Here is a 43,793-nt window from a genome sequence, read left to right as displayed (position 1 = left end):
TCCAGCGCCGATGGTACTGCACTCGACAGGGTGTGGGAGAGTAGGACACCGCCGAACACACATTCCTGAAGGCCCCCACCAGCAATGGTGGGGGCCTTCAGTGCATTCCCGGAACAATGTCCGGCCAGACGAACACGCACTACCGTCATGATGATCGCGTCGACCCGAGGTCGGGCAGCATCGCCGGCGGGCAGTTCCGTTATACGCCCGCCGGACTTTCGGCAGACCGCTCGAGCGGGCCGATTCTCTGGCGTATGACGGGAGTTACGGGACGCGGCGCCACACGCCGATAGGGGGGCGGGAGGGTGTCCCCGCGCGTCCCGCGCTGGTTCGCCGACTGACTAGGCCAACGAGATCCGCCGGGGGTCTTCGATGTGTCGGGGCGGTGTCGCCGCCGGCGGTGCCATCGCTAGGGTGTTACGCGTGCGTCTTGTGATTGCTCGTTGCCAGGTCGATTATGTCGGCCGCCTGACCGCCCATCTGCCGTTCGCCCGCCGGTTGCTGCTGATCAAATCCGATGGGTCGGTGAGCGTTCACGCGGATGACCGCGCGTACAAGCCACTGAACTGGATGAGCCCGCCGTGCTGGCTGGTCGAGGACGACTCGATGTGGGTGGTGACCAACAAGAACGGCGAGGAACTGCGCATCACCATCGATTCCATCGAGCACGACTCCTCGCACGAGCTGGGCGTCGATCCGGGCTTGGTGAAAGACGGTGTCGAGGCGCACCTGCAGGAGTTGTTGGCCGAGCATGTGCAGACCTTGGGCGAGGGCTACACACTCGTGCGGCGCGAGTATCCGACGGCGATCGGTCCGGTGGACCTACTGTGCCGCGACGCGGACGGTGCCAGCGTGGCGGTGGAGATCAAGCGGCGGGGCGAGATCGACGGTGTGGAGCAGCTGACGCGCTATCTCGAGTTGCTCAACCGCGACCCCCTGCTGGCGCCGGTACGGGGAGTGTTCGCCGCCCAGCAGATCAAGCCCCAGGCGAAGACGCTGGCCACCGATCGCGGAATCCGTTGCCTCACGCTCGACTACGACGTGCTACGCGGAACGGACAGCAGCGAGTATCGCCTGTTCTGATCCTGTCCCGGGGTCGGGCTAGACTCGGCCCATGCCGCGTCGAAACCAGCACCGCAACGCGAGAGCTGGTCGGCCGCAGGTCACCGAGCGCGCGACGCTCGGTGACGCGTTTGCCCGACGGGAGGCCGGACCCCGTGGCGGGGAGATGTTCAGCGTGCGCAACATTCCGGCCTCGCGCGCGCTCAAGACCTATCGATGCCCGGGCTGCGACCACGAGATCGGCCCCGGGACTGCGCACGTGGTGGCGTGGCCGGATCGGGACGCGGGCGGGCCCGACGAGCGCCGGCACTGGCATACCGGGTGCTGGTCGGGCCGCGCGTCGAGGAGCATCACCCGGCGCTGGTCCTGATCGTGGTCAGGATTTGGCGCCGTTCCTGACGGGATCCGGCTTCTTCGCCTGCGCGACGTCGTCGGGCTTTGCCGTGTCCTTCTCGGGCTGTCCCGCCTTGGGCGCGTCTTTCGGACCCCTACCCCGCGCGTCGGGGGTGGTGGCCGACTGATCAGTGGGCTTCTTGGCCGCCGGGTCCCCTGAGAAGTCGTTCGTATTCCAGTCGAAGTCACTCTCGTCGATGAGCGGTTCGTTCATGACGGCCGCGTGCATCGCCGGGATCGACTCGAGCTGACCGCTGACGGTGAGGAGTTGCTCGAGCACCCGCTGACGCAGCTTGCGGATCTCCTCGTGATCGCGACGCGCACGCGCGATGCGCTTGCGGGACTCGTCGGTGGCCTCGCGGACACGACGTGCCGCTTCGGCTGCACTGGTACGCGCGACCTCCTCGGAGGCGGCGGTCGTGGACTTGCGGAGTTCCGCCATCTCCCGTTCGGTCTGCTCGCGCGCCTGAACCCGCCGTGTCTCGGCCTCGGCGTCGAGTCGGCGCCGGTCGGATTCGGCCTCGTCGTGCATGCGCGTGACCTGGGAGCGGGCGAGCTCCATCGTCTTCTCGTGCTCTTGCTCGAGGGTCGCCCGTCGCTCCGCGAGTTCGTCGAGCTTTGTCCGGTGCCGGGCGCGGAGTTCCTCGGCGTTCTGCTCGGCCACCGAGAGCACCTCAGCGGCCTCGGTTTCGGCGCGTGCACGCATCTCGGACGCCTCGTCGGACGCGAGTCGCAGCATGCGCGAGATGCGGTCGCTCATCCCCTCTGCGGTGGTCGGCGGGACCGAGAGCCGGTCGATCTCCCGGCGCAGTTCGTCGATCTCGTCGCGAGCGCCGTCGAGCTGCTCGGCGAGGTCGTTGGCCTGCGCCGCCGCGGCGTCACGATCGGTTGCGGTCAGTCGCAACTCGGCGTCGAATCGGCGCAGGAAGCTGATGACCTGATCGCGGTCGTAGCCCTTGCGAACGATCTCGAAGGGCACGTTGAACGCGTGCGGGTCGTGCGGGGTAGCCATGGCAGTAAATCTACCTCTGTGATCACGGGACGCGGCGCCCGGTAAGTCGGTGGGGGAACTCGTCATGAAGTCGTTATTTCAGTTTGCCTCGACAGTTGCCCCGCGGGGGTGCACTCTGGGATTTGTCACAAGCAAGACTTTGGCGTCCGACAGCCTTGTCGAGCGCGAAAACGGTGAACGGCCGACGGTCCGCGATAGTGTGGGGACGACTATCGCGACCCGGTCAGAGGGAGTCTGTCATGGCAGGTAATCGCAATGTTGCGGAGATCAGTCGCGACGCCATCGTGGTGGCGATCGGAGTGGCGCTGGTACTGGCGACCATCTGGCTTCCGGCGAACGGCGACCAGGAGGTCACCGGTGCGGTGCTCATCCTGGGCATGCTGGCCGCCGGATGTGGCCTGTGGGCGATGGGCGGCGCCTCGAGACCGAGTCACTGGATGCACCTGATCATCGGTGTGATCCTGGTTGTCGCCCCGCTGATCCTCGCATTCCCGCGCGGCGTCCAGTCCGCCGACATCATGGTTGTGGTCGGCGGCGCGATCATTGCGGTGATCGGTGTCGTGGGCGTACTGGCGAGTCGGTCGAAAGCGCCGACTCGGCTGACCGCGGGCCCCCGCCAGCAACAGATCTGACGGGGTCCCGGCAGACGGTCGATCAGTGGTGGCCGTCTGCCGCCGGCTCGACCAGCTCGATCAGCACGCCGCCTCCGTCCTTCGGGTGCACGAAGTTGATCCGGGAGTCGGCAGTGCCGCGGCGGGGTGTGTCGTAGAGCAGACGCACGCCCTTGGCGCGGAGCTGCGCGGACACTGCGTCGATGTCGGTGACCCGGTAGGCGAGCTGCTGCAGCCCGGGGCCCGACCGGTCGATGAACTTCGCGATGGTGGAGTTTTCGTCGATGGGGGCCAGCAACTGCACGGCGGCGTGCGTGTCGGTGGCGCCGCGCGGCAGCATCATCGCCTCCCGCACGCCTTGTTCGGGGTTGGTCTCCTCGTGGGTCATCACCATGTCCAGGTGCTCGGTGTACCAGGCGATGGCGACGTCGAGGTCCGGAACCGCGATGCCGACGTGGTCGATGGCGGTGACCAGCTGGCCGGTCGGCGAGGTGGCCCCGGTGGATGACGAGGCAGATGAAGAGGTCATGGCCTCGACGGTATCCTGAGCACCGACGAGCGAGTGATCGGCGCCCTGGTTCCCGAATTGCCGTCATGGCCGGTCGGTGACCGCCGGGGCGCCCGACCACGCGGTCGCACGATCGAGATCCCGCACCATCATCGGAGGCAACTGTGACCAGTTCAGTGATCATCGCCGGAGCACGCACCCCGGTGGGCCGTCTGCTCGGTTCGCTGAAGGGGTTTTCCGGGTCCGACCTCGGCGGCATCGCGATCAAGGGTGCGCTGGAGAAGTCCGGCGTGGCGCCCGAGCAGGTCGAGTACGTGATCATGGGCCAGGTGCTGACCGCGGGTGCGGGGCAGATGCCCGCACGTCAGGCGGCGGTGGCGGCCGGCATTCCGATGGATGTGCCGGCGTTGACCGTGAACAAGGTGTGTCTGTCCGGTATCGACGCGATCGCGCTGGCGGACCAGCTGATCCGGGCCGGCGAGTTCGATGTCGTCGTCGCCGGGGGCCAGGAATCGATGACCCAGGCGCCGCATCTGCTGGCAAAGAGCCGTGAGGGCTTCAAGTTCGGGGACGTCGCACTGCGCGACCACATGGATCTCGACGGGTTGCAGGACGTGTTCACCGAGCAGGCGATGGGCCTGTTGACGGAGCAGCGCAACGACCAGGACCCGATCGCGCGCGAGGACATGGACGCGTTCGCGGCGGCCTCGCACCAGAATGCTGCCCGGGCGTGGAAGGACGGGCTCTTCGACGACGAGGTCGTGCCGGTGACGATCCCGCAGCGCAAGGGCGATCCGGTCGTGGTGAAGCAGGACGAGGGCGTCCGCGCCGACACCACCGTCGAGTCGCTGGCAGGTCTGCGACCGGCGTTCCGCAAGGACGGTGTGATCACCGCGGCGACTGCGTCGCAGATCTCCGACGGTGCGGCCGCGGTCGTGGTCATGAGCAAGGCGAAGGCCGAGGAGCTCGGCCTGGCATGGATCGCAGAGATCGGTGCGCACGGTGTCGTGGCGGGTCCGGACTCCACCCTGCAGTCGCAGCCGGCCCGGGCGATCGTGAAGGCCTGTGGCCGCGAGGGCATCGATCCGAAGGACCTCGACCTCGTCGAGATCAACGAGGCGTTCGCGGCGGTGGGCATCGCCTCGACGCGGGAGCTGGGCATCGACCCTGCCAAGGTGAACGTCAACGGCGGCGCGATTGCGATCGGCCACCCGCTCGGTATGTCCGGCGCGCGGATCCTGCTGCACCTGGTGCTCGAGCTCGGCCGCCGCGGTGGCGGCGTGGGGGCGGCGGCGCTGTGCGGCGGCGGCGGCCAGGGCGATGCGCTGATCGTGCGGGTCCCGGCCGCGAACTAGGGACCGACGCGGGGGTCTGCCGCCATCCACTACGGTGCGTCGTAGATCACACCGTGTGCACGGTGCAGGTCCGGCACAATGGAGCGCATGGCTAACATCTTCGACCTGTCCACGCCCGCGAAGCGGTTCCGCGCGATCGCGTTCTGGGAGGCCGTCACCTGGGCGGCGTTGCTGGTGGGGATGTTCTTCAAGTGGGTGCTGGGACACGACGAGGCGATCAAGATCCCCGGTATGGTGCACGGCATCACCGGCTTCACGTTGTTCGTACTGGTGGCGCTCGCGACCTCGCGCGCACTCAAGTGGGATGGCCGTACGACCCTGCTGGCGCTGGTCTCGAGCGTCCCGCCGTTCGGCACGGTCGTGTTCGAGCGCTGGGCCGCGCGTACCGGTCGCCTCGGCGAGCTGTCCCGCCCGGGTACCGCCACCACGGCGGTCTCGGCGCCGGGACTCTCGGAAGCCTGACGTTCGACGAACCACACGACCCCGGCGGCGCGCACGCGCTGCCGGGGTCGTCGGCGTCTGGTGACTGCTGCAGCCATCTGCGGCGCGACAGGGGTTGTGTTCACCGCTTCTGCGGAGTGGGGTGGGGACATGATCGTCGCATTCAGTGTCAGCCCGTCCACGTCGGACGACACCGGGGGTGTCGGGGAGGCGGTGGCGGCCGCGGTCCGGGTCGTGCGGGAGTCGGGGTTGCCGAACGAGACCAACTCGATGTTCACCTGCATCGAGGGGGAGTGGGACGCGGTCATGGACGTCGTCAAACGGGCGGTGGCCGTGGTGGCGGACGCCTCGCCACGCACCAGCCTGGTGCTCAAGGCCGACATCCGCCCTGGCCACACCGGTCAGTTGGCCGCCAAGGTCGAGCGGGTCGAACGATTGCTGGGCGACGCGGGGTGAGCCGCTGCACTGCCGGAGGCTGTCGTGAAAGACTGGTGGCGTGACCCGACCAGGACCCCGCTCGAATCCCGCCCCCTCCGCTCGCGTCGCCGCCGCGATGTCCGGCGCCGTGGACCTGTCCGGCCTGGCCGACCGCCCGGCCCCGGCGGCTCCCTCGCCGGCTGCGCCGTCGCCGGAGGACTCCGCCCCGGCGCTGCAGCCAGTGATCGACGTGACCGAGGAGACCTTCGAGACCGAGGTGCTGCAGCGCTCCGAACAGGTTCCGGTGGTCGTCGATTTGTGGGCCACCTGGTGCGGGCCGTGCAAGCAACTCTCGCCGGTGCTCGAGCGACTGGCCGCCGAAGGCAACGGCAGTTGGGTGCTGGCGAAGGTCGACGTGGACGCCAACCCGCGGATCGCCCAGGCGTTCGGCGTGCAGTCGGTACCGACCGTGGTCGCCATCGCGGCCGGCCGACCCCTCGCGGATTTTCAAGGTGTGCAGCCGGAGCCCCAATTGCGCCAGTGGATCGATGCGATCCTGCAGGCCGTTGACGGCAAGCTCAGTGGTCCTCCGGTGGCCGTCTCCACCCCGGAGCCCGAGCGCGACCCGCGTCTCGTGGCCGCCGAGGATCTGCTCGACGCCGGTGATCTGGACGGCGCGATGACGCAGTACCACGAGATTCTCGAGGTCGAGCCCAAGCACACGGAGGCCGCTGCGGCGTTGCGGCAGTTGCAGTTCCTGGCCCGCGCACAGCAGTCGGGCCCGGACGCCGTCCCCACCGCCGACGCGAACCCGGCGGATGTCCCCGCGCAGCTGGCTGCCGCCGACGTCGAGTTGCTCGCTCAGCAGCCCGAGGTGGCGTTCGACCGGTTGATCGCGACCGTCAAGCGGACCGCGGGTGACGATCGCACCGCGGCGCGCACGCGCCTGCTCGAGCTGTTCGAGCTGTTCGATCCGGCGGAGTCGTTCGTGGTCAGTGCCCGGCGCAAGCTGGCCAGCGCCCTGTACTGAGCGAGGTGCACTGACGTCGCGGCCCCCTCGCCGTCAGCGGTAGCGGTGCTCGCAGAGCGTGCGGCCGCCGAGCACCCCGGCGCGGAACGCGTCCACGCGGGAGAACCCGCTGGGCACGCTGCGCCCGTCGACATCGGCCGCGGCGAGTCCGTCCGAGAGCAACTCCGACACCGCTTCGTCGAGGTCGCCGGGCGACAGCTGCAGTCCGTCGGGGCTCGTGGCGGTCGCCCCGGCCCACGCGCCGCTCAGGCAGGCGCCGCGCACCGCGGCCTCCGCGCCGGTGATCGCCGCGCCGCCCTGCCGTTGCACGGCGATCGCGAAGCGCGATGCGACCAGGAGGAAGGCGCTGAAATCGCCCTGGACGTGGGTCGGGAACTCGTCAGCCCGGTCGGTGACGGCTCCGCGCGCGGCCAACGCCGGCAGGTCGACCGACACGGTGTTCGTGGCCGGACAGTACGACGCGGGGCTGGTCGACTGTGCGTCGACGCAGTGACTGTCGATCCCGCGTAGGTCGAGCTTCGGCCGGTCGCGCAGCGTGAACACCTGCTGCAGCGAGGCCATCACCGCGTCCAGCGACTTCGCGTCGACCGGCAGTTCCCGGCCGTCCCGTCCCGTGACGGTGAATGGCTGAGGCAGGTCGTCCTGGCGCTGGTCGATGTCGTCGGCATCGATCCTCGTGCACCGGTCGGGTCCGCTGGTGAAGCCGAACTGGAAGGCGGTGACCCGGTCGAAGGCCGAGCCGTGTGCACTGGCCATCGTGGTGTGTTCGTTGTCGCGGGTGCTGATCATCGCGGCGAGCACGCGGCTCAGTCCGTCGGAAGTGTTCATGGTGAAGTGCCGGGACCCGCCCTCGGCGACCGACCGCATGAATGCCCCCGCATAGCAGTCCGCCTGCTGCTCGAGCACGATCGTGGGGGCTGACGCCGCGACCGACCGCGAGCGCATCTGCACGGCATGCCCGTACTCGTGGGCGAGGATCACCACGACGGCCAGGGGGCCGAAGGCGCGTTCGACGGTAGGCATCAGCGTGCCGCGGTCCCACCCCATGGCGTCGTCCTCACGGCAGTAGCCCGCGTTGACGAGATGCTCGGTCGGGTCGCCGCAGAAGGTTAGGTCGCCGGCGCGGCGCGAGTCCCAGGACTCGAACTTCTCGACGGGGTGGAACTGCCGGTGAAAGGTCTTCGGATACTGAGTCTTCCAGTAGTCGGCGATGTCGGAGAGGGCATTCGCGGCAAGACGGTCGACCGGGTCGGATGTGCCGCCGGTGATCGGCAACCGGGCATCGGGCACACCGGGCCGCGCGCCGCTGGGGCCGTCGGTGGCGGGGAGACCGGCGACGGTGTACGGATCGTGGTAGATCGACACCGCCCTCCCGCTCAGCGTCGTGCTGCAACCTGCGAGCACGGCCAGGACCAGCGCGAGCACGGGCGTCGCGACCGCGCGGCGAAAGTGGGTGGGCGCCGACGTCACCTCGTCCTCCCTCGCCTGCGGTGGTCTGGCTGGTAGTGCACCGTACTACTCGCGTCGAACCAGGAAGATGGCACCGTGTGCGGGCAGCACGACGGCCGCGGATGCCGGCCGACCGTGCCAGGGGATCGTCTCGGCCTCGACGCCGCCGAAGTTGCCGTGCCCGCCGCCGCAGTACACCCCGGCGTCGGTGTTGAGCACCTCGTCCCACCGCCCCGGCTCGGGCAGCCCCACCCGGTGGTCGCGGTGGACGCGGCCCGAGAAGTTGAACAGGCAGGCGACCACCGAGCCGTCCGTCGCGTACCGCAGGAAGCCGAGCACGTTGTTCGCGGTGTCGTTGGCGTCGATCCAGGCGAACCCGCCCGGCGAATCGTCCAGCGACCACAGCGCCGGGCGGGAGCGGTAGACCCTGTTGAGGTCGCCGACCAGTGTCTGCACGCCGCGATGGAGCGGATCGTCGAGGTCGCCCCAGTCGAGCCCATGCTGTTCGGACCACTCGGCGACCTGCCCGTACTCCTGCCCCATGAACAGCAACTGCTTGCCGGGGTGCGCCCACATGAAGGCGAACAGTCCGCGCAGCTGTGCGGCCTTGACCGCCGGTTCTCCGGGCAGCCGGGTCCACAGCGATCCCTTGCCGTGCACGACCTCGTCGTGGCTGATGGGAAGCAAGAAGTACTCGGTCCACGCGTACATCAGCGAGAAGGTGATCTCGTGATGGTGGAAGGTGCGGTGGACCGGATCGCGGCCGAGATAGCCGAGCAGGTCGTGCATCCAGCCCATGTTCCACTTCATCGTGAAGCCGAGGCCGCCGAGCGTCGTCGGTCGCGTCACCCCGGGCCAGGTCGTCGACTCCTCGGCGATGGTGACGACGCCGCGGTGGTTACGGTGCACCGCCTCGTTGAGCTCCCGCAGGAAGGTCACCGCCTCGAGGTTCTCGCGACCCCCGTGGACGTTGGGCTCCCACTCGCCCGGCACCCTGCCGTAGTCGAGGTAGAGCATCGAGGCCACCGCGTCGACCCGCAGGCCGTCGACGTGGAACTCCTCGAGCCAGAACAGTGCCGAGGCGACGAGGAAGTTGCGGACCTGCGGTCGGCCGTAGTCGAAGACGTACGTGCCCCATTCGTTCTGTTCGCCGCGTCGCGGATCGGCGTGCTCGTAGAGGGGCGCTCCGTCGAAACGCCCGAGCGCCCAGTCGTCCTTGGGGAAGTGCCCCGGCACCCAGTCGAGCAGCACGCCGATGCCGGCGCGATGCAGCCGGTCGACGAACGCGCGGAAGTCGTCGGGGCCGCCGAACCGTGAGGTCGGCGCGTAGTACGAGGTGACCTGATAGCCCCACGAACCGCCGTAGGGATGTTCGGTGACCGGCAGGAGCTCGACGTGGGTGAACCCGGTCTGCCGTACGTGCTCGACGAGCTGCTCGGCAGCCTCGGCATAGGACAATCCGGGACGCCACGACCCCAGGTGCACCTCGTAGATGCTCATCGGCTGTTGCAGCGGGTCCGCGGACGCCCGCCGGGCAAGCCACTCGTCGTCGCGCCAGAGATGGCCGGAGCGCCATACCCGCGAGGCGGTCGCGGGCGGGACCTCGGTGGACGCGGCGAACGGGTCCGCCTTGTCGAGCACGCTGCCGTCGCGGCAGTGGATGCGGTACTTGTACAGCTCGCCCGGCCCGATGTCGGGGATGAACACCTCCCAGATCCCGCTGGACCCGAGGGCACGCATGGGGAAGCTGTGCCCGCTCCACCCGTCGAGGTCGCCGATCACGCTCACTGCGTCGGCGCGCGGCGCCCACACCGCGAACGAGGTGCCGCACACCTCGCCGGCGGGGGTCTGCAGATTGCGGGGATGCGCACCGAGGACTTCCCACAACCGCTCGTGCCGGCCCTCGCCGAACAGGTGCAGGTCCAGCTCGCCGAGCGTGGACGGGAAGCAGTACCCGTCCGCGACGACGCGGGTGCGGTCGGGCGGATAGCTCACGACGAGGCGGTGGTCGGGCAGACCGTGGACCGGGACCAGCCCACCGAACAGCCCGTCGCCGAAGTCGGTCAGCGGATGGTCGATGCCTGCGATCCGCACGCTGACCGCGGTGGCGGTCGGCCGCAGCGTCCGGATCACGGTGCCGCAGGGATGCGGGTGCGCGCCCAGCACGGCGTGCGGGTCGCGGTGGGTGCCGTGGACCAGCCGGGTGCGGTCGGCGGGATGGAAGGCGCCGGGATCCGCAATGCCGGGATCCGTAGGGCCGGCATCTGCGGCCCCGGGAGACAGGGACGGCCGACCGGTCACGCGCCCACCCCGATCTGCTCCGCCCCACTCGACTCGATGCCCACCGACAGTAGACGACCGCCGGACCGCGACGCGCCGCGGTGAGACCGGCGACACCCCGCGGGCGGCTCTGCGTCAAGATGGAACGCGTGCGCGAACCAGACCCGGACCTGCTGATCGATCTGACCGATGTTGACCTGCGACGGGAGGGGAAGACGCTCGTCGGCCCCGTCACCTGGCAGGTCGAACTCGACGAACGCTGGGTGGTGCTCGGACCCAACGGCGCCGGCAAGACCTCGCTGATGCGGCTTGCCGCGGCGCAGGAGTACCCGAGCTCCGGGACCGCCCACATCCTCGGTGAGGTGATGGGCCGGGTGGACGTGAGCGAGCTGCGTCCGCGGATCGGACTTTCCTCGTCGGCGTTGGCGAGCCGGATCCCGGCTGACGAACTGGTCGGCGACCTGGTGGTCTCGGCCGGCTACGCGGTGCTCGGGCGGTGGCGCGAGCAGTACGACGCGATGGACACCGAACGGGCCGCGGAGCTGCTCGAGAGCCTCGGTGCCGACCACCTGCGCGACCGGACCTACGGCACCCTCTCGGAGGGCGAGCGTAAGCGGGTGCTGATCGCGCGGGCCCTGATGACCGACCCCGAGCTGTTGCTGCTCGACGAGCCGGCGGCCGGTCTGGATCTCGGCGGCCGCGAGGAACTCGTCGCGCGGCTGTCGACCTTGGCCGCGGACCCCGATGCGCCGGCGATCGTGCTGATCACCCACCACGTCGAGGAGATCCCGCCGGGGTTCACGCACGCGATGCTCCTCAAGGAGGGTGGCGTGGTCGCGCAGGGTCTGATCGACGACGTCATCACCGCGCCGAACCTGTCGGAGACCTTCAGCCAGTCGATCACCCTCGACCACGTCGACGGTAGGTACTTCGCCCGGCGAACGTTTTCGCCCGGACGGCACCGCCAGCACGCCTACGAGCAGTAGCGTTGCGGCCATGAGCAGACCGATCGGTGGAACCTTCACCCCGCACGAGGCCGTCGCACCCAAGGACGCGGCCACCGTCATCCTGCTGCGCGACGGGGACCGAGGACTCGAGGTGTTCCTGGTCCGCAGGGTGGGCGCGATGGCCTTCGCCGGCGGCATGACGGTCTTCCCCGGCGGCGGTGTCGACCCGCAGGACGACGACCCCGACGTGCAGTGGTCCGGTCCGGCGCCGCAGTGGTGGGCCGACCGGCTGGGCACCGACGAACCGCGGGCGCGGCGGCTGGTCTGCGCGGCGGCACGCGAGACCTTCGAGGAGTGCGGCGTGCTGCTGGCGGGCCGCGCCGCCGCCGCGGTGGTCGCCGACACCCGAGCGCTCGACGCGGACCGCCGGGCGCTGGAGGCGCACGAACTGACCTTCAGCGCCTTCCTGCGTCGTGAGCAACTGGTGCTCGCGGCGGACCGCCTTCGGCCGTGGTCGCACTGGATCACGCCGGTCGGGGAGTCCCGCCGCTACGACACCCGGTTCTTCGTCGCGGCGCTCCCCGAGGGACAGCAGGCCGACGGTGCGACCTCCGAGGCGGAGGAGGTCAGCTGGGCGACGCCCGCCGACGCGCTCGCACAGTGGCGCGAGGGCCGTTTCATGCTGCTGCCGCCCACCTGGGCGCAGCTCGAGATGCTCGTCGGGTTCGCCGACGTGGCCGCGGTGATGGCCGCCAGGCCGGCGATCGCACCCGTCCAGCCGGTTCTGGTGCAGGTCGCCGAGCGGTGGCGCGTCGAGTTCGACGGGGCCGAGCGGTACTACGCCGACCTGCCCCGGTGACTCGCGTCGGTGCGGCGAGATCGGGCGCCGGCTACCGGTTGGTACTAGAACACGTGTCACCGGGTAGCCTGCGCGTATGGCTGAGTTCGTGACTCTCGAGGTTTCCGACGGCATCGGCACCATCCGCCTGGACCGACCGCCGATGAACGCACTGAATCGACAGGTGCAGGAGGAGATCCGGGCCGCCGCCCGCGAGGCCACCGTGCGCGCCGACGTCAAAGCGGTGATCGTCTACGGCGGCGAGAAGGTCTTCGCCGCGGGTGCGGACATCAAGGAGATGGCCGACCTGAGCGTCGCGGAGATGACCGACATCATCGGCGACCTTCAGTCGGCTCTCGGGTCGATCTCGGAGATCCCCAAACCGACGGTCGCCGCGATCACCGGCTACGCGCTCGGCGGGGGCCTCGAGGTGGCACTGAGCGCCGATCGCCGGATCGTCGGCGACAACGCGAAGCTCGGCGTCCCGGAGATCCTGCTCGGCATCATCCCGGGCGGTGGCGGCACCCAGCGGCTGGCCCGTCTGGTCGGCCCCTCGCGCGCGAAGGACATGGTGTTCACCGGCCGGTTCGTCGGCGCCGACGAGGCACTGGCCATCGGACTGGTCGATCAGGTGGTCGCGCCGGACGAGGTCTACAACGCGGCGCGCGCGTGGGCGGCGCAGTTCGTCGGCGGCGCCTGCCGGGCGCTCGCCGCGGCGAAGGCAGCCATCGACGAGGGCCTGGACACCGACCTCGGTGGCGGCCTGAAGATCGAGCAGCACCTGTTCGCGGCGCTGTTCGCCACCGAAGACCAGAAGATCGGCATGGCATCGTTCATCGAGAACGGTCCCGGCAAAGCACAGTTCACCGGCAAGTGACCACTTCACACAAGGACCCCGACATCCGTCATGACTGCTAGCACCCCCAGCGCCACCAACGATCCCGCGCCGAACCCGCACGCCACCGCCGAGCAGGTCGAGGCCGCGCTGCACGACACCAAGCTCGCCCAGGTGCTCTACCACGACTGGGAGGCGGAGACCTACGACGACAAGTGGTCGATCTCCTACGACGAGCGTTGCATCGACTACGCCCGCGGACGGTTCGACGCGGTCGCCGGTGACCAGCCGTTGCCGTACGAGCGGGCGCTCGAGCTCGGCTGCGGCACGGGCTTCTTCCTGCTGAACCTCATGCAGTCCGGCGTCGCGAAGAAGGGCTCCGTCACCGACCTGTCCCCGGGCATGGTCAAGGTCGCACTGCGCAACGCCGAGGGGCTCGGCCTCGACGTCGACGGCCGGGTGGCGGACGCCGAGACCATTCCCTACGAGGACAACACCTTCGACCTGGTCGTCGGTCACGCGGTACTGCACCACATCCCGGATGTCGAGCAGTCGCTGCGCGAGGTGATCCGGGTGCTCAAGCCGGGCGGACGCTTCGTGTTCGCCGGCGAGCCGACCACGGTCGGCGATTTCTACGCCCGCTGGCTGTCCCGCTCCACCTGGTACCTGACCACCAACGTCACCAAGTTCGGTCCGCTCAGCGGCTGGCGCCGGCCGCAGTCCGAACTCGACGAGTCCTCCCGCGCCGCCGCGCTCGAGGCCGTGGTGGACATCCACACCTTCGATCCGGCGGACCTCGAGAAGATGGCGCGCTCGGCAGGCGCCGTGCAGGTGCACGCCGCCAGCGAGGAGTTCGCCGCCGCCATGCTCGGCTGGCCCGTGCGCACCTTCGAGGCCGCCGTGCCCGAGGGCAAGCTCGGCTGGAACTGGGCGCGGTTCGCGTTCGGCGGCTGGAAGACCCTGAGCTGGCTCGACGAGAACGTGATGAAGCACGTGGTCCCGCGCGGATTCTTCTACAACGCGATGATCACCGGCGTGAAGCCCGGCGCCTGACCCGAACCGGCATCTCCCCGTGGGTTATTCCTTCGGCAGCGGCGACGTCGCCTTCCTCCGGTCCGCCGTGGGGACGGCGGCGCTCGCCGAGGTCGCCGATCTGGAACTGAGTACGCGCACGCGCCTGGCCGACGTGGCCACGGTGCGTGCGCGTTTCGGTGAGCGCGGGGCCGCGCTGATCGAGACGGTGCTGCTGCGCCGCCGCGCCGTCGGCAAGCTCACCGATCCTGGGCGCTGGCTGCTCACCGACGAGGCCCTGCAGCAGGCGACCCCGACCGCGGTGGCGTGCCACCGCGCGGACCGGTTGGCGGGGCGGTCCGTACACGACGTGACCTGCTCGGTCGGCGCCGAGCTCGACGCGCTCACCGCCACCTGCCCGCAGGTGCTCGGCAGCGACCTGGACCCGGTCCGTCTGGACATGGCGCGGACGAATGTGCCCGCGGCCGCGGTGTTCCGGGCCGACGCGCTGACGTCGACCAGCCGGGGCACGGTGGTGCTGGCCGACCCGGCCCGGCGCTCGGGCGGGACCCGGCGGTTCGACCCTGCTGCGTTGATGCCGCCGCTGCCGGACCTGCTCGCCGTCCACCGCGGTCGCGACCTCGCCGTCAAGTGCGCGCCCGGACTGGACTTCGACCGCCTGGATTGGGCCGGCGAGGTGGAATTGGTGTCGCTCGACGGCCGGGTCCGCGAGGCGTGCCTGTGGTCGGAGGGGCTGGCCGGGACCGGCGTGCGGCGGCGGGCGACGGTGCTGCGGACCGACGGCCGGCTCGAGGCGGTCACTGATGCGTTACCCGACGACCTACCCGAACGCGAACCCGGGCAGTGGCTGATCGACCCGGACGGCGCGATCGTGCGGGCCGGGCTCGTTCGGCACTACGGTGCGGCGCACGGGCTGTGGCAGCTCGATCCGCGGATCGCCTACCTGACCGGCGACGAGGTGCCCGAGGGGGTGCGCGGGTTCCGGATCCTCGAGCGGCTCAAGTACTCGGAGAAGGCGCTGCGCCAGGAACTGGTGCGCCACGACTGCGGGATCCTGGAGATCCTGGTGCGCGGGCTGGACGTGGATCCGGACGCGCTGCGCCGCCGGATGAAGCTGCGCGGATCGAGCGCCCTGTCGGTCGTGCTGACCCGGATCGGGCGCACCCCGACCGCATTCATCTGCCGCGTGTGAGTTGCGGGGTCCGCACCCCGCAACTCACACAAGGGTCACTTGAAGGCGAACAACTCGCCGATCCTGGTGGGGGCCAGGACGATGCCGTCGTGTGAGATCGAGACCCCGGCGCCGAACCCCTGGGCGCCCGGGAGCACCTTCTGGTCGAGTGTCTTGCCGCTGCCGGTGTCGAAGGTGGTCAGCGCGATGCCGTCGGCGCCGCTGCGGGTCAGCACGTAGCCGACCCCGCCGCCGGCCTGCGAGGCGGGCCCGACGGCGATCAGGTCCTTGCGCTCCCAGGCCACCTCGACGCGGCCGCCCTTGTCGCGCAGCGCGATCAGCGGGCCTTGCTCGGCCGGGGCCGGGATGATCAATCCGTCCGGGGACACCGACACGCTGCGCGCGACCGGCGGGGTCAGCTGATGGCTCCAGCGGGACCGTCCGGTCGCCGCGTCGACCGCCCACAGGCCACCCTGACGGTCGACCTCGTAGACGGTCTTGCCGTCCGCCGACAGCGCCGGGGCCGAGTTCGCCCCGCCGGGCAGGCTGTCGTCGGTCCACAGGCGTCGCAACACCGGGGTGCCGTCGGTGTTCGGCTGCGGACCGTAGGACATCGCGATCAGCGAGGCGGTGAACGATCCGGGTGTCCAGAACGTCAGGTACACATGGCCGTTCGACTCGTCGACGGCGGGAGGATTCGCTGCCACGCAGAGTGGTCCCGCGTCCTGGCACTGGTCCAGGCCCCAGTCGCCGGGTGACGTCTCGGTGCCCGGCACCAGCTCGACCGAGGCGATGATCTTGGCCCCCGTCTGCGGGTTGAGCACGCTGAGCTGACCGAGTTGGGTCAGCACCAGCAGGTTGCCGTCGGGCAGGAACTGCATGCCGATCGGGGTGCCGGCGACCGGTGTGCGCCAGCGCGTCTGGCCGAAGGTGTTGAACGAGAACATGGCGCCGACACCGCCGAAGTAGGTGTTGTCGTTGCGGTCGACCAACGGGGTGCTGATCGCACCGCGGAAATCGAGTGGGTTGCACCAGTTCTTACGACCGGCCTCGTCGTCGAACGAGAAGACGGTGCACCCGGAGGCGGTTCGCGCCACCGCGATCACCTGGTTCTCGGGGCCGGTGGTCACGGATTGCGGAATGACCCCGCCGAGCGGGCGCGACCAGATGGGGGCCGGCGCCCGCGGCCCCTCCACGGTCACCGACCGCGAGTTGTGTGCGTCGGCGAACGCCGCCGACCAACCGGCGGAGTTCATCCGGGCCGGGGCCTCGGACCCGCAACCACCGACGAGGAGCGCGGCGGAGACCGCCGCCATGACGGTTACGGCCGACCGGTGGACACGTCGCATTGACACTCCTCGAATGGATTTGCTCGGCCACGAGGGTAGCGCGAGCGGACCACGCGACCGCGCAGCCCGGCCCGGCACGTAGGCTGACGGGCTATGACGAGCATGTGGGGCGCGCCGATGCGCACGCGGTGGCGGGGATCCCGGCTGCACGACGACCAGCAGGCACGCTTTCTGACGCGGGATTCGCTGCGCTGGGTGCTGGCGAACAAGGCATACACGCCGTGGTACCTCGTCCGCTACTACCGTCTGGCCAAGTTCCGCATGGCGAACCCGCACGTGATCCTGCGCGGAATGGTGTTCCTGGGCAAGAACGTCGAGGTGCACTCGACCCCTGGGCTGTCCCGGTTGGAGATCGGCAAGTGGGTGCACATCGGCGACGGCAACGCCATCCGCTGCCACGAGGGTTCGCTGCGCATCGGCGACAAGGTCGTCTTCGGCAAGGACAACGTCGTCAACACCTACCTGGACATCGAGATCGGCGCGTCGACGCTGGTCGCGGACTGGTGCTACATCTGCGATTTCGACCATCGCACCGAGGACGTCACCCTGCCGATCAAGGACCAGGGCATCGTGAAGGGCCCGGTCCGGATCGGACCCGACACCTGGATCGCCGCGAAGGTGACGGTGTTGCGCGACACCAAGGTCGGGCGCGGGTGCGTGCTCGGCGCGCACGCGGTGGTCAAGGGGGAGATCCCCGACTACAGCATCGCGGTCGGCGCCCCGGCCCGAGCGGTGAAGAACCGCAAGGCGGACTGGGAGGCCGGCGCGGAGGATCGCGCGAAGTACGTCGCCGCCCTCGAGGACATCGCGCGCAAGAAGCTCGTGGGGCGGGAGACCGCCGGAGCCTGAGCGGCCCCGGGCGGTCCCGGCTCAGCGCCCGGGCAGCGGATGCTGGACGATCACAGGCCGGGCCAGCGGCGTACGCATGCGGCGCTTGGCGCTGCGGTAGACGTCCGCGGTCGCCGATGCGACCTGATGCCAGTCGAAGTCGTCGGTGAGCCGTTGCCTGGCGGCCTCCGCCATCGTCTGCGCGGCTCGTGGGTCGTCGAGCGCCCGGCAGACGGCGGCGGCCAGTCCGGCCACGTCGCCCGGCTCGAACGAACTGCCGGTGACGCCGTCGACGACGGCCTCGCCGAGCCCACCTGCCGTCGACGCGACCAGCGGCGTACCCGCGGCGGCGGCCTCGAGGGCGACGATTCCGAACGGCTCGTACCTGCTGGGCAGCACGATCGCGTCGGCACCGTGCAACCATCCGAGCAACCGGTCGTGGTCGAGTCGGCCCAGGAAGGTGACCGAGCGGGCCACCCGTCCTGCGCGTGCCTGCTCGACCAGCCACTCCTGCTGCGTGCCCTCACCGGCGACCGCCAGCGTGGTCCCCGGATGGGTGCGCCGGATCTTCGGGAGCGCGGCGATCGCGTCCTGCACGCCCTTCTCGTACTCGAGCCGGCCCACGTAGAGCAGCCGCGGCGGCCCGCCGCGGGGTGCGCGGGGACGGAAGCTCCACGTGGTGACGTCGATGCCGTTGCGGATCACCGTGATCGGTTCGAGGTCCGGACCGAACAGCTGGCCCACCTCGTCGGCCATCGAGGCCGAGCAGGTGATCAGCGAGTCGGATTCGTTCGCCAGCCACCACTCCACCGAGTGCACCTGGCGGTTGATCCGGCTGGACACCCAGCCGCTGTGCCGGCCCGCCTCGGTGGCGTGGATGGTGCTGACCAGCGGCACGTCGAAGTGCTCGGCCAGTGCGATCGCCGGGTGGGCGACCAGCCAGTCGTGCGCGTGCACGACGTCCGGCCGCCACGCCGCGTGCGGGCCGTGTCCGCGGTCCAGCGCCAGCCCCGCGCGGATCATGCCGTGGCCCATGGCCAGCGTCCAGGCCATCATGTCCTCGCCGAACACGAGGTGCGGCGGGTCCTCGGCGACCGCGATCACCCGGACGCCCTCGACCTCGTGGTCCACGGTGGGATGACTGTGCGCGTCGGTGCCGGACGGCCGGCGGGACAGCACCACGACGTCGTGCCCGTCGGCGGCGAGCTGCGTGGACAGGTGATGTACGTGCCGGCCGAGCCCGCCGACGACCACCGGCGGGTACTCCCACGACACCATCAGGATCTTCATGCCCGCGCCCCCGCCTGCGCGGCCTGTTCGCGGACGCCCTCGTCCCAACCGCGCGGGGGCAGCCGGCGCGCGTCGAGTCCGGGGAACAGTCCGTCCGCGGCCAGCCAGCCGAGGGCCAGGCGCCGGGCCCGGTCGGTGTGGCCGGCGGCCGACGCGGCCTCGATCTCACGCATCGCGTGGGCATGTTTGTGCGCGCGGTCGCGGGCGTACGCGGCCGCGGTGTCCTTGCTGACCATGAACGCCCAGTCGCTGGCCACGGCCATCAGCGCCTCGCGCAGGATCTGGTCGTTGGTGATGTCGCGCACCGCGCGGCGTTCACCGGCGCGGGACTTGTCGACGCCGTCCAGTGCGGTCGCGACGACCTCGGAGTTCAGCTGGACCAGATCCGCGACCTGGTCACCGGCCCACACCCGCCAGTCCTTGCCCGACCCCCACGACGACGCGGGCAGGTCCACCGGCTCACCGACATAGCCCTCGCGCCGCGCGTCGGCGAGGGTGCCGACCCGGATCCCGGCCTGGGGCAGCGCGCGCAGCACCTTCTCGAGCCACTGCGGGCCCTCGTGCCACCAGTGTCCGAACAGTTCGGTGTCGAACGCGGCCACCACCAGCGCGTCGCGCCCGATGCGGGCGGACTCGCTGCGCAGTCGCTCGCGCACCACCTCGACGAAGTCGGCGACGTGCCGGTCGACGGCCGCGGCGGCCTTGTCCGGGTCGTACGGGGCCTTGTCCGGCGACGCGACCGTGCGGCCGGTGACCCGGGCCGGCTTGAGGCCGGTGTCGTGGTCGTAGGTGTGGAAGTCGCGGTAGGCGCCGTCGCCGGGGTAGCCGGACTTCGGCGACCACACCCGGTAACTGACCTGCAGATCGCGGCCGAAGGCGACGACGTCGGTGTCGCCGACCGGCCGGCCGAGCGAGGTGTCGCCGTGCAGCGACGGGCCGTCGACCATGAAGTGACTCACGCCGGCGGCGGCGTAGCCGTGCTCCATGCCGGGGGTGAAGGCGCACTCCGGCGCCCAGATCCCGGGCGGCCGGTGGCCCCAGCGCATCTTCGCGTCGGCCAGGCCCTCGCGCAGCGAGAAGCCGCGCAGCCGCGGATCGAGCAGCGGCTGGAACGGGTGGGCCAGCGGGCCACCCAGCAGTTCGATGGCCCCGCCCTCGATCAGTGGACGCAGTACGGGGGAGGCGCCGTGGCGCCAGTGCCGCTCGAATTCGTCGAGCGCGGCGGCCGCATAGCGGTGTTCTCGCCAGCCCAGCTCGTGCAGCGCCTCGGTGCTGCTCGCGGTGCCGGGGGCGCCCGCGCCCAGCGGGATCAGGGCGGCCTCGTGTGCGCGCAACTGCCAGTTGCCGAGCCAGTGGTGCATGCCGGCGAGGCAGTGCGGATCGTCGAGTTGGGCCGCCAGGACGGGGGTGATGCCGAGGGTCAGCATCCCCGTCCGGCCCTCGGCGGAAAGCCGGCGCAGCGCGGCGACGACCGGCAGGTAGGACGCCGCCCAGGACTGGTAGAGCCATTCCTCGCCGACGGGCCAGCGGCCGTGGTTCGCCAGCCACGGAAGATGGCTGTGCAGGACGAGCGCGAACATGCCCGGCTCGGTCGGCCGGGCGTCGGGCGCGGTCGAGCTCATCGTTTCACCGCGATCGCCACGAGGTCGAGGCTGTCGTCGATCGGCGCGTCGGCGCGGTCGGCGTCGGCGAGCAGGAAGTCGTCGACCCGGATGGCTGCGACGTCGTCGAACAGTTCGGCGGGCCACGGGATCCCGGCGATGGAGCGGTCCAGCTGCGCGTCGATGATCGAGCCGCCGTGCTTCGCGTCGAGCTCACGCAGCCGCGGGCCGTGGTGCACGCCGATCATCGCGTCGACGGCGAAGCCGGACCCCTCGAGCAGTTCGGTCATCTCGGCGGCGGACAGTTCCCGGGTGTGGAACGGGTTGAGCGGGGTGTCGCGGCCGGGGGAGAAGGTGATCCGATTCGGCGTGCTGATGAGCAACTCGCCGCCGGGGCGCAGCACCCGGAAACACTCGTCGAGGAACTGGCTCTGGTCCCACAGGTGCTCGATCACCTGGAAGTTGACGACCACGTCGACCGAGGCGTCGGACAACGGGAGCGTGGCGAGGTTGCCGCGTAGGACCGAGACCTCGGGGTACCGGCGTGCGACGTGCGCGGCGGCGGAGGCGTCGTAGTCCAGGCCGATCACCTTGGCGGCGGAGCGGGAGATCAGGTCCGCGCCGTAACCCTCGCCGAAGCCCGCGTCGAGAACGGTCTTGTCGGTGCAGTGGGTCACCAGGTCGAGGTAGACGACCTAGTGCCGACGGAACCAGTAGTTCTCCTCGGGAATGCCGGGTACGGTGCGCTCACCGGTGATCGGGAGCGTTTCGGTTTGCGCGGGGGTGGCCGGCGACACGGGCGGAGCGGAGTTCGGCGCCGCGGGTGTCGGCGTCACAGAGGTATCTGTCACCGTGTGCACGGTAATGCGTCTCCCGTTCGGTGGGCGAAGGTGGTCGAGGTCACAAGCCGGACGGGCCGCTGCGACGAGTGAATCCAGCGTAAGGGCTTGCGGATATGTTACTCATGGGTAACATTGGCGCGGGGGTCGCATTCCCTCGGACCCCCGCCATGCGTTAGAACTAGCTCTGACGGAAAAGCGCCGGGCTGCCGACGGCGCGATCTCGAGAGCAGCCGGTCTCGAGAGCGGCTCAGGAGCAACCGCACACATCACAGGAGGTCGAAGAAGACCCATGACGAACATTGTCGTACTGATCAAGCAGGTGCCCGACACCTGGTCCGAACGGAAGCTGACCGACGGCGACTTCACGCTCGACCGCGAGGCCGCCGACGCGGTGCTCGACGAGATCAACGAGCGTGCGGTCGAGGAAGCCCTCCTGATCAAGGAGGCCAACGGAGGCGAGGTGACCGTGCTCTCCGCCGGTCCCGAGCGTGCCACCGAGGCGATCCGCAAGGCGCTGTCGATGGGTGCGGACAAGGCCGTGCACCTGCAGGACGACGCGCTGCACGGCTCGGACGCCATCCAGACCGGCTGGGCGCTGGCCGCCGCGATCGGCCAGATCGAGGGCGCCGAGCTCATCATCGCCGGCAACGAGGCCACCGACGGCCGCACCGGCGCGGTCCCCGCGATCATCGCCGAGTACCTGGGCATCCCGCAGCTGACCCACCTGCGCAAGCTGACCCTCGACGGCGACACCATCACCGGTGAGCGCGAGACCGACGAGGGCACCTTCAGCCTCGAGGCGTCGCTGCCGGCCATCGTCAGCGTCACCGAGAAGATCAACGAGCCCCGCTTCCCCTCCTTCAAGGGCATCATGGCCGCGAAGAAGAAGGAAGTTCAGGTGCTGAGCCTGGCCGACATCGGTGTCGACCCGGAGACCGTCGGCGTGGCGAACGCCGGCACCACGGTCCTCGCGTCCACCCCGAAGCCCCCGCGCACTGCCGGCGAGAAGGTCGACAACGAGAACAGCGACGGCGGACAGAAGATCGCCTCGTACCTCATCGGTCAGAAGATCATCTGATCCGGCCCCTCGAGACCAGAACCAGAACAGGAGAAGCAGGCAAATGGCAGAGGTATTTGTGCTCGTCGAGCACGCCGAGGGTGCGCTGAAGAAGGTCAGCACCGAATTGCTCACGGCCGCACGCGCTCTCGGTGAGCCCGCCGCCGTCGTCGCCGGCCCGGCCGGCACCGCCGCGGCGCTGGCCGATGCGCTGGCCGCCGCCGGCGCCGAGAAGATCTACGCCGCCGAGTCGGACGTCGTCGACGGCTACCTGGTCACCCCCAAGGTCGACGTGCTCGCCGGCCTCGTTGAGTCGGCCTCCCCGGCCGCGGTGATCATCGCCGCGGGCGTCGAGGGCAAGGAGGTTGCGGGCCGCCTGGCCGCGCGCATCGGCTCCGGGCTGCTCGGCGACGTCGTCGAGGTCAACGGCGACGGCACCGTCGTGCACTCGATCTTCGGTGGCGCGTTCACCGTTCAGGCCAAGGCCAACGGCGACGTCCCGGTCATCACCGTGCGTCCGGGCGCCGTCGAGGCGGCCCCGCAGGCCGGCGCCGGCACCCAGGTCGCGGTCGAGGTCGCGGAGCCGGAGAACGGCGTCAAGGTCACGGCCCGCCACCCGATCGTCGGCGGCGACCGCCCCGAGCTCACAGAGGCGTCGATCGTCGTCTCCGGTGGCCGCGGCGTCGCCTCGGCGGAGAACTTCGAGAAGGTCATCGAGCCGCTCGCCGACGCGTTCGGTGCCGCCGTCGGCGCCTCGCGTGCTGCGGTGGACTCGGGCTACTACCCGGGCCAGTTCCAGGTCGGCCAGACCGGCAAGACGGTCTCGCCGCAGTTGTACGTGGCGCTGGGCATCTCCGGTGCGATCCAGCACCGCGCCGGCATGCAGACCTCGAAGACCATCGTCGCCGTGAACAAGGACGAAGAGGCCCCGATCTTCGAGATCGCGGACTTCGGCGTCGTCGGCGACCTGTTCGACGTGGCCCCGCAGCTGACCGAGGCGGTCAAGGCCCACAAGGGCTGATCGACCCGTTCGACCCGCGACCCCGCTCCCGGACATCGGGAGCGGGGTCGCGGGCGTTCACCGAGCCTGCACATCGCCGACACCTCGATGTCAGGGTCCGGTGAGGTGGCCGGGATACACCTGTGGCCATGACCACAGCCTGTGTCGGTTCCCCTTCCGCCGCCTCGGCCACTGCCGGGCGCTACAGCGTCGTCCTGACCCGGGATCGCGCGGACATCGAAGCGGCACAACGACTTCGCTACCAGGTGTTCTCTACCGAACCGGGGTTCACGCTCGGCGCGTTCGCGGCGGCGATCGAGCGCGACGTCGACCGGTTCGACACGTTCTGCGACCACATCCTCGTGCGTGACCGCGTCACCGGAGATGCGGTCGGCTGCTACCGGTTGCTGCCGCCGGAGGGCGCGCGTGCGCTCGGCGGGCCCTACACGGCAACGGAATTCGACCTCGACGCGCTGGCGCCGATCCTGCCCGGCGCGGTCGAACTGGGCCGGGCCTGCGTGCACCCGGACCACCGGTCGGGCGCGGTGAGCGCACTGCTGTGGTCGGGCATCCTGCGGTACCTGAGCATGACCGACCACAGCTGGCTGGTCGGCTGCGTGTCGGTGCCGATGCGGTCGACCCCGGGCGAGCGGCCCGGGGCGAACGTCCGCGCCGTCCGTGATGTGGTCAGCTCCCGCTACGCGCACGACCCCCGCTGGCAGGTCCGACCCCACCGCCCGGTGCGGGTGGACGGCCGCGGCCTCGACGAGATCGAGCCCGCCGCGCGGGCCGTGCTCCCGCCGTTGCTGCGGGCCTATCTGCGGATCGGCGCACGGGTGTGCGGCGAGCCTGCCCACGACCCCGAGTTCGGGGTGGCCGACTTCGTGGTGCTGCTCGGGGCGCACCACGCGGACCAGCGCTACCTGGACCGCTTCCTCGCCGCGACCGGTGCCGCGTGAGCCACGCCTGGCTGCCCAGCAGCGGCTGCGGCGCCGGGTGCGTGCCGACGCTGCGCCGGGGCAGCGGTGCGGTCCGCGCGATCGTCCGCGCGGTGGCGGTGGCGGTCACCCTGTCGGCGCTCCCGCTGGTACTCGTCCCCGCGAGGGTCTGCGCGAGCGCCCGGGCGCGGCTGTGGCGCGGCTATGCCCGCGCACTCTTGCGTGCCTTCGGACTGCGCCTGCGGATCCGCGACGACCGCGGCACGGCGGCCGGGGGAGCGTCGCTGCTGGTCGCCGGGCACGTGTCCTGGGCCGACGTGCTGGCGGTGAGCGCGGTGTGCCCGGTCTCCTTCGTGGCGCGGGCCGATCTGATGGGTTGGCCGCTGATCGGGGCGCTGGCGCGCCGCATCCGGGTGATCCCGATCGACCGGGCGGGCCTGCGATCGCTGCCGGCGGTGGTCGACACCGCGGCGGGAGCACTGCGGTCGGGGCGATCGGTCGCGGTGTTCCCGGAGGGGACCACCTGGTGCGGGCTCCGGCACGGCGCATTCGCGCCGGCGCTGTTCCAGGCGGCGGTCGACGCCGGGGTGCCGGTGCAACCGGTCGCGCTGCGGTACGTCGACGACCGGGGCCGGTGCACCACGGTGCCGTGCTTCGTCGGGGACGAGACGATGCCGCGGGCGCTGCTGCGGATGCTGCGGTCCCGGCCGGTCACGGTCGAGGTACGCCTCGCCCCGCCGGTCCAGACGGTCGAGGTGGGACCGGATGACGACGCCACGGCGCCGGGCCGGCGCGGCGACCGCCGCCGCACGCTGGCCGGACGTGTGCAGGACGTGGTGCTGGCCGCGTGAGCGGGCGGCGATGATCGTCGCCGAGCCTGCCCCGACGTCGGGGTCGGGAGTCGGGCTATCCTGGCAACCGTCATGACTTCTCTCGCCAGCAACTCGATCGAGGGCCCGGCCTACCTCGATCACGCGGCCACCACCCCGATGCGAACGTCCGCGATCAGCGCGATGAACGAGATCTTCGCGACCGTGGGCAACGCGGCGTCCCTGCACGGTTCCGGCCGGGCCGCGCGCCGGCACGTCGAAGAGGCACGCGAGTCCATCGCGGCCGACGTCGGTGCGCGACCGTCCGAGGTGATCTTCACCTCCGGGGGCACCGAGAGCGACAACCTCGCGGTCAAGGGCATCTACTGGGCGCGGTCCGCGCGGGACCCCGGCCGCCGGCGGATCCTGGCGAGCGCGGTCGAGCACCACGCGGTGCTCGACGCGGTGCAGTGGCTGGCGGATCACGAGGGTGCCGAGGTGAGCTGGCTGCCGGTCGACCGCGACGGACTTGTCGCCCCGGACGCGCTGCGTGCGGAACTCGCCGAGCACGGCGACAGCGTCGCACTGGTGACGGTCATGTGGGCGAACAACGAGGTCGGCACCATCATGCCGATCGCGCAGCTGGCCGCGGTCGCGCACGAGTTCGGCGTGCCGATGCACAGCGACGCGATCCAGGCGGTCGGCCACCTGCCGGTCGACTTCGCCGCGAGCGGTCTCGACGCGATGAGCGTGGCCGCCCACAAGTTCGGCGGACCGCACGGGGCCGGTGCGCTGCTGCTCGGCCGCGAGGTCGCCTGCGTGCCGCTGCTGCACGGCGGTGGCCACGAGCGCGACGTGCGGTCGGGCACCCCCGACACCGCGGCGGTGGTCGGCATGGCGGCGGCGCTGCGCGAGGCGGTCACCGAGCTGTCCGTGGAGGCCGAACGCCAGCGGGTGCTACGCGACCGACTGGTCGACGGGGTGCTGCAGCTGATACCCGATGCGGTGCTCAACGGCCCGGTCGGCGCGGACCGGCTGCCCGGCAACGCGCACTTCACCTTTCCCGGCTGTGAGGGGGACTCGCTGCTGATGTTGCTCGATGCCAACGGGATCGAGTGCTCCACCGGCTCGGCATGCACGGCCGGCGTGGCCCGGCCCAGCCATGTGCTGGTCGCGATGGGCGTCGACCGGCTCGGGGCGCGCGGCTCGCTGCGCTTCTCGCTCGGCCACACCTCGACCGACCGGGACGTCGACACGCTGCTCGCGGCACTGCCGCAGGTGGTCGAGCGTGCCCGGGCGGCGGGGATGGCCGGTGGCGCCGTGCGCGACCTCGAGTCCGCCGCGGCGGTCGGTGTCTGGGGACAGCCCATGCGGAACGGGGACAGCTGATGCGTGTACTTGCTGCGATGAGCGGCGGCGTCGACTCCGCGGTGGCGGCCGCACGTGCGGTTGCGGCGGGACACGACGTGGTCGGGGTCCACCTGGCGCTGTCTACCGCCCCCGGAACGTTGCGCACCGGTTCGCGCGGGTGCTGCTCGAAGGAGGACGCCGGGGATGCGCGGCGCGCCGCCGACGTGCTCGGCATCCCGTTCTACGTCTGGGACTTCGCCGACCGGTTCAAAGAGGACGTGATCGACGACTTCGTCGCGGCCTACGCCGCGGGCGAGACACCCAATCCGTGCCTGCGCTGCAACGAGAAGATCAAGTTCTCCGCCCTGGCCGACCGCGCGATCGCGCTCGGGTTCGACGCGGTCGCCACCGGCCACTACGCCCGGCTCTCCGGAGGCGTGCTGCGCCGCGCGGTCGACGCGGACAAGGACCAGTCGTACGTGCTCGCCGTGCTCACCGCCGGACAACTCGCCCGGGCGATGTTCCCGGTCGGCGATACCGCCAAGCCGGCCATCCGCGAGGAGGCCGCAGCCCGCGGACTCGCGGTCGCCGACAAGCCGGACAGCCACGACATCTGCTTCATTCCGTCCGGCGACACCCGCGCCTTCCTGGGCGCGAAGATCGGCGTGCGGCCGGGCGCGGTGATCGACGCCGACACCGGCGACGTGCTGGCGCGCCACGAGGGGGTCCACGGATTCACGATCGGTCAGCGCAAGGGACTCGGCGTCGAGGGGCCCGCGGCCGACGGCCGCCCGCGCTACGTGACCGCGATCGAACCGGAGACCGGCGTGGTCCGCGTCGGATCGGCGGAGCGGTTGCGGGTGCGGTCGATCCGCGCCGAACGCGCGGTGTGGACGGCGGGGCACGCCCCCGACGGTCCGGTCGAGTGTGTGGTCCAGGTCCGCGCACATGGTGGGATTGCGGCAGCCGTTGCGCAGCAGCGTGATTCGGGTATCGACATCGACCTGCGCGAACCGCTGACCGGAGTTGCCAAGGGCCAGGCCGCGGTGCTCTACCTTCCGGATGCCGACGGCGACATCGTGCTCGGCAGCGGGACCATCGCGGGCACCGGGTCCCGCGGGTGAGCGAGGAACGGCCGGGCTACCCGGTCGGGGTGGCCACCGGCATCGGATCCTGGCCCGGAACGGATCCGCGCGAGGCCGCGGCGACGGTCATCGGCGAACTCGAGGCGCTGCCGCACCTTGTCGAGCTGCCCGCGCGCGGTGTCGGGGCCGACATGATCGGCCGTTCCGGTGCGCTGCTCGTCGACATCGCGATCGACCTCTCGACCACCGGCTATCGGCTGGTGCCGCACGTCGGCTCGGTGCACCGCGGCGCCGCCGACCACCTGCGCCGCGATCTCGACGCGCTCGAGGAGGCCTGGGAACGGGCCGGACTGGTCGGGTCGGGCCGGGTGATCAAGCTCCAGTCCGCCGGGCCGTTGACGTTGGGGGCGGAGCTGGAGTTGACCGGCGGCAAGCGGGTGCTCACCGACCGCGGCGCCCTGCGCGACATCGCCGATTCGCTCGCCGAGGGGATGCGCGTACACGCGGCCGAGGTCGAGCGCAGGCTCGGCGCGCGGGCCGTGGTGCAGTTCGACGAGCCGCAGCTGCCGGCGGTGCTCGGCGGGACCCTGCGCGGTCGCAGCGCCTTCGACTCGGTTGCGGCGCTGCCCGAGCCGGAGGTCGCGCACCTGCTCGAACACGTCTTCGCCACGGTGGACAGGCCGGTCGCGCTGCACTGCTGTGCCCCCGGAATCCCGTGGAAGATGTTGCGGGGCCTGAAGAGTGGCCGGTCGGGTATCGCCGCTGTGTCGTTCGATGCGCCCCTGCTGACCGCGGCGGACCTGGACGGGGTCGGGGAGCTGATCGAGGCGGGCGTGACGCTGATGCTCGGGCTGGTGCCCACCACCCTCGACGGCCGTGCGCCGGCCTGGCGCGAGGTGGCCGATGTCGCACTGAAGCTGGTGGACCGGTTGGGCTTTGCGCGCGGCGTGCTGGCCGAGCGCGTGCTGGTGACGCCGCGCTGTGGGCTGTCCGGAGCGGACCTGTCGTGGGCCCGCGGGGCGCTGCGGCTGTGCCGGGATGTCGCCACGGCGCTGGCGGAGGAGCCCGAGCGGCTCTGAGCCGGGCGCGCTCTGCCGAGGCCGCTCTGCCGCGCGCGGAATGTCGGCCGGGGCGGCGAGGTTGAGGGGATCGTGACCACGATCTTGTTGGTGTCGGGCAGCACCCGGGCCGGGTCGGCGAACACCGCGGCGCTGCGCACCGCGCGAGGCGTCGCCGACGTCGACTGTGTGCTGTTCGACGGGCTGACGGCGTTGCCCGCCTTCGTTCCCGACGGTGCTGCGCCGCCTGAGCCGGTCGCCGCGCTGCTGTCGCAGATCGACGGTGCCGACGCGGTGCTGTTCTGCACGCCGGAGTATGCCGGAACGCTGCCCGGCAGCCTGAAGAACCTGCTCGACTGGACCGTCGGCGGCGGGCAGCTCGCCGGCAAGCCGGTCGCGTGGGTGAACGTCGCACCGCCGGGGCGCGGTGACGGGGCCGTCGCCACGCTCGCGCTGGTGCTCGGCTATGTCGGAGCCCATGTCGTCGAGGGGGCCTGCGTACGGGTGCCGGTCGCCCGCGAGTCGGTCGGGCCGGACGGGCTGATCGTCGATCCCGCGGTCCGAGAGGGGCTGCGCGGGGTGCTCGGGGTGCTGACCGAGGCCGCCGCCGCGTGACCGCCGTCTCTGTCGTAGACCTGGGATAATCTGCCGTTGTGGAAGCCCCCGCAACAGACCAGCCCGGCGCTCTGGACGATCACGCCCTGGACGACGGCGCGGTTGACCGCGCCGTCGTCGATCCGGGCACCGACGCGGCGCCGGCGGCCACGCCCGCCGAGCGTGAACATTGGCACCGCCTTGCCGAGGAGGTGCGGGGGCATCAGTTCCGCTACTACGTCAAGGACGCGCCGGTCATCTCGGACGGCGAGTTCGACGCGTTGCTGCGCGAGCTGGGCGACCTCGAGGAGCGCCATCCGGACCTGCGCACACCGGACTCGCCCACCCAGCTCGTCGGCGGAGGATTCGCCACCGAGTTCACGGCGGTCGAGCACCTCGACCGGATGCTCAGCCTGGACAACGTCTTCGACGAGGACGAGCTGCGCGCCTGGATCTCCCGGGTCGAGGGACAGGTCGGATCGTCGCTGCACTATCTGTGCGAGGTGAAGATCGACGGTGTCGCCCTCGATCTGGTGTACGAGAACGGCCGGCTGGCCAGCGCGGCGACCCGCGGCGACGGGCGCACCGGCGAGGACGTCACACTCAACGCCCGCACCATCGACGACATCCCCGAAACGCTCACCGCGCGGGACGGTTTCCCGATCCCCGAGCTGCTCGAGGTCCGGGGCGAGGTGTTCTTCCGGCTGGAGGATTTCGCGGCGCTGAACGCGTCGCTGGTGGCCGAGGGCAAGGCGCCGTTCGCCAACCCGCGTAACTCCGCCGCCGGGTCGCTGCGGCAGAAGAACCCCGCGGTGACGGCGCGGCGCAGGCTCGGGATGATCTGCCACGGGCTCGGCCGCACCGTCGGGTTCACCCCGGACTCCCAGTTCCACGCGTACGAGGCGTTGGCGGCGTGGGGTCTGCCGGTGTCCACCCACACCACCCGGGTGCAGGGCGCCGACGCGGTGGCGGAGAAGGTCGGCTACTGGGACGAGCACCGGCACGACGTCGAGCACGAGATCGACGGTCTCGTGGTCAAGGTCGACGAGATGTCGCTGCACGTCGAGCTCGGCGAGACCTCGCGCGCGCCGCGCTGGGCGATCGCCTACAAGTACCCACCGGAGGAGGCGACGACCGAACTGCTCGACATCCGGGTCAACGTCGGGCGCACCGGCCGGGTCACCCCGTTCGCCTACATGAAGCCCGTGACGGTGGCCGGTTCCACGGTCTCGCTGGCGACCCTGCACAACGGCGCGGAGGTCAAGCGCAAGGGCGTCCTCATCGGCGACACCGTCGTCATCCGCAAGGCCGGCGAGGTCATCCCCGAGGTGCTCGGCCCGGTCGTCGACGTGCGCGACGGTTCCGAGCGCGAGTTCGTCATGCCCACCGAATGCCCCGAATGCGGATCGACGCTGGCCCCGGCGAAGGAGGGCGACGTCGACATCCGCTGCCCGAACAACCGCCACTGCCCGGCGCAGTTGCGCGAGCGGCTCTTCCACCTGGCCGGGCGGGGATCGTTCGACATCGAGGTGCTCGGCTACGAGGCGGCGACCGAACTGCTGGGGTCCGGGGTCATCGGCGACGAGGGCGACCTGTTCGGGATCACCGAGCAGGATCTGCTCGAGACCACGCTGTTCACCACCAAGGCGGGCGGGCTCTCCGCCAACGGCCGACGGCTGCTGCAGAACCTGTCCATCGCCAAGGACCAGCCGTTGTGGCGGGTGCTCGTGGGCCTGTCGATCCGCCACGTCGGCCCGACCGCGGCCCGCGCGTTGGCCACCGAGTTCGGCAGCCTCGAACGCATCGAGAACGCCGGTGCCGACGAACTGGGTGCGGTCGAGGGCGTGGGCCCGACCATCGCCTCGGCGGTCGTCGAGTGGTTCACCGTCGACTGGCATCGCGAGATCGTCGCGAAGTGGCGTGCCGCGGGCGTGCGGATGGAGGACGAGCGCGACGAGTCCATCGAACGGACCCTCGAAGGACTGTCGATCGTGGTGACCGGGTCGCTGGCCGGGTTCACCCGGGACGAGGCGAAGGAGGCGATCCTGGTCCGCGGCGGCAAGGCGGCGGGATCGGTGTCGAAGAAGACCGCGTTCGTCGTGGTCGGCGACGCGCCGGGATCCAAGGCGGACAAGGCCTCTGACCTGGGTGTGCCGATCCTCGACGAGGACGGCTTCCGCGCCCTGCTCGCCCAGGGTCCGGGCGCGGTCGCGCCCGTCGGCGACGAGGCGCAGTGATCCGGAGATGATCGAGATCCGCCGGGTGCGCGCCGACGAACTGGACGAGGTCGGCGCGCAGACTGCCGCCGCCTACGTCGACCTGCTCGGTGAGCAGGACGCCTATCTGGAGCGACTGCGGGACGCGGCCGGCCGGGCCGAGCAGGCCGAGCTCGTCGTCGGCCTGGTCGACGGGCAGCTGGCCGGGTCGGTCACCCTCGCCGATCCGGGAACACCGTTCGCCGACATCGCGCGGCCCGGTGAGCTCGAGTTCCGCATGCTCGCGGTGGCTCCGGTCGGTCGCGGTCACGGGGTCGGCACGGCGCTCGTCGAGCACGTCCTGGACACCGCCCGCCGCCGCGACCGCAGCGCGGTCGTGATGTCCACCCAGCCGAACATGGTGGCCGCCCGCCGCATCTACGACCGGGCCGGGTTCGTGCCCGACCCGGACCGCTATTGGCAGCCGGTCGACGGACTCACGTTGGAAGTGCTTGTGCGCGTGTTGGATCGCCCCGGCGCAGACGGGCTTTAGCGCAACACGGTCGCGACGATCCCGGCGAGGTAGCCCAGCCGCGCGATCTCGGCCGGCCGGAACGCCGGCCCGCCGGTCCGCGCGACCACCAGCGTGCGGTTACCCGATCCCAGTGGCGCCGCAGCCAGTTGGGTGTCGAGTTCCTGCCACAGCGGCGGCACCCAGTCGGCGGTGGCGTCGAGGACCGCGGCGCGCTGCAGCGGCAGCCCGGCGACGGCTCCGGCCGGCGTCTCCGGCGCCCCGGCGCTGCCCACGATCCGGCGGGTGGCGCCGTCGTCGGTGTCGACGACGGTGGCCCAGTGCACCTGCAGCACCTGGGGGGCCTCGTCGACGAGCACCTGCAGGCGATTGCCTCCGCCGGCGCCGGCGACGTGGTCGATCAGCTCGAGTTCACGGTGCGCGTCGAGCATGCCGGTGAACGGCCGGATCGAGTCGACGCGGGTGCCGGGCAACTGCTCGGCGGCGGTGATCAGTGTGTCGGGCAGCGCCCCGCGGGGCACGTCGACGATCAGGTCGTCGACCGCGAATCCGGTGCCGCGCTCGACCACGTCGAGCGAGAGGATGTCGGCGCCGACCGAGCCGAGCGCGACGGCCAGTGCACCCAGACTGCCCGGACGGTCGGGTAGCACGACCCGTAGCAGGTACGACACGAAAGACCCCTTTCCGCATGGGGATCCCGGTGCCCCCGATTCCCCATGATTGTCTCATCGCCGGCGCGCGCGTGCTCCCGCGCACGTCCGGGTCCCCGTGTGCCCGGCTGAGTTCTGCCGGTGCGGGCGCACGAACTAGGCTGGACGACGACCACCGGGTCGGTGATCCCTCGCGGATCGGTGCCGCCGAGCGTGGTCGTCCGAGACCTTCCCGACGGGCCCGCGCGGCCGGAAAGGGGCCCACGCGGTGCCTGACATCTCCCGCGACGAGGTAGCGCACCTCGCCCGGCTGTCCCGACTCGATCTGAGCGATGTGGAGCTGGACGAGTTCGCCGGCCAACTCGACGCCATCCTCGGCTACGTCAAGACGGTCACCGAGGTGGCTGCGGACCACGTGCCGCCGATGGCGAACCCCGCGGCGGTGACCAATGTGACCCGACCGGACGTCGTGGTCCCGGGGCTCTCCCCGGAGCAGGCCCTGGCGGCCGCGCCCGCCGTCGAGCAAGACCGGTTCTCCGTGCCGCAGATCCTGGGAGAAGAGCAGTGAGTGCAGAGCTGACCCGACTGTCCGCAGCAGACCTGGCGGACCGGATCCACTCCGGCGAGGTCTCCTCGGTCGAGGTGACCCAGGCGCATCTGGACCGCATCGCACAGGTCGACGGCGAGGTGCACGCCTTCCTGCACGTCGCCGGCGAGCAGGCCCTGGCGGCGGCGCGGGCGGTCGACGACGCGCGCACGGCGGGGGAAGCGCCCGCCTCGGCGCTGGCCGGCGTGCCGCTGGCGCTCAAGGACGTGTTCACCACCACCGACATGCCGACCACCTGCGGGTCGAAGATCCTCGAGGGCTGGACGTCGCCGTACGACGCCACGCTGACCACGAAGCTGCGCCAGGCGGGCATCCCGGTGCTCGGCAAGACCAACCTCGACGAGTTCGCGATGGGCTCGTCCACCGAGAACTCCGCCTACGGCCCGACCCGCAACCCGTGGGACACCACCCGCATCCCGGGCGGTTCCGGCGGCGGCTCGGCCGCGGCGCTCGCGTCGTTCCAGGCCCCGTTGGCGATCGGCACCGACACCGGCGGCTCGATCCGCCAGCCGGCGGCGGTCACCTCGACGGTCGGCGTCAAGCCCACCTACGGGACCGTCTCCCGGTTCGGGCTGGTGGCCTGCGCGTCGTCGCTGGACCAGGGCGGACCGTGCGGTCGCACCGTGCTGGACACCGCGCTGCTGCACGAGGTCGTCGCCGGCTACGACCCGCGCGACTCGACGTCGGTGAACGAACCGGTCCGCCCGGTCGTCGCCGCGGCCCGTGAGGGTGCCCGCGGCGATCTGCGCGGGGTCAAGGTCGGCGTGGTGCGTGAACTGCACTCGGACAGCTACCAGCCCGGCGTGCTGCAGTCCTTCGACGCCGCGGTCGCGCAACTGACCGATCTGGGCGCCGAGGTCATCGAGGTGTCCTGCCCGCACTTCACCCACGCGCTCGCCTCGTACTACCTGATCCTGCCCAGCGAGGTGTCGTCGAACCTGGCCCGGTTCGACGCCATGCGCTACGGCATGCGCGTCGACGACGGATCGATGAGCGCCGAACAGGTGATGTCCGCGACCCGCGCCGCCGGATTCGGCAAAGAGGTCAAGCGCCGCATCATGATCGGCACCTACGCGTTGTCGTCCGGGTACTACGACGCGTACTACGGGCAGGCACTGAAGGTGCGCACGCTCATCGCCCGCGACTTCGCGGCCGCGTTCGAGCAGGCCGACGTGCTCGTGTCGCCGACCAGCCCGTTCACCCCGTGGAAGATCGGCGAGAAGGTCAACGATCCGCTGGCGATGTACCTGTCGGACCTGTGCACGTTGCCGACGAACCTGGCCGGCAACTGCGCGATCTCGGTGCCGTCGGGACTGTCGGCCGACGACGGGCTGCCGGTCGGCCTGCAGATCATGGCGCCCGCGCTCGCCGACGAGCGGCTCTACCGGGTCGGCGCGGCGTACGAGGCGGCGCGCGGCGAACTGGCGACCGCCGCCATCTGATCGGATCCGGACCGGCCGGGGCGGCACGCGGGTAACGCGTCGCCCTGGCCGGCGCCGTAGACGTGACCGTGCCCCGGCGGTGTCGCCGTGGCGGAGAGCAGGTCGACGCCGGTCTGCACGAAGCCGACCAGCGGCAACCACTGAGGTACCGGCGCATCGGTGCGGGTGCCGTGTGCGCGCGGCGGCGACCACAGCAGCCGGGGGGAGAACCGCACCACCGGATCGGACGAATTGGCCAGCACCGCAGTGTTTCCCGGAACTGCAGTGTTTCCCGGAACCGCGGTGCTCGTCGGTGCGAGGGTTCCCGCGGGTGGCCCTGCCCACAGTGCCCCGCAGACCGGTACCTGTGCGATGGCGGCGCTGCCCGCGACCGAGCCCAGGCTCTGGCCGTACACGTACAGCGCAGGCCGGCGATCCTGCGGCAGCGCGTCGAGGGCGGCTCGGACCGCGGCGACCGTGTTCCGTGCGCTCTCGACGGCGCCCCCGCGGTCGAAGAGATAGCCGACCCAGCTGGGCACGGCCGAATACTGGACGCCCACGATGGCCACGTCACCGGAGAACCTGCGTTCGAATGCGTTCGCCGCCGCGTCGTCGATCCAACCCGACCCGGTCGGGACGGCCACGACCACCGCCTTACGGTCGAGCCCGCCGGTCCGCCGCAGTTCCGCGACCGCGAGCTCGGCCCGCCGCGCGTCGGTCGGTGCACTGTCCATCCCCACGTACACCCGGGCAGCGGCCGGGTGCCGGACGTCGGAGACGAACCGGCGCCCCTCGACACCGAGCGTCGACCACGGCACGAGCGTGCCGGGACCGCCGGTGCGTGTGGTCAGGTGCGGCCGGGCGGTCGTCGACTCGAGGATCGCGTCGGCCCGCGTGTAGTGCGCGTCGGCCCACCGCCACGCCGCGGGCACGCCGAACGTGGTGCCGAGCGTGATCAGTGTCAACAGTCCTGCAACACAGCGGATCCTGCCTGTTCGCGCGACCGCCCTGCGGAGTGCGGAGCCGATCGCGGCGGCCGTCGAGAGCGTCGTCGCCGCGATCGTGAGCATCTCGATCCAGTAGCCGGACCCCACGGCGGGCATCGACATGGCCGCGCGCAGGCCGGTCTGCCAACTCGCTGCGACGGCGACCATCGCGGCCACGACGAGGACGGCACCGGCCAATCCGATCTCGCGGGTCATCTGACGTGCGTGCGTGCAGGGCCGATCGGAGTCGGGTGGATCGCAGACGCGCCGGCCGAAGGTGAGGCGCAGCAGCGCGCGGATGCCGACGGCCAGACCCAGCCCGACCGCTGCGAGCAGCCCGGTCTCGAGGCCCTGCACCGGTGCGGACCGGGGCAGCAGCGACGGCGCCAGCGCGACGGTCGCGCCCGCGGTGGTGCCGAGGGTGGCGGTCAGGCTCGGCACGCGTGCGAGCGCGGCCCAGTGCAGGGGCCGGGCGATCGTGGGAGCGGCGCTCACGCGGGCACCGCCGATGTGGCGAGGTCCCGGTAGGCGCCCTCAGGGCGGCGCCGTCGCGAGTACCAGGCCAGTGTCGCCAACCCGGCGCCGACACCCGCGACGCCGTACCAGCCGAGGCGCTCGTGCACCGGGTTCCCATAGCCCTGCCGCCACGAGTTCATGTCGACGGCGGTGCCGGCCAGGTTTGCCATCGCGTAGCAACCCGTGCGGGCATCATCGGTCTGCTGCACCGTGCAGGCGGCGTGCATGCGCTGATCGAGCCGGGAGTCGAGCCCCTGGCGGGCCCACGGCCCCAGTGCACCGCCGTGACGCCGGGCGTAGCGCAGCAGGTCGTAGCCGAGATCGTGTGCCTTGCAAGGGATGTCGAAGGAGGAAGGCAATGCGATGGGTGACGAGCAGCCGCCGTCGGGGTTGACCAACAGCCCGCCTCGCACCACTGGCCGGTAGCCCGCCTCGGCGGCGAAGCCGGCGGGAACGATCTCGGGGTCGGCGGCGCGAGCGCCGATCAGTGCTGTGATCGCCTGTGCCGCAGCGGTATCCGAGTCGGTGGTGGAGGTGGGGGTGATGAGTGCCGCGGCGGCCGGGGCGAGCAGCGCCGTGCCGAACCCGGCTCCGACGGTGGCGGTGACGACGACAGCGGCGGCGGAAAGCGCCGCGCGCGCCCGGCGTCGCGGAGTGGGGGAGCGGTCCGTGCGGGTAGCGGTCATGCCGGTGACGCTAGGAATCGATCGTGGCACGGGGCATCGAGCCGTGACGTGATCTTGGTGTGGGACGTGAGAGGTGGGGCGGGGTGCGACCGATACTCCGGTACGATCTGGATCTCCCTCCTGAGGGTGACGCGCCGTCGTCCCCGGCTTCCTACAGTGAAACGGTGATCTCAGTTCGGCGGAAGACCCCCCGGAGCCGGCGGCCCCGCGTGTCGTGGCCCCATGTGTCGTGGCCCCATGTGTCGTGGCCCCACATGTCGTCCGGCGGCGTGCTGGACCTGGCCGTGGTGGTGACCACGCTGACGCTGTTCTCGGTGGCCTGGCCGACCCTGCACCTGACCCACGAGGTACCCGCGCCGCTACAGCCGATCGTCGCCGGGTGTGCGGCGTTGCCGTTCGCGCTGATCCGGGTCAACCCCGACCTCGGCTGGTTGATCTCGGCCGGTGCCGCGCTGACCATCCCGTGGTTCTTCGACGTGCACGCGGACTATCCGCTGCCGTGGCAGGTTGTGCACATCATCGTGCTGCTGGTACTGCTGGCGGCGGTGGTGCTCCGGTGTCCGCCGGTGCACGCGGGACTCGCGTGGCTGGGCACCGTGCTGCTGTTCATCGGGTATGCGCCTGGACGGGACGGTTTCGGTTGGGCCTTCGGGCTCACTGCGCTCGCGCTGTTCTGCGTGCTGATCCGCTGGCTGGTGCTCTCGCGTCGCCAACTCGCGCGGCAGGAGGAACTGAGTGAACTCGAACGCACCCGCCGCACGGTGCTCGAGGAGCGTGCGCGGATCGCGCGGGACCTGCACGACGTGGTGGCCCATCACATGTCCCTCGTCGTCGTGCAGGCGCAGACCGCGCCCTACCGGCTGAGTGACGTCTCGCCGGAGGCCCGGGCCGAGTTCGACTCGATCGGGGAGGTGGCGCGGCAGGCGCTCAACGAGATCCGCGGCATGCTCGGGGTGCTGCGCAGCGACGGCCAGTCGGCCGAACTGGCCCCGCAGCCCGGCGTCGGCCAGTTGTCCGCGCTGTTCGACTCGAGCAGGCGCGCCGGCGTGTCGTTGACGCCGGTGGTCTCCGGTGAGCAGGACGGAGTCACGGAGGCGGTGGGTCTGGCGGCCTATCGGATCGTCCAGGAATCGCTGGCGAACGCCGCCCGGCATGCGCCGGGCGCCGCGGTCGAGGCGCGCGTGGACCTGGGGGTGGCCGAGAGTGAACTGGTCGTCGTCACGGTGGTGAACGGGCCTGTGGCGAACGGCCCTGTCGTCAACGCTCCTGGGGCGATGGGCTCCGGGGGCAACGGGATCGCGGGCATGCGCGAACGCGCGCAGTCCGTCGGCGGCACCCTCGAGGCGCATCCGCTGGCCGGCGGCGGGTTCGCGGTCAGCGCCCGACTCCCGCGCACCGGATTCGCGGTCGGGAGCGCATAGGGTGGCCCGGTGACCATCACGGTATTCATCGCCGACGATCAGGCCATGGTCCGGCAGGGGTTCGGGGCGCTGCTGGCGGCGCAACCCGATCTGAGCGTCATCGGCGAGGCGTCCGACGGACGCACCGCCGTGCGTGAGGTGCGCCGACTGCGCCCCGATGTGGTGCTGATGGACGTCCGCATGCCGGAGATGAACGGGCTCGAGGCCACGCGGGAGATCCTGGCGACCAAGACCGACCCGCCGGTGCACGTGCTGATGCTCACGACCTTTGACATCGACGACTACGTGTACGAGGCGCTGCGACTCGGCGCCGGGGGGTTTCTGCTCAAGGACGCGCCGGCCGAGGAACTGGTGCGGGCGGTGCGGGTCGTCGCGGCGGGCGATGCGCTGCTGGCGCCGTCGATCACGCGCCGGTTGATCGACGACGTGACCCGGCGCCGACCTGCGCGCAGCAACTCGGTCAGCGGATTGGACACCCTGACCCCGCGTGAGCGTGAGGTGCTCGAACTGATCGCGCGGGGGCTCTCCAACAGCGAGATAGCGGCGTCGCTCGTCGTCGCCGAGCAGACGGTCAAGACGCACGTCGGCAAGGTACTCGGCAAACTGGGATTGCGCGATCGAGCGCAGGCGGTGGTCGTCGCCTACGAGGCGGGCGTCGTCACACCCGGTTGAGCCAATCGGTCGGAGCCTAGAGGCCGGAGGGAGCCGCTCCGACATGGCGTTTCACCGTATCGGCGTGCTCACGGCGGCACAATGGGGCCATGCGCGTCGGCATCCTGACCAGCGGTGGTGACTGTCCGGGCCTGAACGCCGTCATCCGCGGCGCGGTCCTCAAGGGCACCACGGTGTACGATCAGGAGTTCGTCGGATTCCTGGACGGGTGGCGCGGACTGGTCGAGGGCGACGTCATGGAACTGGACCGCCCGGCCGTGCGCGGCCTGTCCCACGAGGGCGGAACCATGCTCGGCACCAGCAGGTTCGGTCCGTATCAGGGTCCGAACGGGGGCGCGGCGCGGATCGCGGAGGTACTCGAGCGGCTCGGCATCGACGCGGTGATCGCGATCGGCGGCGAGGGGACGGCCACGGCCGCGCAGCGGCTCTACGACGACGGCATCCGCATCGTCGGTGTGCCGAAGACCATCGACAACGACCTCGACCAGACCGACTACACCTTCGGGTTCGACACCGCCGTCGAGATCGCCACCGAGGCGATCGACCGCCTGCGTACCACCGGCAACTCGCATCGCCGCTGCATGGTGCTCGAGGTGATGGGACGCGACGCCGGCTGGATCGCGTTGCACTCGGGCACGGCCGGAGGCGCGCACGCAATCCTCATCCCCGAGCACCCGGAGACGATCGAGCAGGTCTGCGCCTGGGTGTGCAGCGTCCGAGACCGCGGCCGGGCGCCGATGGTGGTGGTGGCGGAGGGCTTCCGGTTGCCGGAGATGGCCGAGGGGTATTCGACGAAGGGCCGGGACAACCTGGACCGGCCCAGGCTCGGCGGCATCTCCGAGGTGCTCGCGCCGATGATCGAGCAGCACACCGGGATCGAGACGCGCGCCACGGTGCTCGGCTACGTGCAGCGCGGCGGCGTGCCGACCGCGTTCGACCGGGTGCTGGCGACCCGGCTCGGCATGGCCGTGACCGATCTGGTCGCTCAGGGACAGTGGGGGAACATGGTGGCGCTGCACGGCACCGACATCGTCCCCGTGCACTTCGACGAGGCACTGGCGGACCACAAGAAGGTGCCGCTCGAGCGCTACCTGGAGATGCGGGTGATGTTCGGCTGACCGGTGACCGGCGGGGCCGTCGGTGCGCCCGGCCGGGTGACTAATATCGTTGCCATGACTGCCGCCATGTCCGAAGACCTGCTCGCCTATGACGAGGTTCTCGAGAAGTTCGACCCGGTCCTCGGAATGGAGGTGCACGTCGAACTCGGCACCGCCACCAAGATGTTCTGCGGCTGCCCGACCACCTTCGGCGGCGAGCCGAACACGCAGGTCTGCCCCGTCTGCCTCGGACTGCCGGGTTCTATGCCGGTGGTCAACGAGAAGGCCGTCGAGTCGGCGATCCGCATCGGGCTGGCGCTGAACTGCTCGATCACCCCGTGGGGCCGGTTCGCGCGGAAGAACTACTTCTACCCGGATCAGCCGAAGAACTACCAGATCTCCCAGTACGACGAGCCGATCGCGCAGAACGGCTACCTCGACGTCGTGCTCGACGACGGCACCACCTGGCGGGTCGAGATCGAGCGGGCACACATGGAGGAGGACACCGGCAAGTCGCTGCACGTGGGCGGCGCGACCGGTCGCATCCACGGCGCCAGCCACTCGTTGCTCGACTACAACCGGGCCGGGGTGCCGCTGGTAGAGATCGTGACCAAGCCGATCGAGGCGACCGGCGAGCGTGCGCCCGAGGTGGCGCGCGCCTATGTGACCGCGCTGCGTGACCTGCTCAAGGCGCTCGAGGTGTCCGACGTCCGGATGGACCAGGGGTCGCTGCGCTGCGACGCCAACGTCTCGCTGATGCCCAAGGGCGCGGACGAGTTCGGTACCCGCACCGAGACCAAGAACGTCAACTCGCTCAAGAGCGTCGAGGTGGCGGTTCGCTATGAGATGCGCCGGCAGGCGGCCGTGCTGGAGGCCGGCCGCGAGGTCGTACAGGAGACCCGGCACTTCCAGGAGGCGGACGGCACCACCTCGCAGGGCCGGCGCAAGGAGACCGCCGAGGACTACCGCTACTTCCCCGAGCCGGACCTCGAGCCGGTCGCGCCGAGCGCGGAGTGGGTCGAGCAGCTGCGCGGCACCCTGCCCGAGCTGCCCTGGGTGCGCCGGGCACGGATCCAGTCGGAGTGGGGCGTGTCCGATGAGGAGATGCGCGACCTGGTCAACGCAGGGGCGCTCGAATTGGTCATCGCGACCACCGAGGCCGGTGCGCCGGCGGCCGAGGCGCGGTCGTGGTGGGTCGCCTACCTGACGCAGCAGGCGAACACCCGTGAGGTCGAGCTCGCGGCACTGCCGATCACCCCGGCACAGCTGGCCCGTGTGATCGCGCTGATCGCCGAGGGCAAGCTGACCAACAAGCTGGCCCGGCAGGTCGTCGACGGTGTGCTGGCCGGTGAGGGCGAGCCGGACGAGGTCGTCGCCGCGCGGGGACTGGAGGTCGTCAACGACGACAGCGCCCTGCAGGCCGAGGTCGACAAGGCGCTGGCCGCCAACCCGGACATCGCCGAGAAGATCCGCGGCGGCAAGGTCGCAGCCGCGGGGAAGATCGTCGGCGACGTGATGAAGGCGACCCGCGGTCAGGCGGACGCCGCCCGGGTGCGGGAGCTGGTGCTCGCTGCCTGCGCATGACCGGGCTGCTCGACACGCTTGCTTTTCGGCTCCGCTGACGGGGGCGCTCCACGATAATCGGCTGCGTGCCGAGCGTTGGAGCGTCCCTGTTCTGGATCGTGCTGAGTGCTGTGGTCGCGCCACTCGTGGCGGGGCTGGTGCCGCGCAAGCTGGTACCCGAGGTGGTGCTGCTGCTGGTGGCCGGCGTGCTCATCGGCCCGCACGTCGCGAACCTGGCGGTGGTGAGCAACGAGATCGAACTGCTCAAGCAACTCGGTCTGGGCATGCTGTTCCTGCTGGCCGGCTACGAGGTGGAGACGGACGAGCTGCGCGGTCCGGGCGGACGGCGGGCGATCGTCACCTGGCTCGTCTGTCTGGCGCTGGCGTTCGGCGTGATCGGGTTGATCGGACTGACCGGGACGGTCAACGCCGAGGTGGCGGTCGCGATCGCGTTGACGTCGACGGCGTTGGGCACGCTGCTGCCGATCCTCAAAGACAACTCGATGATGGGCACCACGCTCGGGCGCGCGGTGCTCAATCACGGTGCGGTCGGCGAGCTCGGCCCGGTGATCGCGATGGCGGTCCTGCTGGGCAGCAGGGGCGCGGTCGGGTCGCTGGTCGCGTTGGTGTTGTTCGCCGTCGCCGCGGTCGTCGTTGGCGCAGTGCCGAGGGGGTTCTTGCAGCGTGAGGGGTCCCGGGTTGTGGGGATCATCCGTCGCGGCTCGGAAACCACCGCACAGACGACCGTGCGGTTGACGATGCTGCTGCTCGTCGCGTTGTTGCTGTTGGCGTCGGTGTTCGAGCTCGACGTCATTCTCGGGGCGTTCGCCGCGGGGTTCATCCTGCGCCGGCTGCTTCCCGCCGGCGACGAGAGTCTGGAGAAGAAGCTCGAGGGCTTGGCGTTCGGTTTCCTGATCCCGGTGTTCTTCACGACCGCCGGGATGGCGATCGACATCGGTGCGGTCGCCGCCAAGCCGCTCGTGCTGGTGGTCTTCTTGCTGCTGATCCTGCTGGTGCGCGGACTGCCGGTACTCATTGCGACGCGGCTGGACCGCACCGAACCCGCTCGGGCGAACGGTCGCACGTTCACCACCCGAGAGCAGTTCCAGGTGGGCCTGTACGGAGCGACCGGTCTGCCACTGATCGTGGCGGTGACCGGAGTCGCGGTCGCCGCCGGGCAGATGAGTGAGTCGAGCGCCTCGATTCTCGTTGCGGCAGGCACGGTCACGGTCCTGCTGCTGCCGTCGACGGCCACACTGCTGGAGCGGCGTCGCGACGAGGAGCCCTCGCCGGCCTGACGCCGTGCCGGAGCACACGTCATGTCCGTGCACGTCAGCCCCACACCGCGGTTCTGCGGTGCGGAGCTGACGTGTTCGGTTGTGGTGCTTGGTTTTCCGGTGCGGGTGCTTGGCCGATTCGGTTTCCCGCTCAGGCGGCGGTGCGGCCGTGGGCGGGGAGGGGTTTTCGGTCGGGGTCGCGGGAGCGTGGCGGCCGGAACCAGGGAAGCAGGTCGGGTCCGATGAATACTTCCCACTCGCTGTGGTGGATCAGTCGATGGTGGTAGCGGCAGAGCAGCACCGTGTTCGACAGGTCGGTCTCACCGCCGTCGGCCCAGTGGATGATGTGGTGGGCGTCTGTCCAGGCGGCGGGCCTACCGCAGCCGGGGAACGCGCAACACCGGTCACGGACGATCAAGGCGCGGCGTAGCGAGGCGGGAACCAACCGGTCTTTGCGGCCGAGTTTCAACGGGACGCCGTCGTCGTTGATGATGATCGGGGTGATGATGCAGTCACACGCCAACCGGCGCGTCGAGGCGCGGGAGAGCGGGCCGGTCCACATCATCTGCGGACCGAGGCCGCCGGCGGACCCGGATCCCGACCCAGGCCCGTGGCCGTTGCGACTGCCTCCGCTGCCGCTACTGTGGCCGGCGGCTTCACCCTTGCCGCCCTGGCCGGCTTCGCCGCCGCAACCGCACTCGCAGCCACCCTCCCCGTCGCCATCGCCGTCGCCGTCGCAGTGGTGGAGGTCGTTGATGTTCACCAACACCGTCAGGTGTGGTTTCTCGCCGCCCTCGACCGGTCCGGCACCGCAGTCGTGGAAGCGACGCAGCATTTCGGTGACCGCGTCCGCCCGCCGCAGCGCCGCCGGCCTCGGATCGGGTTCCCCACCCGGACCCGGCACGGGTGCGGAGAGTTTCGACAGGGCCGTCAGCAGCATCTCCCCGGTCTCCGAATCCACATCACCCCTGATGACAACGCGCCCGTT

General features: G+C 70.9%; 41 protein-coding genes and 1 pseudogene. 30 read left to right on the top strand and 12 right to left on the bottom strand.

Annotation, left to right across the window (positions count from 1 at the left end; all coding sequences use genetic code 11):
* The first annotated feature begins 423 nt into the window (after positions 1 to 423).
* Both nucS and G4X40_RS22185 read left to right on the top strand, forming a co-directional pair.
* Positions 424 to 1,083 carry an endonuclease NucS gene (gene nucS / locus G4X40_RS22190; protein ID WP_277835815.1) on the top strand — a complete coding sequence of 220 codons (660 nt, stop codon included), beginning with the start codon at positions 424 to 426 and terminating at the stop codon, positions 1,081 to 1,083.
* Between the two features lie 31 nt (positions 1,084 to 1,114).
* The gene (locus G4X40_RS22185; RefSeq protein ID WP_277835811.1) at positions 1,115 to 1,432 is read left to right on the top strand and encodes an ATP/GTP-binding protein; all 318 of its coding nucleotides are present in this window, start codon (positions 1,115 to 1,117) and stop codon (positions 1,430 to 1,432) included.
* A 6-nt stretch (positions 1,433 to 1,438) separates the two neighbouring features.
* On the opposite strand, the gene G4X40_RS22180 is transcribed toward G4X40_RS22185, so the two are convergent.
* Positions 1,439 to 2,467: a coiled-coil domain-containing protein gene (locus G4X40_RS22180; protein ID WP_277835810.1), complete on the bottom strand. Its 1,029-nt coding sequence runs from the start codon at positions 2,465 to 2,467 to the stop codon at positions 1,439 to 1,441.
* Positions 2,468 to 2,706: 239 nt separating this feature from the next.
* On the opposite strand from G4X40_RS22180, the gene G4X40_RS22175 reads away from it, so the two are divergent.
* Entirely contained in the window at positions 2,707 to 3,099 is a 393-nt protein-coding gene (locus tag G4X40_RS22175; RefSeq protein WP_277835809.1) for an SPW repeat domain-containing protein, read from the top strand.
* Between the two features lie 22 nt (positions 3,100 to 3,121).
* Here G4X40_RS22175 and mce read toward each other — a convergent pair whose 3' ends face one another.
* Positions 3,122 to 3,607 (bottom strand): methylmalonyl-CoA epimerase, encoded by a 486-nt coding sequence (gene mce / locus G4X40_RS22170; protein WP_277835808.1) that lies wholly within the window; start codon positions 3,605 to 3,607, stop codon positions 3,122 to 3,124.
* A gap of 143 nt (positions 3,608 to 3,750) precedes the next feature.
* On the opposite strand from mce, the gene G4X40_RS22165 reads away from it, so the two are divergent.
* From G4X40_RS22165 to G4X40_RS22150, 4 genes are all read left to right on the top strand, one after another.
* The gene (locus G4X40_RS22165) at positions 3,751 to 4,941 is read left to right on the top strand and encodes an acetyl-CoA C-acetyltransferase (RefSeq protein ID WP_277835807.1); all 1,191 of its coding nucleotides are present in this window, start codon (positions 3,751 to 3,753) and stop codon (positions 4,939 to 4,941) included.
* Positions 4,942 to 5,028: 87 nt separating this feature from the next.
* Complete coding sequence (locus G4X40_RS22160; RefSeq protein ID WP_277835806.1) at positions 5,029 to 5,403, top strand: DUF3817 domain-containing protein; 375 nt, start codon at positions 5,029 to 5,031, stop codon at positions 5,401 to 5,403.
* Between the two features lie 129 nt (positions 5,404 to 5,532).
* Positions 5,533 to 5,838, top strand: a complete 306-nt coding sequence (locus tag G4X40_RS22155; RefSeq protein WP_277835805.1) for a thiamine-binding protein — start codon at positions 5,533 to 5,535, stop codon at positions 5,836 to 5,838.
* A 97-nt stretch (positions 5,839 to 5,935) separates the two neighbouring features.
* Positions 5,936 to 6,829, top strand: a complete 894-nt coding sequence (locus tag G4X40_RS22150) for a tetratricopeptide repeat protein (protein WP_277835814.1) — start codon at positions 5,936 to 5,938, stop codon at positions 6,827 to 6,829.
* Positions 6,830 to 6,862: 33 nt separating this feature from the next.
* On the opposite strand, the gene G4X40_RS22145 is transcribed toward G4X40_RS22150, so the two are convergent.
* Together G4X40_RS22145 and glgB are read right to left on the bottom strand one after the other, a co-directional pair.
* The gene (locus G4X40_RS22145; protein ID WP_277835804.1) at positions 6,863 to 8,299 is read right to left on the bottom strand and encodes a neutral zinc metallopeptidase; all 1,437 of its coding nucleotides are present in this window, start codon (positions 8,297 to 8,299) and stop codon (positions 6,863 to 6,865) included.
* A gap of 45 nt (positions 8,300 to 8,344) precedes the next feature.
* Positions 8,345 to 10,519: a 1,4-alpha-glucan branching protein GlgB gene (gene glgB, locus G4X40_RS22140; RefSeq protein WP_277835813.1), complete on the bottom strand. Its 2,175-nt coding sequence runs from the start codon at positions 10,517 to 10,519 to the stop codon at positions 8,345 to 8,347.
* Between the two features lie 179 nt (positions 10,520 to 10,698).
* Here glgB and G4X40_RS22135 point away from each other — a divergent pair, with 179 nt between their 5' ends.
* The 5 genes from G4X40_RS22135 (at position 10,699) to G4X40_RS22115 (ending at position 15,402) form a co-directional block, all read left to right on the top strand.
* Entirely contained in the window at positions 10,699 to 11,544 is an 846-nt protein-coding gene (locus tag G4X40_RS22135; RefSeq protein ID WP_277835803.1) for an ABC transporter ATP-binding protein, read from the top strand.
* Between the two features lie 10 nt (positions 11,545 to 11,554).
* On the top strand, positions 11,555 to 12,364 hold the full coding sequence (locus tag G4X40_RS22130) for an NUDIX hydrolase (RefSeq protein WP_277835802.1): 810 nt from the start codon (positions 11,555 to 11,557) through the stop codon (positions 12,362 to 12,364).
* Between the two features lie 76 nt (positions 12,365 to 12,440).
* Positions 12,441 to 13,220, top strand: coding sequence for an enoyl-CoA hydratase/isomerase family protein (locus G4X40_RS22125; protein WP_277835801.1), 780 nt, complete (start codon positions 12,441 to 12,443; stop codon positions 13,218 to 13,220).
* A gap of 30 nt (positions 13,221 to 13,250) precedes the next feature.
* Positions 13,251 to 14,231 (top strand): class I SAM-dependent methyltransferase, encoded by a 981-nt coding sequence (locus tag G4X40_RS22120; RefSeq protein ID WP_277835800.1) that lies wholly within the window; start codon positions 13,251 to 13,253, stop codon positions 14,229 to 14,231.
* A gap of 19 nt (positions 14,232 to 14,250) precedes the next feature.
* Positions 14,251 to 15,402 (top strand): THUMP-like domain-containing protein, encoded by a 1,152-nt coding sequence (locus G4X40_RS22115; RefSeq protein WP_277835799.1) that lies wholly within the window; start codon positions 14,251 to 14,253, stop codon positions 15,400 to 15,402.
* A 35-nt stretch (positions 15,403 to 15,437) separates the two neighbouring features.
* Here G4X40_RS22115 and G4X40_RS22110 read toward each other — a convergent pair whose 3' ends face one another.
* Positions 15,438 to 16,730 carry an outer membrane protein assembly factor BamB family protein gene (locus G4X40_RS22110; RefSeq protein ID WP_277835798.1) on the bottom strand — a complete coding sequence of 431 codons (1,293 nt, stop codon included), beginning with the start codon at positions 16,728 to 16,730 and terminating at the stop codon, positions 15,438 to 15,440.
* Between the two features lie 93 nt (positions 16,731 to 16,823).
* On the opposite strand from G4X40_RS22110, the gene G4X40_RS22105 reads away from it, so the two are divergent.
* Complete coding sequence (locus G4X40_RS22105) at positions 16,824 to 17,579, top strand: acyltransferase (protein WP_277835797.1); 756 nt, start codon at positions 16,824 to 16,826, stop codon at positions 17,577 to 17,579.
* Positions 17,580 to 17,600: 21 nt separating this feature from the next.
* Here the strand turns inward: G4X40_RS22105 and G4X40_RS22100 are convergent, their stop codons facing one another.
* The 3 genes and pseudogenes from G4X40_RS22100 to G4X40_RS22090 form a co-directional block, all read right to left on the bottom strand.
* Positions 17,601 to 18,848 carry a glycosyltransferase family 4 protein gene (locus G4X40_RS22100; protein ID WP_277835796.1) on the bottom strand — a complete coding sequence of 416 codons (1,248 nt, stop codon included), beginning with the start codon at positions 18,846 to 18,848 and terminating at the stop codon, positions 17,601 to 17,603.
* Positions 18,845 to 20,470 carry a glycoside hydrolase family 57 protein gene (locus tag G4X40_RS22095; RefSeq protein WP_277835795.1) on the bottom strand — a complete coding sequence of 542 codons (1,626 nt, stop codon included), beginning with the start codon at positions 20,468 to 20,470 and terminating at the stop codon, positions 18,845 to 18,847. The genes G4X40_RS22100 and G4X40_RS22095 overlap by 4 nt, the downstream gene beginning before the upstream one ends.
* Positions 20,467 to 21,246, bottom strand: a pseudogene (locus G4X40_RS22090) (class I SAM-dependent methyltransferase). Before G4X40_RS22090 ends, G4X40_RS22095 begins: the two are co-directional and overlap by 4 nt.
* Positions 21,247 to 21,580: 334 nt before the next feature.
* Here G4X40_RS22090 and G4X40_RS22085 point away from each other — a divergent pair.
* The 10 genes from G4X40_RS22085 to G4X40_RS22040 all read left to right on the top strand — a co-directional run bounded on the left by G4X40_RS22085 (position 21,581) and on the right by G4X40_RS22040 (position 31,930).
* On the top strand, positions 21,581 to 22,369 hold the full coding sequence (locus G4X40_RS22085) for an electron transfer flavoprotein subunit beta/FixA family protein (protein ID WP_277835794.1): 789 nt from the start codon (positions 21,581 to 21,583) through the stop codon (positions 22,367 to 22,369).
* A 43-nt stretch (positions 22,370 to 22,412) separates the two neighbouring features.
* Positions 22,413 to 23,369, top strand: a complete 957-nt coding sequence (locus G4X40_RS22080) for an electron transfer flavoprotein subunit alpha/FixB family protein (protein ID WP_277835793.1) — start codon at positions 22,413 to 22,415, stop codon at positions 23,367 to 23,369.
* Positions 23,370 to 23,497: 128 nt separating this feature from the next.
* A complete protein-coding gene (locus G4X40_RS22075; RefSeq protein ID WP_277835792.1) occupies positions 23,498 to 24,307 on the top strand; it encodes a GNAT family N-acetyltransferase in 810 nt (269 codons plus the stop codon).
* Positions 24,304 to 25,137: a lysophospholipid acyltransferase family protein gene (locus G4X40_RS22070; RefSeq protein WP_277835791.1), complete on the top strand. Its 834-nt coding sequence runs from the start codon at positions 24,304 to 24,306 to the stop codon at positions 25,135 to 25,137. The genes G4X40_RS22075 and G4X40_RS22070 overlap by 4 nt, the downstream gene beginning before the upstream one ends.
* Positions 25,138 to 25,209: 72 nt before the next feature.
* Positions 25,210 to 26,484, top strand: coding sequence for a cysteine desulfurase family protein (locus G4X40_RS22065; RefSeq protein ID WP_277835790.1), 1,275 nt, complete (start codon positions 25,210 to 25,212; stop codon positions 26,482 to 26,484).
* Positions 26,484 to 27,569: a tRNA 2-thiouridine(34) synthase MnmA gene (mnmA, locus tag G4X40_RS22060; protein ID WP_277835789.1), complete on the top strand. Its 1,086-nt coding sequence runs from the start codon at positions 26,484 to 26,486 to the stop codon at positions 27,567 to 27,569. The genes G4X40_RS22065 and mnmA overlap by 1 nt, the downstream gene beginning before the upstream one ends.
* Positions 27,566 to 28,609 (top strand): methionine synthase, encoded by a 1,044-nt coding sequence (locus G4X40_RS22055; protein ID WP_277835788.1) that lies wholly within the window; start codon positions 27,566 to 27,568, stop codon positions 28,607 to 28,609. Before mnmA ends, G4X40_RS22055 begins: the two co-directional genes overlap by 4 nt.
* 72 nt (positions 28,610 to 28,681) lie before the next feature.
* Complete coding sequence (locus G4X40_RS22050) at positions 28,682 to 29,203, top strand: NADPH-dependent FMN reductase (protein WP_277835787.1); 522 nt, start codon at positions 28,682 to 28,684, stop codon at positions 29,201 to 29,203.
* An 86-nt stretch (positions 29,204 to 29,289) separates the two neighbouring features.
* Entirely contained in the window at positions 29,290 to 31,419 is a 2,130-nt protein-coding gene (gene ligA, locus G4X40_RS22045) for an NAD-dependent DNA ligase LigA (RefSeq protein WP_277835812.1), read from the top strand.
* Between the two features lie 7 nt (positions 31,420 to 31,426).
* The gene (locus G4X40_RS22040; protein ID WP_277835786.1) at positions 31,427 to 31,930 is read left to right on the top strand and encodes a GNAT family N-acetyltransferase; all 504 of its coding nucleotides are present in this window, start codon (positions 31,427 to 31,429) and stop codon (positions 31,928 to 31,930) included.
* Here the strand turns inward: G4X40_RS22040 and G4X40_RS22035 are convergent.
* Complete coding sequence (locus G4X40_RS22035) at positions 31,927 to 32,580, bottom strand: ACT domain-containing protein (RefSeq protein WP_277835785.1); 654 nt, start codon at positions 32,578 to 32,580, stop codon at positions 31,927 to 31,929. The two genes, G4X40_RS22040 and G4X40_RS22035, sit on opposite strands and share 4 nt — an antisense overlap.
* 247 nt (positions 32,581 to 32,827) lie before the next feature.
* Between G4X40_RS22035 and gatC the strand changes: the two genes are divergently transcribed.
* Both gatC and gatA read left to right on the top strand, forming a co-directional pair.
* On the top strand, positions 32,828 to 33,127 hold the full coding sequence (gatC, locus tag G4X40_RS22030; protein WP_277835784.1) for an Asp-tRNA(Asn)/Glu-tRNA(Gln) amidotransferase subunit GatC: 300 nt from the start codon (positions 32,828 to 32,830) through the stop codon (positions 33,125 to 33,127).
* Entirely contained in the window at positions 33,124 to 34,608 is a 1,485-nt protein-coding gene (gene gatA, locus G4X40_RS22025) for an Asp-tRNA(Asn)/Glu-tRNA(Gln) amidotransferase subunit GatA (RefSeq protein ID WP_277835783.1), read from the top strand. The genes gatC and gatA overlap by 4 nt, the downstream gene beginning before the upstream one ends.
* On the opposite strand, the gene G4X40_RS22020 is transcribed toward gatA, so the two are convergent.
* Both G4X40_RS22020 and G4X40_RS22015 read right to left on the bottom strand, forming a co-directional pair.
* Positions 34,548 to 36,068 carry an alpha/beta-hydrolase family protein gene (locus G4X40_RS22020; protein WP_277835782.1) on the bottom strand — a complete coding sequence of 507 codons (1,521 nt, stop codon included), beginning with the start codon at positions 36,066 to 36,068 and terminating at the stop codon, positions 34,548 to 34,550. The two genes, gatA and G4X40_RS22020, sit on opposite strands and share 61 nt — an antisense overlap.
* Positions 36,065 to 36,775, bottom strand: a complete 711-nt coding sequence (locus G4X40_RS22015) for a hypothetical protein (RefSeq protein ID WP_277835781.1) — start codon at positions 36,773 to 36,775, stop codon at positions 36,065 to 36,067. The genes G4X40_RS22020 and G4X40_RS22015 overlap by 4 nt, the downstream gene beginning before the upstream one ends.
* Before the next feature lie 254 nt (positions 36,776 to 37,029).
* Here G4X40_RS22015 and G4X40_RS22010 point away from each other — a divergent pair, with 254 nt between their 5' ends.
* From G4X40_RS22010 to G4X40_RS21990, 5 genes are all read left to right on the top strand, one after another.
* Complete coding sequence (locus tag G4X40_RS22010; protein WP_277835780.1) at positions 37,030 to 38,196, top strand: sensor histidine kinase; 1,167 nt, start codon at positions 37,030 to 37,032, stop codon at positions 38,194 to 38,196.
* Positions 38,197 to 38,205: 9 nt separating this feature from the next.
* Positions 38,206 to 38,868: a response regulator gene (locus G4X40_RS22005; protein WP_277835779.1), complete on the top strand. Its 663-nt coding sequence runs from the start codon at positions 38,206 to 38,208 to the stop codon at positions 38,866 to 38,868.
* Positions 38,869 to 38,957: 89 nt separating this feature from the next.
* A complete protein-coding gene (locus G4X40_RS22000; RefSeq protein WP_277835778.1) occupies positions 38,958 to 39,986 on the top strand; it encodes an ATP-dependent 6-phosphofructokinase in 1,029 nt (342 codons plus the stop codon).
* Between the two features lie 54 nt (positions 39,987 to 40,040).
* Complete coding sequence (gene gatB, locus G4X40_RS21995) at positions 40,041 to 41,549, top strand: Asp-tRNA(Asn)/Glu-tRNA(Gln) amidotransferase subunit GatB (protein ID WP_277835777.1); 1,509 nt, start codon at positions 40,041 to 40,043, stop codon at positions 41,547 to 41,549.
* A 65-nt stretch (positions 41,550 to 41,614) separates the two neighbouring features.
* Positions 41,615 to 42,826 (top strand): cation:proton antiporter, encoded by a 1,212-nt coding sequence (locus G4X40_RS21990; RefSeq protein WP_277835776.1) that lies wholly within the window; start codon positions 41,615 to 41,617, stop codon positions 42,824 to 42,826.
* Positions 42,827 to 42,956: 130 nt separating this feature from the next.
* Here the strand turns inward: G4X40_RS21990 and G4X40_RS21985 are convergent.
* On the bottom strand, positions 42,957 to 43,793 hold an 837-nt coding region (locus G4X40_RS21985), incomplete at its 5' end, for an HNH endonuclease signature motif containing protein (protein ID WP_277835775.1).

Source organism: Speluncibacter jeojiensis, from assembly GCF_029589495.1.
Taxonomy (GTDB): domain Bacteria; phylum Actinomycetota; class Actinomycetes; order Mycobacteriales; family Mycobacteriaceae; genus Speluncibacter; species Speluncibacter jeojiensis.
The sequence above is the reverse complement of the archived record's forward strand: the minus strand, read 5'-3'. Positions and strand labels throughout refer to the sequence as shown.

Coding starts and splice junctions, on each gene's coding strand:
- G4X40_RS22110 (WP_277835798.1), bottom strand. CDS start 16,730: ATGCGACGTGTCCACCGGTCGGCCGTAACCGTCATGGCGGCGGTCTCC.
- G4X40_RS22015 (WP_277835781.1), bottom strand. CDS start 36,775: ATGACCGCTACCCGCACGGACCGCTCCCCCACTCCGCGACGCCGGGCG.
- G4X40_RS22000 (WP_277835778.1), top strand. CDS start 38,958: ATGCGCGTCGGCATCCTGACCAGCGGTGGTGACTGTCCGGGCCTGAAC.
- G4X40_RS22105 (WP_277835797.1), top strand. CDS start 16,824: ATGACGAGCATGTGGGGCGCGCCGATGCGCACGCGGTGGCGGGGATCC.
- G4X40_RS22075 (WP_277835792.1), top strand. CDS start 23,498: ATGACCACAGCCTGTGTCGGTTCCCCTTCCGCCGCCTCGGCCACTGCC.
- G4X40_RS22175 (WP_277835809.1), top strand. CDS start 2,707: ATGGCAGGTAATCGCAATGTTGCGGAGATCAGTCGCGACGCCATCGTG.
- G4X40_RS22130 (WP_277835802.1), top strand. CDS start 11,555: ATGAGCAGACCGATCGGTGGAACCTTCACCCCGCACGAGGCCGTCGCA.
- G4X40_RS22040 (WP_277835786.1), top strand. CDS start 31,427: ATGATCGAGATCCGCCGGGTGCGCGCCGACGAACTGGACGAGGTCGGC.
- G4X40_RS22120 (WP_277835800.1), top strand. CDS start 13,251: ATGACTGCTAGCACCCCCAGCGCCACCAACGATCCCGCGCCGAACCCG.
- G4X40_RS22150 (WP_277835814.1), top strand. CDS start 5,936: ATGTCCGGCGCCGTGGACCTGTCCGGCCTGGCCGACCGCCCGGCCCCG.
- gatB (WP_277835777.1), top strand. CDS start 40,041: ATGACTGCCGCCATGTCCGAAGACCTGCTCGCCTATGACGAGGTTCTC.
- G4X40_RS22125 (WP_277835801.1), top strand. CDS start 12,441: ATGGCTGAGTTCGTGACTCTCGAGGTTTCCGACGGCATCGGCACCATC.
- G4X40_RS22095 (WP_277835795.1), bottom strand. CDS start 20,470: ATGAGCTCGACCGCGCCCGACGCCCGGCCGACCGAGCCGGGCATGTTC.
- G4X40_RS22155 (WP_277835805.1), top strand. CDS start 5,533: ATGATCGTCGCATTCAGTGTCAGCCCGTCCACGTCGGACGACACCGGG.
- G4X40_RS22010 (WP_277835780.1), top strand. CDS start 37,030: ATGTCGTCCGGCGGCGTGCTGGACCTGGCCGTGGTGGTGACCACGCTG.
- G4X40_RS22135 (WP_277835803.1), top strand. CDS start 10,699: ATGGAACGCGTGCGCGAACCAGACCCGGACCTGCTGATCGATCTGACC.
- G4X40_RS22185 (WP_277835811.1), top strand. CDS start 1,115: ATGCCGCGTCGAAACCAGCACCGCAACGCGAGAGCTGGTCGGCCGCAG.
- G4X40_RS22085 (WP_277835794.1), top strand. CDS start 21,581: ATGACGAACATTGTCGTACTGATCAAGCAGGTGCCCGACACCTGGTCC.
- mce (WP_277835808.1), bottom strand. CDS start 3,607: ATGACCTCTTCATCTGCCTCGTCATCCACCGGGGCCACCTCGCCGACC.
- G4X40_RS22180 (WP_277835810.1), bottom strand. CDS start 2,467: ATGGCTACCCCGCACGACCCGCACGCGTTCAACGTGCCCTTCGAGATC.
- G4X40_RS22065 (WP_277835790.1), top strand. CDS start 25,210: ATGACTTCTCTCGCCAGCAACTCGATCGAGGGCCCGGCCTACCTCGAT.
- G4X40_RS22080 (WP_277835793.1), top strand. CDS start 22,413: ATGGCAGAGGTATTTGTGCTCGTCGAGCACGCCGAGGGTGCGCTGAAG.
- G4X40_RS22160 (WP_277835806.1), top strand. CDS start 5,029: ATGGCTAACATCTTCGACCTGTCCACGCCCGCGAAGCGGTTCCGCGCG.
- mnmA (WP_277835789.1), top strand. CDS start 26,484: ATGCGTGTACTTGCTGCGATGAGCGGCGGCGTCGACTCCGCGGTGGCG.
- G4X40_RS22100 (WP_277835796.1), bottom strand. CDS start 18,848: ATGAAGATCCTGATGGTGTCGTGGGAGTACCCGCCGGTGGTCGTCGGC.